The sequence below is a fragment of the Pseudomonas sp. UBA4617 genome (genome assembly GCF_002386445.1).
GTDB lineage: Bacteria > Pseudomonadota > Gammaproteobacteria > Pseudomonadales > Pseudomonadaceae > Aquipseudomonas.
In genome coordinates, this window is the sequence record NZ_DGIR01000025.1 from 1 (window position 1) to 56,423 (window position 56,423).

A 56,423-nucleotide genomic window follows, 5' to 3' on the forward strand; every position below is an offset into this window, starting at 1 on the left:
GGTGCTGAAGTTGGAGAGGGTCGGCCTGACCGACAACTTCTTCGAGCTGGGTGGTGATTCGATCGTATCCTTGCAACTGGTCAGCCGAGCGCGCAAGGCCGGGCTGGAGTTTACCCCCAGGGAGCTGTTCGAGCATCAGACCGTACAGCGCCTGGCCTTGGTCGCGCGGCAACACCGTAGCGCGCAGGATGGCGAGCCGCCTGCAGCGTCGGCAGCGGATGCGTTGGCGGCGCTGACCCAGGCACAACGGCAGCTACTGCCAGTCCCGGTGGAGCAGATCGCTGACCTCTATCCGCTTTCGCCAATGCAGCAGGGCATGCTGTTCCATACCCTGCAAGGGCCAGAAGCCGGCCTTTACATCAACCAGACCGCGGTCTCGGTGGCAGGGCTGGACATTGACCGCTTCGCCGATGCCTGGCGGCAGGTGATTGCCCGGCATGACATTCTGCGCACGGCATTCTGGTCCGACCCGCAACTGCACGAGCCGATGCAACTGGTACTGCGCGAAGTCGCCCTGCCGTTGCAGGTGCTCGATTGGCGGCAGCGAGACTGCGCGCCGGAGGCGCTCAAGGCATTGGCGGCAGAAGAAGCTGCCCGAGGCTTCCAGTTGACGAGTGCGCCGCTCATGCGCCTGACACTGGTGCGCCTGGAAGATGGGGACGTGCAGCTGATCTGGACGCGGCATCACATCCTGATGGACGGCTGGAGCGATTCGCGCCTGCTGGGCGAGGTGCTGCAGACCTATCACGGGCAGACGCCGGACCGCCCGGTGGTGCATTTCGGCAACTACATCCGCTGGCTTGGCGCGCAACCCCAGGAAAAACTCGAACGGTTCTGGAAGGCAACCCTCGGCGGCCTGGAAACCCCGACCTTGCTGGCTGGCACCGTAATGCCTCGCCCGGCGCCTGAGCTGGACGGCCATGCCGCGCTGTACCTGCGCTGGGACAGGCCCAGAACCCGACGCCTGCGTGAGCAGGCGCAAAGGCTGCGGGTGACCCCGAACACCCTGATCCAGGCGGCCTGGTTGCTGGTGTTGCAACGCTACACCGGGCAATCCACGGTGTGCTTCGGCGCGACGGTGGCAGGGCGTCCACCGAGCCTTGCGGGCGCCGATGAAATGCTGGGGTTGTTCATCAATACCTTGCCGGTGGTGCAGAGGCCCGAGCCGTGGCAACGGGTCGAGACGTGGTTGCAGCAGCTGCAGGCGTACAACGTCGAGATGCGCGACCATGAGCATGCAGCCCTTGCCAATGTCCAGCGCTGGGCCGGGCGCCCGGGCCAGGCGTTGTTCGACAGTATCGTCGTGTTCGAGAATTTCCCGGTCGATGAGCGCCTGGCGGAAAACAGTAGCGATTCCCTGCAGTTCGGTGATGTCAGTGCACGGGGCGTTACCAACTACGCCATGGACTTGTGCGTGGAGCTGGGCAACACCCTGGTGGTGGAGTTCATGTACCTGCGCAGCTGCTTCAGCGAGGCTGCCACCGAGGCATTGCGTGGCAGCTTCGAGCGTTTGTTGAATGCGCTGCTGGATGACCCGCAGGCTACGCTCGGTAGCCTGGACATGTTGACCCCGGCGCAGTTGCAACAGGCAGCCACGCGTAACCGCCTGGCCGGTAGCCCGCAGCGGCAGCCGCTGCTGGCCGAGCAGATTGCCCAGCATGCCATGGATTGCCCCGATGCCGTCGCGGTGGTCTGCGCAGGGCAGCAATTGACTTATCGCGAGCTGGAACAACAGGCCAATCGCCTGGCGCATCGGCTCATCGCCATGGGCGCGCGGCCAGAGGCCACCGTCGGCATCGCCCTGGAGCGTTCGGTCGATGTCATCGTGGCGTTCCTTGCCGTGATGAAGACCGGTGCGGCCTATGTCCCGCTGGACATCGATTACCCCCAGGAGCGCCTGCAATGGATCGTCGATGACGCAGGCATGCACGTGTTGATCACAACCCGCGAGCTCAGGCCGCGTTTCGCCCAGGTGCAGTGCTGTGTCGAGCTGGACACACAGGTACCCGACGGGTTGCCGCTGACGCCGCCGCAAGTGAACCTGCAGCGGGACAACCTGGCCTACCTCATCTATACCTCTGGCTCTACGGGCCAGCCCAAAGGGGTAGCGGTCAGCCACGAGCAGATTCGCATGCACTGCCAGGCAATTGCCTCGCTCTATGACATGGATCGAACCACCCGCGAACTGTTGTTCATGTCATTCGCCTTCGATGGTGCCCAGGAACGCTGGCTGTCGACCTTGTCATCCGGTGGTTGTCTGGTGGTGCGTGAAAACCGTCTGTGGACGGCAGAAGAAACCTGGCAGGTGTTGCACGAGCAGCGCATCGACATTGCCTGCTTCCCACCGGCCTACCTTCAGCAGCTGGCAGAATTCGCCGAAGGCCAGGACCGGGCCTCGCCCCCGGTGCGGGTGTACTGCTTTGGCGGGGACGCGGTACCCAATGCCCTGTTCGAGCAGGTCAAGCGCAGCTTGCGGCCGCAGTGGCTGACCAACGGCTATGGCCCGACCGAGACAGTGGTCACGCCGCTATTGTGGAAGGTCTCCCGCGAGCAGACATGCGAGGCGGTGTTCGCACCGATCGGCACGCGTGTCGGTGAGCGCACGCTGTACGTACTCGACCAGCATCTCAATCCGTTGCCTGACGGTGTCGCGGGCGAACTGTACATCGGCGGCGAAGGGGTGGCGCGCGGGTATCACCGGCGGCCATCCCTGACTGCCGAGCGTTTCGTCGCCGACCCCTCTGGCCACGGCTTGCGCCTGTATCGCACCGGTGACCGGGTGCGGCGCCGTAGCGATGGCGTGATCGACTTCATCGGGCGCATGGACAACCAGTTGAAGGTGCGCGGTTTCCGCATCGAGCCGGGCGAAATCGAAGCGCGCCTGCGTGACCTGAGCGAGGTGCGGGATGCCGTGGTGGTCGCACGCGAAACAGCCACAGGCAAACAGCTGATCGGCTACGTGGTTACCCGCGACAAGCACGGCTGCGCCCAGGCATTGCGTGAGGCCCTGGCTGCCGAATTGCCGGATTACATGGTGCCTGCGCAACTGGTGCTGATGCCGGCATTGCCGCTCACGCCAAACGGCAAGGTCGACCGCAAGGCGCTGCCTGCGCCTGAATTCGTTGGCCAGCGGGTGCAGGTTGCACCGCGCAATGCGATCGAGCGGGCGTTGGCGGACATCTGGCAGCAAGTGCTGGACGTGCCCAGCGTGGGGGTCGAAGACAACTTCTTCGAGCTGGGCGGCGATTCGCTGCGGGTGCTCAAGATGCTGTCCCAGGTCCGCGCCTGCGCGGCGTTGCCCATCGAACTGAAACTGCGCGATGTCATGGCCAGGCCGACCATCGCCGAGTTGTCTGGTTACGCCGACAACGAGGCCAGCCTGGATCCGCTGCTGCTGCTCAATAACCGTGTGGATGGGGCGACGCCGTTGTTCTGCCTGCACGCCGGCTTCGGTACGGTGTTCGACTACGAACCCTTGGCGCGCCGCCTGGACGGCCGCCGTGCGGTCTACGGCATTCAGTGTCGCATGCTGCTGGATCATGCCTGGGAGGATGATTCCCTTCAGGCAATGGCGATCGACTATGCCCAGTACATCCGCCAGAAACAGCCGCAGGGGCCTTACCAATTGCTCGGGTGGTCGCTTGGTGGCGCGCTTGCGGTGCTGGTGGCCCATGAACTGGAAAGCCAAGGGCAGCAGGTTTCGATGCTGAGCCTGGTGGACAGCTTTATCCCTCAGCCGGGCCAGGTGGCACCTGACGCTGATTGGCGTGACGATCTGCACGGCTTCCTGGGGGTGATGCTTGGCGCCGACAGACAGCGGCTGGTTGTGCCTGCGATAGCCGCCGATTGCGACAGCGACGGGTTGGCGCAGATCATCGACGCGGTGCGCACGACCCAGGCCGGGCAGTCAGCTTATGCCGAGATCGGCAGCGCGGAGCTGGCACACACTTTTGTCGTCGCGATGAAGCTCAAGGCACTGTCGCAGCAGATGGCCGCGTTGCCGGTTACTGTTGCAGAGGCTGTGTGCTGGTGGGCGGGTACCGGCAACTTCGCCGAGCGGCTTGCCGGGCCTGCCCGGCATGTCGCTGTAGATGCCGGGCATTACGACATTCTCAGGCATCCCGAAGTACTCGACGGTCTAACCGCTTTGCTGCAACGGCGGGACCTGGTCGGCGGCTGAAACTGGCCGCCCCGTTGCGGGGCGGCTGCCTGCATAAGGGCCCGTTGCCTACCCCTTGGGGTGGCAACGGGCTTTTTCATGACAGCGGCTCGTGCGGGAATGGGCAGGCAATGAAAAACGGCGCTCCCGTGTGGGAGGCGCCGTTGTGTCAGCCGGCTTGCGGCAAGTGTGGCGGGATTGTTGTCAGGTCAGAAGTCGTAGCGCAGGTTCAGCATGGTGTTGCGCGGGGCGCCGTAGTGGGCGTAGCTGCCAGCCATGCCTGCGTAGTATTTCTCATCGAACAGGTTGTTGACGTTGACGGTGGCCGACAGGTTGTCGTTGATCTGGTAGCGCGCCATCAGGCTGGCGACGGTATAGTCGTCCTGCGTGACCCGTGCACCCAGGCGGGCGTAGGTGAGCGACGAACTGGAGTTCCAGCTGGCACCGCCGCCAATGGTCAGCTTGTTCCAGTCACCCTGAAGACGGTAGGTGGTCCAGAGGCGGAAGGTGTCCATGGGCAATTGCGTGGTCAGGCGGTTGCCATCGGCGTCCTCGGTACGCGAGTGGCTATAGCCGGTCTGCAGGTTCCAGCCGGGCAATATCTCACCGGACAGTTCCAGGTCGATACCTTTGGTTTCCGCACCGTCGACAGCGCGGTAAGCCTGGGTCCGACCAGGTGTCAGATTATCGCCATCTTCTTCGGCAAGGTTGTCGCGCTGGATCAGATAGAGTGCCGCGTTGGCATTCAAGCGGCCATCATAGAATTCACCTTTCCAACCCAGCTCGTAGTTCTTGCCCACCACAGGTTCCAAGGTCTTGCCGGACACATCCTGGGCAGACTGCGGTTTGAAGATGTCGGTATAGCTGACGTAGACCGACTGCTCCGGGGTCAGGTCGTAGACGATCCCGGCATAGGGCGTGACCACGCCGTTCTCGCGCATCTTGGTGGTCGGGGCGCGGGCGGGCAGGATGCTGAGGTTATAGTCGTAGCTGTATTTCGACACCCGGGCGCCTAGGATGAAGTGCAGCTCGTCAGTGACGTTGAAGCGACCGGCCAGGTAGTAACCGCTCTGACGGATAGCGACGTTGTAATCCAGGAACGGGACGTAGCTGTCGTCCGCTGGCCGGGCCATCTGGTTGTCCCAGTTGTAATAATCGATGGTGGTAGACGGCGCATCGGCTTCGTCGTGCTGGTTCTCGTACTCCTGGAAGTTGTAGCCGACGATCAGCTCATGGCTTTGCCCGAGCAGTTCAAACGGGCCCTGGAGCGTCACATCGACGCCTTTCTGCGTCTGGGTCGCCTTGGCCTTGGCCGGGATGATCGGTATCGCACCGGTGGCCTGGTTGATATAGGCCACGTTGGTCGTGGTACGCAGGTAGGCGGAATCGGTATCGCGGTCGACGTCCATGTAGTTGGCGGCGATCTTGAACTGCCAGTCATTGGCCAGTGCCTGTTCCAGGCCGAAGGTGTAGTTGGTGGTTTCGATTTCGTCGTACATCCAGCGTGCGCCGGCGCTTTTCGAGCGGGAGAAATCGGTGGGTTGGCCATTGCTGAACAGCACCGGGACGCCCGGGGCACCATCGGCCCGGTACTTCTGATGGTCGATGCTGAAACGGCCGACGGTGGTGTCGGTCAGGTCTGCTTCGACCACCCCATAGACCAGGTCGCGTTTCTGGCTGTACCAGTCCATGAAGGTGTCGTTGTCTTGCTTGGCTGCAACGAAGCGGCCGCGAACGTTGCCGTTTTCCGTCAGCGGCCCGGAAACGTCCGCTTCGGCGCGGTAGTAGTCCCACGAGCCTAGCCCGGCCTGGATGTGCGACTTGAACTCGCGGGTTGGCCGCTTGCGGATCAGGTTCACCACGCCGCTCGGGTCACCCGCCCCGGTCATCAGGCCGGTGGCACCACGGATGATCTCGACATGATCGTAGAGCGCCATGTCCAGCAAGGTGCTGGGCATGTTGCGGGTCTGGTTTTCCTGGGTGGTGGTCACGCCATCGATCTGGTAGGTGTTGATCGCACTGCCACGCGAGTAGATGTTGAAACGCTCACCGCCGTCCTGGGACATGGTGATGCCTGGCGTCTGGTTGAGCACTTCGGTCATGGTCGCCAGGTGTTGGTCGTCCATGCGCTGGCGGGTGATCACGCTGATGGTCTGCGGCGTTTCGCGGATCGACAGGTTCATCTTGGTGGCGGTGTTGGTCACCCCGGTGGTGTACGACCCTGTACCTTCGGTAGTGGCCCCCAGGCCCGTACTATTGACGTTGGTCGCCGAAAGTTCGACCTGGCCGTCCTTTGCGCTTGAGCCTGCGGTGACGGTCACGGTGTTGCCGTCGATCTGGTAACGCAGCCCGCTGCCACCCAGCAGGATGCCCAGTGACGAAGCGAGGTCGTGTCGGCCATCGAGGGCCTTGGAACGCAAACCGCCGATGTCCTCCGGGCTGTACAGCAACTGGGTATCGGTCTGTCTGGCCAGCGTCTGCAATGCCGAGTTCATCGACTGCGCGGGAATGTCCAAGGTCCATTCCTGCGCCTGCACCTGGGCGGCCATGGCGGTGGACATGGCCAGGCCCAGGCCGACGCGTGTCAACGCACCCCGGGAACGAAACGAGTGACGGATCAGTAACGCTTTGGCAAGCGGGTCGAGCGGGCCGGGCAAGGTCTTGGACATCTATTGCGGTCTCGTTGGCAGAGGGGTTTTATCTATGTCAGCAATAGGACGCAGCACCTGGCAAAAACCGGAACGATTCTTATTGGCGATCTTTTCAGGCGCTGCTGCGCCAACCGCGTCACAACTTCACAAATCGCGTGCTACGCGAAAACCGAGGAAGTCGCCGCGGGTGGTCTTGAGGCGGTCATTGCGGTTGGCCGAGCGGGAGAAGATCGGCGGCTCGCCCCAGTCGTTGCCGCGCATGTGCGCGCGGATGCACTTGGGGTCCTGAACCCAGGCGCTGCCGTCGGCGGGGGCGCCTTCGTAGCTGTCGTGGTAACAGTCGGCGACCCATTCGTAGACATTGCCGTGCATGTCGTACAGGCCGAAGGCATTGGCCGGGTAGCTGCCCACCGGAGCGGTATAGGTGTAACCGTCCTTGGGGCCATAGGTATTGGCGTGCTTGCTGATCTCGTACTTGCCCGGTTCGTCGAAGGGGAACGGGAACGGGCCGGTAGAGCCGGCGCGGGCGGCGTATTCACGTTCGGCTTCGCTGACCATGCGGTACGCTTGGCCGGTGGTTTTCGCCAGCCAGCGGGCGTAGCCCTGCACTTCGTCGTAGTCCACGCATACCGCCGGTTGGCGTGGGCCTTGCGGGTAGCTGGGTTTGCTGGCTTCGCACCAGCGGCCGGGGCGGTCGTCGCCGCTCTTGATCGCGATGCCGGTGGCCTTGATGTAGGCGTCCAGTTCGCCGGCGGTAACCTGGTAGCGGCTCATGGCGAAGGGTTTGGCAAAGGTCACGGTATGCAGCGGCCCCTCGTCGGGCTGGCGACCGACTTCGTCGTCGGGGGCGCCCATCAGGTAGCTGCCGGCGGGCAGCACGACCATTTCCGGGCAGTCCTTGCAGTCTTTGAACACGTCGCCGGGTGTGGCGGCGTGGGCATGGGCGCTGACCAGCAGCAGGCAGGTGATCTGGGCTGGCCGGCAGAGCCAGGTGGAGACGTTCATCGGCGGTCCTCGGAACGGGTGAATGCGGGCTGCGTTTCGCATTCAGACGAGCCGGGGCGGTGAAAAATTAACCAGTGTCGCTCCTGCAACGGGATCGTGGGCGGCGGGGTAGTTGCCAGCCAGGAGACGCCGGGCTATAGTCCAGCCCATTGTCCTCTTCCCGAAGACCCGCTCATGCCAGCCAGCCCTGCCACCACCTGCTTTGCCATCGCGCCAGTCGCGGGCATGGTCGTGCGTGGCAGCCAGCAGCCGGTCATGAACAGTCTCTATCCACCACCACCTGTCAGTGGCGTCGTGGGCGGCGTAGCTCCGCCTCGCTGCGTGGTCGTGCTGGGCTGATCGGCTTCTGGCCGCAGCCCTTCGCACACGCAACCTACTGAACACGGTCGGCGACTTCCCACGCTGAAGCGTTCGTCGTCCGTCTGGCTTATTTGCCTTATATCAGGTGGCAATCCATGTCTGTCTTTAGCAAAACCTCGGTGGCCTCGGCGGCCACCACCTGCCTGTTCGTCCTGCTGTGGAGCAGCGGGGCGATCGTTTCCAAGCTGGGCCTGGCGCAGGCCAGCCCGTTCGCCTTCCTGCTGCTGCGCTCGGCGCTGGCCCTGGCCGGCGTGCTGCTGATCGGGCCGCTGCTGCGGCTGCGCTGGCCGCGCAGTCGCGGTGCCGTGCTGCGGGCCCTGGGCACCGGCTGCGTGCTGCTCGGCGCCTACCAGATCTTCTACCTGCTGGCGCTCGATACCCAGGTCACCCCGGGCATCATGGCCACGGTGATGGGGGTACAACCGATCCTGACCGTGGTGCTGATGGAGCGCCAGCGCTCGTGGAGCCGTCTGTTCGGCCTGGGGTTGGGGCTGGCGGGCCTGGTCATGGTGGTCTACCAGGGCATCAACCTGGGTGGGGTATCGCTGGCCGGTATGCTATTCGCCCTGCTGGCGCTGGCCTGCATGACCTTCGGCTCGATCCTGCAGAAGCGCATCACCGACAACCCGATGGGCACCCTGCCGCTGCAGTACCTGGCCGGCTTTGCCATGTGCGCACTGTTCGCGCCGCTACAGCCATTGCATGTGCAGTGGAGCGCCGGTTTCGTCGGTGCGCTGCTGTGGATGGGCCTGGTGGTCTCGCTGCTGGCGACCTTGTTGCTGTACCGGCTGATTGCCAAGGGCAACCTGGTCAATGTCACCAGCCTGTTCTACCTGGTGCCGGCCGTGACCGCGGTGATGGACCTGCTGATCTTCGGCAACCGCCTGGCACCGCTTGGCTTGCTGGGCATGGGGCTGATCGTGGTGGGCCTGCTGTTCGTGTTTCGCAAGCCTGCCGCGCGCCTGGCCGAGGCCTAGGCCCTAGCGGAATTCTTCGGCGATGGCGTGGCGCAGCACGCCCTCCTCGAAGTCCAGCAGGCCGGCGTCGCGCTGGGTGAGCAGGTAGTAGAGCAGGGTATCGAGCGAACGCTGTGGTGGGACCTCGAGCGCCAGCATCTTCACCGCCTGCTCGGTCTCGCAGTTGCAGCCGAAGTCTTGCAGTGCCGCGCGTACCTGGTCCAGGGTTTCCGGGGGCCTGACGATAACCCGGAACACCGAACTGCCGCCGCTGTGGCGCAGTTCGGCAAACCAGGTTTCGCCGGCTTCTTCACGGGTGGCGATCACGTCGCCCGGGGCAATGCCGTAGACGTGGAAGGGAATGTTGTCGACGGCATAGCCACCTTCCACGGCCTTGGCCCATAGCCCCTCGACCGAGGCCGGTGGGTAGCCGTTGGCGTCCTGTTCCAGGCGGAACAGGACCTTCTTGTATGCGCTGTTCACGGTCTGCTCCGCTTCACCTGCGCGTCGGGCGCAGTACCAGCCACAACGCTGCACCGATCAGCAGGCCGCCGTACAGGTGCGCCATCGACAGCGGTTCGTCCAGCAGCCACGCCCCCCACAAGACGCCGAACACGGGAATCAGGAAGGTCACGGTGCTGGCCTTGACCGGACCGATTTCTTCCAGCAGGCGGAAGTACAGGATGTAGGCGAATGCCGTACACAGCAAGCCCAGGCCCAGCAGCGACAGCCACACCTGCCAGCCGCCCCAGCTGGCCGGGGGCTGGCTGAGTGCGCTCCAGGCGAACAGCGGGCTGAGCATCAGGGTGGCGCCGAGCATGCTGCCCAGGGCCGACAGGCGGCTGTCCAGGCCGTTGACCCAGCGGCGAGCGAGAAAACCGGCAAAGCCGTAGCAGGTGGTGGCTGCCAGGCATGCCAGGGCGCCCTGCAGCAAGGCCAGGTCGAGGGCCACCGGGCCTGCGCCGCTGAGGATGCCGACGCCGAACAGGCCGAGGAAGATGCCGCACAGCTTGGCCAGGGTCATCGGCTCGCGGAAGAACAGCGTGCCGACCAGCACGCCCATCAGCGGCGTGGTGGCGTTGAAGATGGCCGAATAGCCGGCCGGTAACACCTGGGCGGCCACGGAATAGAAGGTGGCCGGAATGCCGGAGTTGATCATGCCCAGCACCAGGCAGGCGCCAAGCTTGCCCTGGAAATCCCAGCGCACCCGGGCGGCGGCGAGCAGCGCGACCAGACCCAGGCAGGCGATGGACACGCGAAAAAACGCGGTCGGCACCGTGCCAAGCTCCGGGGCGATGATGCGCATGAACAGGAAACTCGCCCCCCAGACGGCGGCAAGGGTCAGCAGGCGGGCTAGGGCGATGGGGCTCACGACGGTCTCCGGGGGCAGGGCAGGGCGCGAGTGTACGCCACGGGGCGGGGGGATTCTTGTGCTTTCTTGCGGTGTAAACCTTGGCTGGCCGACTAAGCTCTCTATCTCATCCCGCATCGAGGCCTCCGACATGCCCCAACCCTGGCCCGCCGTCGCAATCGCCCGGATGATCCTCGCCGGTTTCGACGACTACCGCGACCACTTCCGACGCATCACCCTTGGCGCCCGCAAGCGCTTCGAGCAGGCGCTGTGGCAGGAAATCCAGCGTGCCGCTGCTGCCCGCATCAACCTCTACGAAGAAAAGGTCGCCGAGGTCAATGGCTGGCTGCGAGAAGGGTTTGCTCAGGAGGTGCTGCTGGACGTGGCGCAATGGCCGCTGGTGAAGGACGCCTATATCCACCTGATCGACCCGCGCCTGGACGACGAGCTGGCCGAGACCTGGTACAACTCGCTGTTCTGCAGCCTGTTCAGCCACGACCTGATCAGCGACGGCTGCATGTTCATCCACACCACCCGGCCCTCGATGCGCGGTCGCGAACGTGCTGCGCAAACCCGCACCTATCGGCCTGACGATGGTTTGAAAGGCTTGCTGCGGGCGGTATTTGCCGCTTACCCGTTCGATGTGCCGTATGGCGACCTGGAGGGCGACCTGGCGCGCCTGGAGGAGCAGTTGCGCGACTGCCTGCCGGACTGGGTATGCAAGGACCCGGCCCTGGCCCTGGAGCTGTTCGTGCCAGTGCTGTACCGCAACAAGGGGGCATACCTGGTCGGCCGGTTATACAACAGCGACGAGCAGTGGCCGCTGGTGATTCCGCTGCTGCACCGCGAAGGGCACGGCATCGAGGCCGATGCGCTGATCACCGATGAGGCCGAGGTGTCGATCATCTTTTCCTTCACCCGCTCGTACTTCATGGTCGATGTGCCGGTGCCGGCGGAGTTCGTCAACTTCCTCAAGCGCATTCTGCCGGGCAAGCACACTGCCGAGCTGTACACCTCGATCGGGTTCTACAAGCACGGCAAGTCGGAGTTCTACCGGGCGCTGATCAACCACCTGGCCAGCAGCGACGACCGTTTCGTCATGGCCCCCGGGGTACGGGGCATGGTCATGAGCGTGTTCACCCTGCCGGGCTTCAACACCGTGTTCAAGATCATCAAGGACCGTTTTTCGCCATCGAAGACGGTCGATCGCGCCACGGTGATCGACAAGTACCGGTTGGTGAAAAGTGTCGACCGGGTGGGGCGTATGGCCGATACCCAGGAGTTCGCCGATTTTCGCTTCCCGCGCAGCAAGTTCGAGCCGGAGTGCCTGGCCGAGCTGCTGGAAGTGGCCCCCTCGACCGTGGCGCTGGAAGGCGACACGGTGCTGATTCGCCACTGCTGGACCGAGCGGCGCATGACGCCGCTGAATCTGTACCTGGAGCAGGCCAGCGAGGCCCAGGTGCTGGAGGCGCTGGAGGATTACGGCCTGGCCATCAAGCAACTGGCGGCGGCGAATATCTTCCCTGGCGACATGCTGCTGAAGAACTTCGGTGTTACCCGGCATGGCCGGGTGGTGTTCTACGACTATGACGAAATCAGCTTTCTGACCGAGGTGAATTTCCGCCAGATTCCGCCGCCGCGTTATCCGGAAGACGAGATGTCGGGCGAACCGTGGTATTCGATCGGGCCGCACGATGTATTCCCCGAAGAGTTTCCGCCGTTTCTGTTTGCCGATATCGGCCAGCGCCGGTTGTTCAGCCGCTTGCATGGGGAACTGTACGACGCGGATTACTGGAAGGGGCTGCAGGCGGCGATACGCGACGGCAAGGTGATCGATGTGTTTCCGTATCGGCGCAAGGGGCGGTGACTGTGCTTCATCAGGCCCGGCCTCTTCGCGGGTACGGCACAGGATTCGAAACCAGTGAGGTCCCTGTGGGAGCGGGTTTACCCGCGAAGAGGCCGGGCCTGCTTTTCACCGTCACCCCTTCAAGCACTTCAACTCAGTGAACTTCGTGCGCACCTGGCCCAGCCGCTCCAGCAGGAACCGCCGCTGCTGCGGGGTACTCTGTTGCACCAGGTCCACCAGCAGGCTACGGGCCTGCCGCTCGGTATTCTGAAATGCTGCGCGATACTCTGGCGTCCACAAGCTTTCCTTGCGTTGCAGCAAGGTTGCCAGGCGCGGTTCGAAGCTGGCGTCGTTACGCTGGTTCATTGCCAGCAGCAATTGCTGCTGCCAGTGCGCGCGGTTGGCGATCCATGCGCGGTTCTGGTCGCCCAGCGCCTCGGACCAGGCCTGCACGCGTTGCTTTTGCACCGGGGTCAGCTCGCCAAACCAGGGCGTGAGGCGTTTTTCCATGCGTTCGGCACGGCGCGCAATCTGTTTCGACAGCGGCGTATCGACATACTGTTTCTGCCGTTCGGCGATGTCGTCGCGGAAGGCTTCGCGCATTTCCGCCACCTGGGCATCACTCATGCCGCGCAGCAGTTCAGTGGCCGACGGGGTGATTTCCTCGGCCACCCGGCCAATCGCCTCGCGCGCTTCGCGGGTGCGTTGCTGCAGGGCCTGGTCAGTCACCTGGTCGTCGGCCACCATGTCGCGTATCCGGTCCAGCCAGTCGAGGTAGCCGGGCAACTGGGTCTGGCAATGCCAGGCCAGATGTTCACGCAGGCGTTCGTCGAGCATGGCCTTCTGCTCGCGGTTCATGTCCAGGTAGTCGTCCAGCGACCATGGCACCAGGCGGTCGAGGTTGCGGTAGGCCAGGTCGATGCGGCTGCAGGCGGCCACGGCCATGACGAAACCGATGGCGATGAGCAGGGCTCTGGACAGGCGTAGCGGCATGGGCTGTTCCTTGCTGAGGCTTGCCAGACGGTAGACGCAAGGGGCCGGCTGACGGTTCCACTGCATCAGCGGTCGGGCGGCACGCTGGCTTCAGGTGTAGAATAGCCGCCTTGTCTTGAGGATCATCGGAAATGGCTCTGCTTGGGCGTTACAACAGTTTGCAAATCGTGAAACACGTGGACTTCGGCCTGTACCTGGATGGCGGTGCCGACGGCGAGATCCTGCTGCCCGCGCGCTACATCCCGAAAAACGCCGAAACCGAAGTCGATGACTGGCTGAACGTGTTCATCTACCTGGACAGCGAAGACCAGCTGATCGCCACCACCGAAAAGCCCAAGGTGCAGGTCGGCGAATTCGCCAGCCTCAAGGTCAAGGACATCAACGGGGCCGGCATCTTCCTCGACTGGGGCCTGTCCAAGGACCTGCTGATGCCGTATTCGGAAGAGGCGCGGCCGTTGAAGGTCGGCGATTACTGCGTGGTTCACGTCTACCTCGACAAGCGCACCCGCCGCATCACCGCCACCTCGCGCCTGGACCGCTACCTCGACCGCACCCCGGCGGACTACCAGGTCGGCCAGCCGGTCGAGCTGCTGGTGGCCGGCGAAACGCCGATGGGCTTCAAGGCGATCATCAACAACCGCCACTGGGGCCTGATCCACAAGAACGAGGTGTTCAAGTTCCTGCGTGCGGGCATGCACGAAAAGGGTTTCATCAAGGAAGTGCGTCACGACGGCAAGATCGCCCTCAGCCTGCAACCGGTGGGCGCGGCCCTGGCCGACAACCTGCAGGAGCAGATCATGGCGCGCCTGGAGGCCGAAGGCGGGGTGCTGGGGGTATGTGACAAGAGCGACCCGGCGCTGATCAGCAAGCTGTTCAATGTCAGCAAGGGCAACTTCAAGAAGGCCATTGGCGGCCTGTTCAAGCAGGGCCGTATCGTCATCCATGACGATCGGATCGAGAAGGCCTGATCAGGCCTGCACGAAGGTACGGAAGTCCAGCTGCTCGCCACCCGGGCGGGTGTCGCGCAGCAGCGAATCGCGGTCGGCACTGAGCGCCAGGCTGATGGTCGAGCGGCGCTTGCCAGGGTTGCGCACTTCCATCTGCTCCTGGTGGGCGCGCAAGAAGCTGGTCGGCACCTTCAGGTGCTGCAGCTCGTCGCTTTCCGGGGTGTGCAGCAGCAGGTTGACCCAGTCGGGCTGGCCCTTGCGCAGCAGCGCCACCGGCACCTCGAACCACCACAGGTTGCGCTTGCGGTCGAGAATGGCGAACAGGGTATTGGCGCTGGTCAGCACCGGCCGGGCCAGTGCTTGGTTGCGCCTGGCGATGGCGGCGGGTTTATCGAGTTTCATGCAGGTTCCTGCGGGTTGACGCTATGAAGGCCTGCATTGTGAGGGGTGGCACCGGGCGCGGCAAGGTTTGCCGTCCGCCAGCCTGCCATGATGCCGCTTGGCTCATAGGTGGATGATCCGGTGAAACTCCTGGCGAAGGGCCAAGGTCCACCGACTGTCGACACGGTCCACGTGTCTCCAGTTACAGGAGTTTTTGCCATGAGCGGAACCAAAGACAAAGCAAAGGGGTTGGCCAACGAAGCGATCGGTAACGTCAAGCAGGGGGTTGGCAAAGCCACCAACAATGACAGGCTGCGGGCCGAGGGCGAGGCGCAGGAACTGAAAGGTGAGGGCCAACAGATCAAGGGCAATGTGAAGGATGCGGTGAAAAAGCCTTGATGTGAAATTCGAAGCGGCCTCTTCGCGCTCACCCGCGAAGAGGCTGTGACTGAGAGTAGGAAAATTCTTGCGGTATTGCCCGGAGCAGCACAGCGCCGACAGGGTCTATTAGACTTGTTCATTGAACCGATCAAGCGGCGAAAGGAGACGCTATGATTTTCCCCGACCTGCGCGGCCTGCCCCTGCACCGCGTGCTGGTACGTACCGTCAAGGAGTTCCTTGACGACGAGATGTCCACCTACGCCTCGGCACTGGCTTACCAGGCGCTGTTTTCGCTGTTCCCTTTCCTGCTGTTCCTCATAGCGCTGATCGGCTTCCTGCACCTGCCGGACTTCTTCTCCTGGCTGCGCCTGCAGTCGGAACTGGTGCTGCCACCTCAGGCACTCGAGCAGGTGAACCCGGTAATTGACCAGTTGCAACAGTCCAAGGGCGGGTTGTTGTCGGTCGGTATCGTGATTGCCCTGTGGACCGCCTCGGCCGGTGTGCGCCTGATGATGAGCGCGATGAACGCCGCCTACGATGTGCCGGAGGGGCGCCCTGCCTGGAAGCGTATACCGCTTTCCGTTTTCTACACGGTAGGCTTGGCCGGCATGCTGCTGGTGGCTGCGGCGCTGATGGTGCTGGGCCCGCAGGTCATGGAATGGATCGCCGCGCAGGTTGGCATGCAGGAGTTCATCGTCACCTTGTGGACCGTGTTGCGCTGGCCGGTGATCGTCATTCTGCTGATGGTCGCAGTGGCGGTGATCTACTACGTGATGCCGGATGTGAAACAAGAGTTTCGCTTCATCACGCCAGGCTCGGTACTGGCAGTGGTGGTATGGATCGTGGCGTCGCTGGGCTTTGCCTATTACGTGAAGACCTTTGCCGACTACAACGCCATGTACGGCAGCATTGGTGCAATCATCGTGCTGTTGCTGTATTTCTACATTTCCGCTGCCGTGTTGCTGCTGGGCGCGGAAATGAACGCCGTGATCGAGCATATGTCCAGCGAGGGCAAGAACCCGGGCGAAAAAGAAGCTGCCGAGCATAGACCCCACGCCACCATCAGCGTGCTCGGCCATGAACACCCGATACCGAGCGACCAGCAAACTTCCGAGCCGAACCCCCGATGATCCGCGACATCCTCAAGATGGGCGACGAGCGCCTGCTGCGCATCGCTCAGCCGGTACCGCAACAGCTGTTCGGCAGCGCCGAGCTGCAACAGCTGATCGACGACATGTTCGAAACCATGCATCACGTGGGCGGCGTGGGCCTGGCGGCACCGCAGGTCGGCATTGACCTGCAACTGGTGATCTTCGGCTTCGAGCGCAGCGAGCGTTATCCGGATGCCGAACCGGTGCCGCAGACCATTTTGCTCAACCCGGTGATCACGCCAACCTCCACCGAACTGGAGGACGGTTGGGAAGGTTGCCTTTCGGTACCTGGCTTGCGCGGCGTGGTGCCGCGCTTCAGGCACATCTGCTATTCCGGCCTCGATCCCCAGGGCAACCCGATCAACCGCTTTGCCGAAGGCTTCCATGCCCGGGTGGTGCAACACGAGTGTGATCACCTGATCGGCCGGCTATACCCGTCACGCATCCAGGACTTCTCCCGGTTCGGCTACACCGAGGTGCTGTTTCCGGGGCTGGACGCCAGCGACGACTGACCCCGCTGCAGCGCTACCAGGCGTTTGCTGCGCTGGTAGCGCTGCAGGCGGCCGGCCAGGGCTTCCGGCAAGTACCCGGCCGGGTCGAACCCCAGCCGCCGATAGAAGGCTGCAAGGTCCGGATGGCAGAACAGCCAGGTCGGCCCGGCGGCTCGCTCCAGCGCTGCCTCGACCAATCGTCCGGCTACCCCCTGGCTGCGCCGCTGTGGGTCGACGAACAACCCGGTCAGCCAGCAACCGTCGTCCACCGCGCTCAGGCTCAACCCGGCGATGATGCCCGGCGCCCGTGCCACCCACAGTTGCCCTTCACTCACCGCACGCATGCGCGAGCCGTGCTGGCGGTAGAAATGGTCCAACAGCCGGCGCTCGGCAGCCGCCAGTTGCGAAAACTGCAGATGTTGTGAAATGACGAGTCCTGCCCTGAAAGTTGGCCGAAAGCGCTGGCCTGACGCTTCGCGGCCCCTTTGTCGCAGATTGTTGCAAATCCGGCAAGGGTGAATATCCGACTGTGGGCTTCAACTATTCAAGGCCGGGAGTAGACTTTCACTCATCCCCCCTGGCAGTACGAAGCGGGATCGGTACTTCGTGCCATCTCCAACCTAGATGGCAACTTCTCCGCGCCGTTACGGCAATTGAAGTCGATCGATCAGCTTGAACGCTTGAAAGGCAGACTCACATGAAACCATTACTGATTCTTGCACTGGTCGGTATGTCCTCGTTCGCCTTCGCCGACGAGGCCAAACCCGTTGGCGGCGAGCCCGTGGCCAAGCAATACGACTACTCCATGAACCTGGATATCAAGCGGGTGATCAACCTGTCGACCATCCCCAACGTGTGCGAAGTGGTCCCGGCGACCATGACCTACGAGGACCATCAGGGGCAGGTGCATACCATCCAGTACCGCGCCATGGGTGAGGGTTGCCAGCAGGGCTGATCAGGCCTTGCCTGATGTCGGTGGCCCCTGCGGCGCTGTGCCCCGGGGCCAGCCGCGCATGGCTGTTCGAGCAATGCAAAATCCTGAATGAGTATCGAGGGTGGACCAGGTCTTCGAGCAAGCCGCTATGGCCTGAACCCGCGCTCTTCCCATCCGCTGCGCACTCATGGCACGCTCCACGCCGCTTTCTTTAGCCGCAGCCGAGCCTTGCATGCCTTTCTCCAATGGTTTTCTCCTCAGTCTTTCCCTGTGCCTGGATATTGGCATCGCCAATATCGCCATGATTACCCTGGCCATGCAGCGTGGTTTCCTCCAGGGCTTCTGGCTGGGCCTCGGCACTTGCGTCGGCGACCTGCTGTATGCCATTGCCGCACTGGCAGGAATGAGCGTGCTGTTGCAGTTTGAAACCGTGCGCTGGGCGCTGTGGCTGGGTGGCTCGGTGCTGCTGGTGTGGTTCGCGCTGAAAATGCTGCTCGCCGCATGGCGCGGCGGGCACATGGAAACGCGGGCCGAGGTAGTGCTGGAGTCGGGGTGGCGCGAATTCCTGCGCGGTATCTTTCTGGCCATGTCGTCGCCCAGCGCCATCCTGTGGTTCGCCGCGGTGGGAGGCGTGCTGATCTCCCGTTCCGGCGGCGGCGGCCCGCTGGAGGCCGGGCTGTTTCTCGGCGGATTCTTCGCGGCCGGGCTGGTGTGGTGCATCGGTTTGTGTGGCATTGCCAGCCATGGCGGGCGCTTGCTGGGTGACCGCCTGTTGACCTGGTCATACCTGCTGTCGGCGGCGATCTTCTGCTACTTCGCGGTGTATGTGATTGTGTCGGGGTATCGGGAGTTCGTTTAGGCAATTCGGGCCACTGCCGGTGCGAATGTCAGAAATACTGCGCGGCCTTGTCGATTCCTCCGCGCCCCGTTCGACCATGAGTGAAGGCACGCCGCTGGCGGCCACCATCCATGACCTGTCGGAGGAACCCCCGATGAGCACCGCAGCCGAAACCGAGATTCGCCAACTGATCGAGCGCTGGATGCAGGCCGTGCGCGACCGCGACATCCCCAACATCATTGCCCCTTATGCCGACGACATCGTTGCCTTCGATGCCATCCAGGCGCTGCAATTCAAAGGCAAGGCCAACTACCAGGCGCACTGGGAAATGTGCATGGGCTTGTGTACCGGCCCCATGGTCTTCGAACTCGCAGAACTTACCGTGCACGCTGCTGGTGACCTGGCCCTGGCCCACTGGCTGAACCGCTGTGGCCCGGCGGACAACGACAGCCAGTGCGGCTTCATGCGCGCCACCGTGGGCTATCGTCGTCATGGCGGGCAGTGGCAGGTCATCCACGAACACTGGTCGGCACCGTTCGACATGCAGACCCAGAAAGCGCTGTTCGATCTCAAACCCTGAACCGTTATCGCCAAACGTACGTTGCCAATGCGCTGGAGACGACCATGAAATACCTGTGCCTGGTGTATTGTGACGAGGGGCTGCTGCACAGCCTGCCCGACAGCCCGGAAGACACCGAATGCCTGGCGTACGCCGAGTCCATCCAGGGCTCCGGGCGAATGCTGGCGGCCGAAGCGCTGAAGTCGGTGCAGACTGCCACCACGGTACGCATGCGCAACGGCCAGATGAGCCTGACCGATGGCCCGTTTGCCGAGACCAAGGAGCAACTGGCTGGCTTCTATCTGGTGGAAGCCCGCGACTTGAACGAGGCGCTGAACATCGCCAAGGGCATCCCCGCCGCCCGGGTCGGCAGTGTCGAGGTGCGGCCAGTGCGTGAACTGCAACCCTGACAACAACGGAGAAGCCAGCATGAGCCTTGCACTGCCTGCGCAAGCGCAACACGAGTTGTCCATCAGCCGCCTGATCGACGCGCCACCGGCCAAGGTGTTCCGCGCCTGGACTGAACCCGAGTGGCTGACGCAGTGGTGGGGCCCGCACGGCATGACCACCCCGGAGTGCGAAATGCAGCTGTGGCCCGGCGGCCTGTTCCGCACGCTGATGCGTGCACCGGACGGCAGCGAGTACCCGAACCAGGGGGTGTTCCTGGAAATTGCCGCGCCGCGTCGGCTGGTGTTCACCGATGCCTTCGGCCCGGGCTGGGTGCCCTCGAACAAAGCCTTCATGACCGTGGTAGTCAGTTTTGACGAGGAGCAGGGCAAGACCCGCTACAGCGCCCGTGCCTGGCACTGGAGCGCCACCGACTGCCGTACCCATGAGGAGATGGGCTTCCACCAGGGCTGGGGAGAAAGCCTGGACCGGCTGGTGGAGGTGGTGACCCAGCGGATGCCTGACTGATGCTGGCCGTGGCGCAGGTGCGCGGCGAAGTCGAGGCGGTCTACCGGCATGAATCGCGCCGCATCCTGGCGACGCTGATCCGCCTGCTGGGGGATTTCGACCTGGCCGAGGAGGCCATGCACGATGCCTTTTTCATCGCGGTCGAGCGCTGGCAGCGCGACGGCATACCGGCCAACCCGCGGGCGTGGCTGGTCTCCACCGGGCGCTTCAAGGCCATCGATGCGCTGCGCCGGCGTGCCCGTTTCGACCGTTCCCAGGCAGACCTGAGCATGTTGCTCGAAGGCCAGGTCCAGGACCCCGGCGAAGAAGAACTGCTGGCGGACGATCGCCTGCGGCTGATCTTTACCTGCTGCCACCCGGCGTTGTCGGCCGATGCCCAGGTGCCACTGACCTTGCGCGAAGTCTGCGACCTGACCACCGAGCAGATCGCCCGTGCCTTTCTGCAAAGCCCGGCGACCATTGCCCAGCGCATCGTGCGTGCCAAGGCCAAGATCCGCGATGCCGGCATCCCCTATCAGGTGCCAGAGCTGAACGAGCTGCCCGAACGCCTGGGCAGCGTGCTGCGGGTGATCTATCTGGTGTTCAACGAAGGTTATTCGGCATCGTCAGGCGAGGCGCTGTTGCAGCAGGACCTGACTGACGAGGCCATTCGCCTGGCGCGGCTGCTGGTGCAGTTGTTGCCCGACCCGGAGGCGGTCGGCCTGTTGGCCCTGATGCTGCTGCAGGCGTCCCGGCAGCGGGCACGTACCGATGGCCAGGGCAACCTGGTGGTGCTGGAGCAGCAGGACCGCAGCCTGTGGGACCAACAGCGCATTGCCGAAGGCTGCGAACTGGTGCGCCAGGCCCTGCAAAGCCGGGGGTTCGGCGCCTATACCGTACAGGCGGCGATTGCGGCGGTGCATGCCGAAGCGGCCACGGCCGAGGCCACCGACTGGGCCGAGATCGTCGGGCTGTATGACGTGCTGCAGCGGCACTGGCCGTCGGCTGTGGTGGCCCTGAACCGGGCTGTGGCACTGGCGAAGCGCGACGGGCCGGAGGTCGGCCTGCGCGAAATCGAAGGGATTCTGGCGCGGGGGGAACTGCTGGATTACCACCTGGCACATGCGGCGCGGGCCGAGCTGCATTTTCAGCTGGGGCAAGTGGAGCAAGCGCGCGCGGCCTGGCGCCAGGCGCTGGCGCTGACCCGGCAGGAGCCGGAGCGCAGGCATATCGAGCGGCGGTTACAGGCGATCGAATGAGGTTTGCTGTACCGGCCTCTTCGCGGGTAAACCCGCTCCCACAAGGACCTCACAGCATTCAGCCTTGATGCGATCCTGTGGCAGCGGTTTTACCCGCGAAGAGGCCGGTACTGGCTACATCAGACTTCAGCTAGCGACAAAATTCGGCGGCGAAACCAGCTCGACGGTCTGCTGTTTGCGCGGCGCCAGGATCTCGGCTTCACCTTCGACCACCAGCTCATCGTTCTGGTTGTACACATTGGTGGCGATACGCACCTTGAACTTGGGCAGTTTCTCGAGAATTTCCAGGCGCACGGTCAGGCTGTCACCAATCTTCACCGGCTTCTGAAAGCTCATTTTCTGGCCCAGGTAGATGGTGCCAGGGCCAGGCAGGGTGCAGGCCACAGCGGCGCTGATCAGCGCGCCACTGAACATGCCGTGGGCAATGCGCTCGCGGAACATGCTCTTGGCGGCGAATTCGGCATCCAGGTGCACCGGGTTGTGGTCACCGGACATCGCGGCGAACAGCTGGATATCACGTTCTTCAACGGACTTCTGGTATTCGGCCTTCTGGCCGACTTCGAGGGCTTCGTAGGGCGTATTGGTGACCTGGGTCATCGGGGCTTCCTTAAAGGGCGGGCGAGGGCGCCTATCATTCGCTGCGGGCAGGCCGGCCAAGGGCCAGCGCCTGTTCGAGCCAGGCGAGAATATCGCCAGTGACCTCGTCTCGATTGAGCTCGTTGAGCACTTCATGCCGCGCCTCGGGGTAGAGGCGCAGCTGTACATGTCGATTGCCGGTCGCGCGCAGGGCGTCGGCCAGTCGGGTGAGACGCTTGCCGGCACTGACCGGATCACATTCACCCCCGATCACCAGCAGCGGCAGGTTCGGATCGATCTGCGCGAGGTTACCCGGCTGGCTGATCTGCGCCAAGCCTTGCAGCAAGTCGAGCCATAACTGGTTGCTGCAGCGGAAGCCGCACAACGGGTCGTTGACGTACAGGTCGACCTGCGTCGGGTCGCGGCTGAGCCAGTCGAATGCCGTGCGGTTGGGCTTGAAGGCCTTGTTGAACGAGCCGAACGACAACCATTCGATCAGCGCGCTCTTGCCCAGCGGCCCCTGGCGCCAGGCTTCCAGCCGGGCAATCAGCCGCGCCACACGGTACAGCATTGCCGGTTGGTAGTTGGAGCCACTGAGGATCGCCCCATGCAGGCTGCCGCTGTGGTGCAGCAGGTAGGCCTGGGCGATGTAGCTGCCCATGCTGTGGCCGAACAGGAATAACGGCGTGCCCGGGTACTGCTGGCCGATGTGCTGGGCCAGCAGCCCGAGATCATTGACCACGGCATCCCAGCCATGATGGCGGGCGAACAGGCCGAGACTGCCCAGTTCGGCGGTGCGCCCGTGGCCGCGCTGGTCGGCGGCGAACAGGGCGAAGCCAGCCTTGCTCAAAGCCTGGCCTAGAGGCTGGTAGCGCCCAGCATGCTCGGCCATGCCGTGGGCCAGCAGCACCACCGCCTTGACCGGCGAAGCCGGCAGCCATTGGTGCACGTACAGGCTGCAGTGCTCGCTGGCAGGCAGCCAGAAGGCGTCGTGAGGCATGGCGGGTCCTTGTGCGCACGGTTACCCGAACAGTGTATGCACAACCGGCCGGATTGCAGGAAGGGCACAAATAAGATTCACAATGTTAATGGCGGCACTTGGCGTATATGCCACCTTGGGCTTACCTGCTAACGTCGGTTCAACGCCTTTTCGCTTTCGGGCGGGCAGGTAAAAGGATGACAGGACACACAATGGGTCCCGGCAGAGGAACAATAATAAATGCAAGCCGAATTCTGGAACGACAAGCGCCCGGCGGGCGTGCCTTCCACCATTGACATCAATGCCTACGCCTCGGTCATCGAGGTGTTCGAGCGCTCCTGCAAGCGCTTTGCCGACCGCCCGGCCTTCAGCAACCTGGGCGTGACCCTGAGCTACGCGGACCTGGAGCGCCATTCGGCGGCCTTCGCCGCCTGGTTGCAGCAGCATACCGACCTCAAGCCGGGTGACCGCATCGCGGTGCAACTGCCCAACGTGCTGCAGTACCCGATCGCCGTGTTCGGCGCCCTGCGTGCGGGCCTGGTCGTGGTCAATACCAACCCGCTGTACACCGAACGCGAGATGCGCCACCAGTTCAAGGACAGCGGCGCGCGTGCGCTGGTGTACCTGAACATGTTCGGCAGGCGCGTGCAGGAAGTGCTGCCCGATACCGGCATCGAGTACCTGATCGAGGCGAAGATGGGTGACCTGTTGCCCGCTGCCAAGGGCTGGCTGGTCAACACCGTGGTCGACAAACTGAAGAAAATGGTTCCGGCCTACCGGCTGCCGCAGGCGGTGTCGTTCAAACAGGTGTTGCGCCAGGGCCGTGTGCTGTCAGCCAAGCCGGTGCCGCTGAGCCTGGGCGACATTGCCGTGCTGCAATACACCGGCGGCACCACAGGGCTGGCCAAGGGCGCCATGCTCACCCACGGCAACCTGGTGGCCAACATGCTGCAGGTGCTGGCCTGTTTCTCGCAGCACGGGCCGGACGGGCAGAAGCTGATCAGGGAAGGCCAGGAAGTGATGATCGCACCGCTGCCGCTGTACCACATCTATGCCTTTACCGCGAACTGCATGTGCATGATGGTAACCGGCAACCACAACGTGTTGATCACCAACCCGCGCGATATTTCCGGCTTCATCAAGGAACTGGGCAAGTGGCGGTTCACGGCCTTGCTGGGCCTGAACACCCTGTTCGTTGCACTGATGAACCACCCGGGCTTCCGCCAGCTCGACTTCTCGGCGCTGAAAGTCACCAACTCGGGCGGCACCGCGCTGGTCAAGGCCACTGCCGAGCGCTGGGAAAGCCTGACCGGCTGCCGCATCGTCGAAGGCTACGGCCTGACCGAAACCTCGCCGGTGGCCAGCACCAACCCCTACGGCCAGCTGGCGCGCCTGGGCACGGTGGGCATCCCGGTGGTGGGCACCGCCTTCAAGGTGATCGACGATGACGGCAACGAGCTGCCGCTGGGCGAGCGGGGCGAGCTTTGCATCAAGGGCCCACAGGTGATGAAGGGCTATTGGCAGCAGCCCGAGGCCACCGCGCAGGCCCTGGATGCAGACGGCTGGTTCAAGACCGGCGATATTGCGGTAATAGACCCCGACGGCTTCACCCGCATCGTCGACCGCAAGAAGGACATGATCATCGTCTCCGGGTTCAACGTGTACCCCAACGAGATCGAAGACGTGGTCATGGGCCACCCCAAGGTGGCCAACTGCGCAGCCATCGGCGTTCCGGACGAGCATTCCGGCGAGGCGGTGAAGTTGTTCGTGGTGCCGCGCGAGGGCGGGTTGAGCTTGGATGAACTGAAGGCGTACTGCAAGGCCAACTTCACTGGCTACAAGGTGCCCAAGCACATCGTGTTGCGCGACTCGTTGCCGATGACGCCGGTGGGCAAGATTCTGCGGCGGGAGTTGCGCGACATGGCCTGACCCGCGCTGGCTTGGTCGCGGGGGAACCCGCTGCCACAGGTACTGAACAGGCTCGAAGGGCTGTGAGGTCCTGTGGCAGCGGGCTACTCCGCGATTGCTGGAAAACCGCTCTAACAGGCTGCTTGCAGCCCGATCTGCGACATTTTGGATAAATACTCTAAAAATGACTTGTATTGTTCATTGAGTCATTTTTGTGACCGTAAGGCCTACTTTGGCCCCTAGGCGACCCCAGGTAAAGCTGTTACTCTCGGCCCGCTTTCAGATGATCCGGTTTGCAACGAGCCGTCATCCCATATCAATAATAAGCGCATCGACGCGTGAATCGAACTTCGCTGTTGCTGAAGGAGTGGGCTTCCATGATCGAACATTTTTGGAAGGATAAGTACCCAGCCGGGATTACGGCGGAAATCAATCCTGACGAATTCCCCAATATCCAGGCGGTACTCAAGCAATCCTGCCAACGCTTTGCCGACAAACCGGCCTTTAGCAACCTGGGCAAGACTATCACCTATGGCGAGCTCTATGCGCTGTCCGGGGCGTTTGCCGCCTGGCTGCAACAGCATACCGACCTCAAGCCGGGTGACCGCATTGCCGTGCAGTTGCCCAACGTCCTGCAATACCCGGTAGCGGTGTTCGGCGCCATGCGTGCCGGGCTGGTCGTGGTCAACACCAACCCGCTGTATACCGCGCGGGAGATGGAACACCAGTTCAACGACTCCGGGGCCAAGGCCCTGGTGTGTCTGGCCAACATGGCCCACCTGGCCGAGAAGGTGGTGCCCAAGACCCAGGTCAGGCATGTCATCGTCACCGAAGTGGCCGACCTGCTGCCGCCACTCAAGCGCCTGCTGATCAACAGCGTGATCAAGTACGTGAAGAAGATGGTGCCGGCCTACCACCTGCCGCATGCCGTACGCTTCAACGACGCACTGGCGCTGGGCAAGGGCCAGCCGGTGACCGAGGCCAACCCGCAAGCCAACGACGTGGCGGTGCTGCAGTACACCGGTGGTACCACCGGCGTGGCCAAGGGCGCGATGCTGACCCACCGCAACCTGGTGGCCAACATGCTGCAGTGCCGGGCGCTGATGGGCTCGAACCTGCACGAAGGCTGCGAAATCCTCATCACTCCGTTGCCGCTGTACCATATCTACGCCTTTACCTTCCACTGCATGGCAATGATGCTGATCGGTAACCACAACGTGCTGATCAGCAACCCGCGTGACCTGCCGGCGATGGTCAAGGAGCTGGGCAAGTGGAAGTTCAGCGGCTTCGTCGGCCTCAACACGCTGTTCGTTGCCCTGTGCAACAACGAGGCCTTCCGTGCCTTGGACTTCTCCGCGCTGAAGATCACCCTGTCCGGCGGCATGGCCCTGCAATTGAGCGTGGCCGAACGCTGGAAAGCCGTGACCGGCTGCGCCATCTGCGAAGGTTACGGCATGACCGAGACCAGCCCGGTGGCCGCAGTGAACCCCTCGGAAGCCAACCAGGTCGGCACCATCGGTATCCCGGTACCCTCGACCCTGTGCAAGGTGATCGATGACGCAGGCCACGAACTGCCGTTGGGCGAGGTGGGTGAGCTGTGCGTCAAGGGCCCGCAGGTGATGAAGGGGTACTGGCAGCGCGAGGACGCCACGGCCGAGATCCTCGACAGTGAGGGCTGGCTGAAGACCGGCGATATCGCGGTGATCCAGCCGGACGGCTACATGCGCATCGTCGACCGCAAGAAGGACATGATCCTGGTCTCGGGTTTCAACGTGTACCCCAACGAACTGGAAGATGTGCTGGCGGCCCTGCCGGGCGTATTGCAGTGCGCGGCCATCGGTGTGCCGGACGAGAAGTCGGGCGAGGTGATCAAGGTGTTCGTCGTGGTCAAGCCGGGCATGACCGTGACCAAGGAGCAGGTAATGGAGCACATGCGCGCCAACGTTACCGGCTACAAGGTACCGCGCCAGATCGAGTTCCGCGACGCGCTGCCGACGACCAACGTGGGCAAGATCCTGCGCCGTGAACTGCGTGACGAAGAGCTGACGAAGCAGGGCCTGAAGAAGATCGCCTGATCCTCTGAATCTTCGCTGGCTTTACCGGCCTTTTCGCGGGTAAACCCGCTCCCACAGGTTTGCGCAACTATCAAGGGTTGTGCAATACCTGTGGGAGCGGGTTTACCCGCGAATGCTTCAGCGCAGTTTTTCCAGCATCTGGTAGTACCACATCCCTGCCGCCAACAGCGGATTCCCCAGCAGGTCGCCCATCGGCACCCGCACATGCCGGCACTGGGCAAAGGTGTCGAACTTCTCCAGCGTCCCGGTCAACGCCTCGGCCATGATCTCGCCCATGATGTGGCTGGTGGCAATGCCGTGCCCCGAATAGCCCTGGCAATACCACACGTTGTCCGACAGCTTGCCCAGCTGCGGTATCCGGTTGACCACGATGCCCATCGCGCAACTCCACTGGAACTCGATCGGCACGCCCTTCAACGCCGGGAAGGTGCGTTCGATGCACGGGCGCAGTTCGCCCTCGATGTCGCGTGAGTCACGGCCGGAATAGTTCGCGCCACCGCCAAACAGCAGGCGCTTGTCGGCGGTCAGGCGGTAGTAGTCGAGGACGAAGCGGCAGTCGTAGACCGCCAGGTCCTGCGGGTTGATCTGCTCGGCCAGTTGCCCCAGCGGTGCGGTGGTGACGATGCCGCCCATGGCCGGGAAGATCTTGCCCTTGAGCTGGCGCTTCTCCAGCTTGTGATACACGTCGCCGGCCAGCATCACCTGACGCGCCTCGACCCGACCGTGGGCAGTGACCACGGCCGGGCGCGGGCCGTGGACGATGTCCAGCACCTCGGAGTTCTCGAAAATCAGCGCCCCCAGGCCATGGGCGGCGCGGGCTTCGCCCAGGCACAGGTTGAGCGGGTGCAGGTGCAGGTTGCGCAGGTTCTTCAGCGCGCCCAGGTACAGCGGGCTCTGCAGGTGTTCGGCCACGCCGTTGCGGTCCAGCAACTGCACCTGCTCGCCCATGCCGCGGCGCTGGGCCTCGGCCTCGAATGCGCAAAGCTCATTCATGTGCGAGGGCTTCATCGCGGCATGCAGGTGGCCGCGCTTGAGGTCGCAGTCGATGCCATAACGTGCCACGCGCTGTTCGATCAGCTGGTGCCCGCGCCAGCGCAGGTGCCAGATGAAATCGTCGACTTCGGCCCCCAGGCGGTTGCGCATTTGCGTGCGCATGGCTTCGTCGCCCGACAGGCTGCCGGTGACCTGGCCGCCATTGCGCCCGCTGGCACCCCAGCCAATGCGGTTGGTTTCGACGATGGCCACCTTCAGGCCGCGCTCGGCCAGTTCCACTGCCGTGGCCACGCCGGTGAAGCCACCGCCGATGATCGCCACGTCCACCTGCACCACGCCTTTGAGCTGCGGGTATTCGGTGTGGTCGTTGAGGGTGGCGCTGTAGTAGGACGGCGCGCGCTGCGCCGGGCCTTGGTTCAATGCTGCATTCATGGGTGTTCCTTGTTATACGGGGCTCAGGCCTGGTGCAGGTACCAGCGCCAGTCCTGTTCGCTGACTTCGGCCATGAACTGGCGGTACTCGGCGCGCTTGACCTTCAGGTACACGCCCAGAAACGGCTCGCCAAAGGCTTCGCGGGCCCAGTTGGAATGCTGCAGGGCGTCGAGCGCGGTCAGCCAGTCGGTAGGCAGGTGTTCGCTGGCCTGGGCATAGCCGTTGCCTTCTACCGGCGCCCCAGGGTCAAGCTGTTCGCGGATGCCGCGGTGGCTGGCGGCGAGGATCGCCGCCGCTGCCAGGTATGGGTTGGCGTCGGCGCCGCAGATCCGGTGCTCCACATGCCGGCTGTTGGCCGGGCCGCCCGGGACGCGCAGGCTCACGGTGCGGTTGTCCACGCCCCAGGTGGGCGCCAGCGGCGCGTAGCTGTTGGCCTGGAAGCGGCGGAACGAATTGGCATTGGGGCAGAACAGCAGCAGCGAGTCGCGCAAATGACGCAACATGCCGGCCACGGCCTGGCGCAGCAGCGGGGTGCCGGCCTTGTCGTCGCTGGCGAACAGGTTGTGGCCGGCGTCGTCGGCCAGGCTCAGGTGCATGTGCATGCCGGTGCCGGCCAGGTGCGCGAACGGCTTGGCCATGAAGCAGGCCTGCATGCCGTGAGCGTGAGCCACACCTTTTACCAGGCGTTTGTAGCGTACGGCCTGGTCCATCGCCTGCAGCGCGTCGCCGTGCTCGAGGGTGATCTCCACCTGGCCGGGGGCATATTCCGAGATCGCCGTGCGGGCCGGGATGCCCTGGGCCTTGCAGGCGGCGTAGAGGTCGGCGAGGAACGGCTCGATCTGCTCCAGTTCGCGCAGGCCATAGACCTGGGTGCTGCGTGGGCGGCCGCCATCGTTGTCCAGCGCCGGTTGCGGGCGGCCCAGGGCGTCACGCTGTTGGTCGAGCAGGTAGAACTCCAGTTCGCAGGCCATCACCGGGTGGTAGCCGTCGGCCTTCAGCGCATCGATGGTGCGCAGCAGCACATGCCGTGGGTCGGCGATACTGGCGGGCAGGCCTTCGCTGGGGTGCATGCTCACCTGTACTGCGGCAGTCGGCACCCGCCGCCAGGGCAGGCGCACCAGGCTGCCCGCCAAGGGGTAGGCGCGGCAGTCGATATCGCCCACGTCCCATACCAGGCCGGAGTTTTCCACATCGTCGCCGTTCAGGGTCAGGCCAAGTATGGTGCTGGGCAGCGGGCGGCCGCTCTGGTACACGGCCAGCAGCTCGTCGCGGTGCAGCAGCTTGCCGCGCGGTACGCCGTTGGCGTCGAGGATGAACAGTTCGAACAGCTCGATGTCGGGGTTGTCGGCCAGGAAACGCCTGGCCTGCTCTACGGGTGCAAAGTGCATGATGGATTCGCTCATGGGCGCACCGGGCCTGCGCTTGGGCAAGCGGCCCGGTTGAGTCAAACGGCCGGACGGGGTCCGGGTTCGGTCATCAAAGCGTGCGCGAGCAATCCGGTGGGCGGGCGTGACGGCAGTGCCACAGGGCCCAGAAGGCGAGGATGATGTGGACCAGCGGATTCTCACCGGCACGGCGCCGGGCCTTCGGCAGCGAAGGGCGGGGCGAGGGTGGGGCGATGGGCTGGACGGGAGTCATGCCTTGGATACTCACATGCGCGGTAAGGTTGATTAAAGCAGTGAATGGCAACCTTTACATCGCATCCGGCTAAACATTTGTGCCATTGCACCTGGCCTCTTCGCGGGTAAACCTGCGCCCACAGGATTGCATCAAGGCTGGGTGTTGTGCGGTCCCTGTGGGCGCGGGTTCACCCGCGAAGAGGCCGGCAGGCAGCAGACAACCGGCAAATCTGCGACAATCGCGCAACCTTCGAATGCCGATCATGCAAAAGCAGGCTCACCTGCATCACTAAAAAGCCCCATGACTGACCACGCCATCGACAAACTGCTGCAAAACCTCGACCACGCCATGATTGCCGACCGCCATCGCCTGCGCCGGCAATTGCACGAACTGCGCAAACGCCCCGATGAGGCGAAGCTGGCGCAGTGGGTGGAAAAGGTTCAGGCCTCCTGCGCCCAGGTCACCGCGCGCCAGCAGAGCGTGCCCACCGTGCGCTACGACGACAGCCTGCCGATCGCCGCCAAGCGTGACGAAATCAAGAAGGCCCTGGCCGAACACCAGGTGCTGGTGATTGCCGGCGAAACCGGCTCCGGCAAGACCACCCAGTTGCCGAAGATCTGCCTGGAGCTGGGCCGTGGCAGCCATGGCATGATCGCCCACACCCAGCCACGCCGGATCGCCGCGCGCAGTGTGGCCGCCCGGGTCGCCGAGGAACTGGGCACACCGCTGGGCGGGCTGGTCGGCTACCAGGTGCGCTTCGAGGACCAGAGCGATGCCAACACCCTGGTCAAGCTGATGACCGACGGCATCCTGCTGGCCGAAACCCAGCACGACCGCTTTCTCGAACGCTACGACACGATCATCGTCGACGAAGCCCACGAACGCAGCCTGAACATCGACTTCCTGCTCGGCTACCTGAAGACCCTGCTGCACCGCCGCCCTGACCTTAAGCTGATCATCACCTCGGCGACCATCGACCTCGAGCGCTTCTCCAGGCACTTCGACGGTGCGCCGATCATCGAGGTGTCCGGGCGCACTTTCCCGGTGGAAACCTGGTACCGCCCGCTGACCAGCGAGCAGGACGAAGAAGGCAACCAGATCGAGGACGACCTTACCGTCGACCAGGCCATCCTCGCCACCCTGGACGAGCTGGCGCAGCACGAGCGCAGCGTCGGCAAGGGGCCGGGCGACGTGCTGGTCTTCCTGCCGGGCGAGCGGGAGATCCGCGATGCTGCCGAGATCCTGCGCAAGGCGCAGTTGCGCCACACCGAAATCCTGCCGTTGTACGCGCGCCTGTCGCCGGCCGAGCAGCAGCGCATCTTCCAGCCGCACAGCGGGCGCCGCGTGGTGCTGGCCACCAACGTCGCGGAAACCTCGCTGACCGTGCCGGGTATCCGTTACGTGATCGACACCGGCACCGCCCGCATCAGCCGCTACAGCTACCGCGCCAAGGTCCAGCGCCTGCCGATCGAGGCCGTGTCGCAGGCCAGTGCCAACCAGCGCAAAGGCCGCTGTGGCCGGGTCGAGCCGGGCATCTGCGTACGCCTGTACAGCGAAGAGGACTTCAACAGCCGTCCGGCTTTCACCGACCCGGAAATCCTGCGCACCAACCTGGCGGCGGTGATCCTGCAGATGCTGCACCTGCGCCTGGGCGCGATCGATGCCTTCCCGTTCATCGAACCGCCGGATGGCAAGGCCATCAGCGATGGTTTCAACCTGCTGCAGGAGCTGTCGGCGGTCAACCGCGAGAACCAGCTGACCCCGATCGGCCGCCAGTTGGCGCGTCTGCCGATCGACCCGCGGCTGGGCCGCATGCTGCTCGAAGGCGCCCGCCTGGGCAGCCTGCAGGAAGTGCTGATCGTGACCAGTGCGCTGTCGGTGCAGGACCCACGTGAACGCCCACCGGAGCGCCAGCAGGCCGCCGACCAGGCGCACGCGCAATGGAAGGACGTGGATTCCGATTTCGCTGCGCTGGTCAACCTCTGGCGTGGCTTCGAAGAGCAGCGCCAGGCGCTGACCGCCAACCCGCTGCGCAACTGGTGCCGCAAGAACTTCCTCAATTACCTGCGCCTGCGCGAATGGCGCGATGCCCATCGCCAGCTGGCGCTGATCTGCCGCGACCTGCAGTTGACGGTGAACAAGGAACCGTCCGACTACCCGAAAATGCACAAGGCCATTCTCAGCGGGCTGCTCAGCCAGATCGGCCAGAAGACCGAAGAGGGCGACTACCAGGGGGCCCGCCAGCGACGCTTCTGGGTGCACCCGTCCTCGGGCCTGGGGCGCAAGCGCCCGCAGTGGGTGATGGCTGCCGAACTGGTCGAGACCACCAAGCTGTATGCGCGCATGGTGGCCAAGATCGAGCCGGACTGGATCGAGCCGCTGGCCGGTCACCTGGTCAAGAAGAACCACTTCGAACCGCACTGGGAGAAGAAGCGCGGGCAGGTGGTGGCCTATGAGCAGATCACCCTGTACGGCCTGATCCTGGTCGGCCGCCGCCCGGTGCATTTCGGCCCGATCGACCCGGTCACCTCGCGCGAGCTGTTCATCCGTGAAGGTCTGGTCGGCGGCCAGATCCAGTCGCGGGCCAAGTGCCTGGCGGCCAACAAGCGCCTGCTCGAGCAGCTCGACGAACTGGAGGCCAAGGCGCGCCGCCGCGACATCCTCGCCGACGAAGAAACCTTGTACGCCTTCTACGAAGCGCGCCTGCCGGCGGAAATCCACCAGACCGCGACGTTCGACAGCTGGTACCGCATGGGGAGTCAAAAGGACGCCAACCTGCTGATCATGCGCGAGGAAGACGTGCTGGCCCGCGAAGCCAGCGAAGTTACCGCCGCGCAGTACCCCGACAGCCTGCAGCTGGGTGACCTGCGCCTGCCGCTGAGCTACCACTTCGAGCCCGGCCATCCTCGTGATGGTGTGACCGTGCGGGTGCCTGCACCACTGCTGCCGAGCCTGCCGGGCGAGCGCCTGGAATGGCTGGTGCCGGGCCTGCTGGAAGCCAAGTGCGTGGCGTTGGTACGCAACCTGCCCAAGGCCTTGCGCAAGAACTTCGTGCCGGTGCCGGACTTCGTCAAGGCCTCGTTGGCGCGCATGACCTTCGGCCAGGGAGCGCTGCCGCAGGCCCTCGGCCAGGAGCTGCTGCGCATGACCGGTGTGCGGGTGCCCGACGAGGCCTGGGACGAGTCGGTCAACCTGGTCGAAGGCCACCTGCGCATGAGCATCGAAGTGGTCGATGGGCAGGGCAAGTTCCTCGGTGAAGGCCGCGACCTGGCCGAGCTGACCGCGCGCTTTGCCGCTGCCAGCCAGGCTGCGCTGGCCGTGCCGCGCGACGCCGGCAGCGAACAGCCGGTGCAGGCCAAGGCCTTCAGCGAAGTGAAACAGACTGCCCAGCAGAACATCGCTGGCCTGTCGATGACCGTGTACCCGGCGTTGGTGGAAGATAACGGCAGCGTGCGCGAAGGGCGTTTCTCGACCCAGGCCGAAGCCGAGTTTCAGCACCGCCGCGCCTTGCAACGCCTGTTGCTGCAGCAGTTGGCCGAACCGGCCAAGTTCCTGCGTGGCAAGCTGCCGGGGCTGACCGAACTGGGCCTGCTGTACCGCGAGCTGGGCCGCGTCGAGGCATTGGTCGAGGATATTCTTCTGGCCAGCCTGGACAGCTGCATTCTCGACGGCGAACAGCCGCTGCCGCGCGACGGTGCTGCATTGGCCGGGCTGGCGGAACGCAAGCGCGGCAGCTGGGCCGAACATGCCGAGCGCCTGGCCCGCCAGACCCTGGAAGTGCTGAAGCTGTGGCATGGCTTGCAGAAGCGCTTCAAGGGCAAGATCGACCTGAGCCAGGCGGTGGCGTTGAACGACATCAAGCAACAGCTGGGCAACCTGGTGTACCCGGGCTTCGTGCGCGAAACCCCCGCGGCCTGGTTCAGGGAACTGCCGCGCTACCTGAAGGCGGTGGAGCTGCGCCTGGAGAAGCTGGGCGGGCAGGTGCAGAAGGACCGGGTGTGGAGCGCCGAGCTGGGCAACCTGTGGGCGCAGTACAAGGCCCGTGCCGACAAGCATGCCCAGGAGGGCAAGCGCGACGAGCAACTGACCGTCTACCGCTGGTGGCTGGAAGAATATCGGGTCTCGCTGTTCGCCCAGCATTTGGGCACCAAAGTGCCGATTTCCGACAAACGCTTGAGTAAGCAATGGAGCCAGGTGGAGGGCTAAACTTCCCTGGTTGTGGCACTATTAGGGCAATTTGGGGTCGCCTTGCGACCCTTTGCGGGCAAGCCCGCTCCCACCGGCGCTGCGCACGAGGGAGCAGCTTTGTCTTTGAGTTGGCACTAAAGTGCCATTAACTTGCCATATTCCCAGCCAGCGCCGCGTGGCGCTGGCCTTTTACCAGAGGAACGACCGTGCATAACGTCGTGATCAGCGGCACCGGCCTGTACACCCCGGCCCAGAGCATCTCCAACGAAGAACTGGTAGCCTCCTTCAACACCTGGGCGCAGCAGTTCAACCAGGACAACGCCGCAGCCATCGAGCGCGGTGAGATCGAAGCGGCACCGTTGTCCGACGCAGCCTTCATCGAAAAGGCTTCGGGCATCAAGAGCCGCTTCGTCATGGACAAGGCCGGCATCCTCGACCCGCAGCGCATGAAGCCACGCCTGCCGGAGCGCTCCAACGACGAGCCGTCGGTACTCTGCGAAATGGCCGTGGCCGCGGCGCGCCAGGCCCTGCAGCGCGCCGGCCGCAGTGCCGCCGATGTCGACGGGGTGATCGTCGCCTGTTCCAACCTGCAGCGTCCGTACCCGGCCATCGCCATCGAAGTGCAACAGACATTGGGCATCCAGGGTTTTGCCTTCGACATGAACGTGGCCTGCTCGTCGGCCACCTTCGGCATCCAGACCGCTGCCAACAGCGTGGCCTTGGGCCAGGCCCGTGCGGTGCTGATGGTCAACCCGGAGGTGTGCACCGGGCACCTGAACTTCCGTGACCGCGACAGCCACTTCATTTTTGGCGATGCCGCCACCGCGGTGCTGCTCGAGCGTGCCGACAAGGCGACCTCGGCGCACCAGTTCGAGATTGTCAGCAGCAAGCTGTGGACCGAATTCTCCAACAACATCCGCAACAACTTCGGCTTCCTCAACCGCGCGGCGGAAGAGGGCGAAGGTGCAGCGGACAAGCTGTTCATCCAGGAAGGGCGCAAGGTGTTCCGCGAAGTGTGCCCGAAGGTGGCCGAACTGATCGGTGAGCACCTGCAGGAGAACGGGCTGCAGCCGAGCGATGTGAAACGCTTCTGGCTGCACCAGGCCAACCTCAGCATGAACCAGCTGATTGTCAAGAAACTGCTGGGGCGTGAAGTGGCAGAGGAAGATGCGCCGGTGATTCTCGACCGTTATGCCAACACCAGCTCGGCGGGCTCGGTAATTGCCTTCCACCTGTACCAGGACGACCTGGCCAAGGGGGCGCTGGGGGTGTTGAGCTCGTTTGGTGCGGGGTATTCGATCGGTAGCGTGATCCTGCGCAAGCGCTGATTGATCGTACCGCTGGTACCGGCCCTGTCGCTGGCTTGCCGGCGATGGGGCCGGGTGCATTGCTGCCAGGTGAAAAAAAGCGGGAAACGCCGGATGGGGTCGGCATTTCCCGCTTCAGAAGAAACCGCTTCAGGTGAAGCGCAACCGGTATCGCTTAGAACTTGGCTTCCAGGTCGACCTGCAGGGTATCGACATCGGCATCGCTGTTGGGCAATTGCGACAGGTCGGTCTTGGCCATCAGGTAGGCAGCGCCCAGCGAGAAGTTCTTGTCGATTTCATACCCGACCTTGAACTTGTGCCCGCGCGAACCAGTAAAACCGTTGCCAAAGTCCGAGTCGGTGAACAGGCTGACCACCGCGTTACGCTGCACGTCGCGGTAGTTGTAGTCCAGGCTCCAGGCGCCGACCTTGGTTTTCAGGCCCGCCAACCAGGCCTGGTCTTCGCCATCGGTGCTTTCGGTGTTCTTCACATATTGGCCGTAAGCGGACAGCGGGATGGCAAAGCCGGTGAAGTCCAGCTGGCCGAAGCCTTCCACCAGGTTGAACTCGTTGGTGGTGTTGCCGAACGACTGCAGGATGGTCGCTTCCTTGTCGTTGTCGTAGCCGTAGATGCTGGCACCAACGGTCAGCTTGAGCGCGTCTGCCGGGGCGAATTTGGCGCCCAACTGGCCGTGATAGACCTGTGCGTCATGCTTGTACTGCACACCGTCGCCATCGACGTTGTCCTTGAGCGTGTACTGGCCGGCGCTGGCGAACACTTCGGCCCCGCCCAGGTCGGTCTTGTAGGTAGCTGCCACGCCTTCCGGGTTGATGTCGCTATCCCAGATGATGTCACCCATGCTCACCCATGGCTGTGCCATCTTGCCGCCAATCAGGTGCAGGTTGGGTACGGCGGTCGGGTGCCAGTCGAGGTAGGCCTGGTCGACCCACAGCGACTTCTTGTCGAAGTAGTTGTCGAAGCTCTGGTTGGTCGAGCGGCGGTCGGCGCTGCTGCCGGTGGCGATACGGATGCCCGCGTCCACCTGTGGGTTGATTTCGCTGTAGAAGCCGACACGGGCACGCACGCGCTGGCGGTCCTGGTTGCCGCTGCTGCTGTTGGGGTTGTCGACGTTGACGTCTTCGTAACGCAGGCGAATGTCACCCTTGACCTGGGTCTTGGCAGCCCATGCCACTTTCTGTTCAAAGGAGCTCATCCGGTCGGACTGAGCTTTCTGAGCGGCCTTTTCCTTGGTTTCCTGAGCCAGGTCTGCCTGCAGTTCGTTGTACTGCGCCTGGTTGATCGAGCCGTTGGCGCGGAGCATTTCGAGCAGCTTGGCGTCGACAGCTGCACTGGCCGGAGTACTCAGAGCCAGCATCATGCCGGTGAGGCTCACTCCGGTAAGTGTAGAAACAAGACGCATAAGGTTCTCCCTGTTGAATAAGATGGGGGAGGCTCAGGCGCCCACCCCTGTATTGGCATGTCTTCGGAAAGGGCCTGAATAGACAGGTTCTGGGGTTCCGGAAAACAGGCGCAAGTATTGCGGGGGCGAATGACAGATTAATGTCGAATTAGTGGCACTGCGGTTAAGTAATTGAGAATAAAAGGTTCGCCGCCGCGTTGGTGAATTGAGTGGCGGGCCTTCCTTGGGGATACTGGGTACCTTGAAACAGCGAGTCGAAACCGTGACCAGCCTGTACAGCCTTGCTCATCTGCGTGACCTGCCGGCGGCTACCTGGGATGCCTTGGTGCCACCCGGCCAACCGTTCCTGCGCCATGCGTTTCTCAGTGCCATGGAGGACAGCGGCAGCGTCGCGCGCAACACCGGCTGGGCCGCCGAGCACCTGGTGCTGGAGCGTGGCGGGCAGGTGCGGGCGCTGTTGCCGGCGTACCGCAAGTGGCATTCGTTTGGCGAGTATGTGTTCGACCATGGTTGGGCCGATGCCTGTGAGCGGGCCGGCATCGCTTATTACCCCAAGCTGCTCGGTGCCGTGCCGTTCAGCCCGGTCAGCGGCCCGCGCCTGCTGGCCGCCGACCCTGCCGACGCCTTGCTGGTGCTGCAGGCGTTGCCGGAGTACCTGGGCAAGGGCGGGTTGTCCGGGGCACACATCAACTTCACCGACCCGCAGCTGGATGCGCAGATGGCCAGTGTGCCGGGCTGGATGGAGCGGCTGGGTTGCCAGTTCCACTGGCGCAATCATGGCTACCGCGACTTCCAGGACTTCCTCGACAGCCTCAGCTCACGCAAGCGCAAGCAGATGCGCAAGGAGCGTGAGCAGGTAGCCGGGCAGGGCATCGATTTTCGCTGGTACCACGGCGCGGAGCTGGACCAGGCGCAGTGGGACTTCGTCTACCGCTGCTACGCGAATACCTACGCGGTGCGCCGTCGGGCGCCTTACCTGACGCGTGAGTTCTTCAGCTTGCTGGCCGAGCGCATGCCCGAGGCACTGCGCGTGGTGATGGCACGGCAAGCCGGGAGGGACGTGGCGATGGCCTTGAGCCTGGTAGGCGGCGACAGCCTGTTCGGGCGTTACTGGGGCTGCCTGGAGGAGTTCGACCGGCTGCATTTCGAGACCTGTTTCTACCAGGGCATGGACTTTGCCATTGCCGAGGGCCTGCAGCGTTTCGACGCCGGGGCCCAGGGCGAGCACAAGCTGATACGCGGGTTCGAGCCGGTGGTGACGCGGTCGTGGCACTACCTGCTGCACCCGGGATTGCGCCGTGCGGTGGAAGATTTTCTGCAGCAGGAGCGGGAAGGTGTCCGGGCATATGCCGAGGAGGCGCGCGGCATGTTGCCCTACCGCCAGCGATAGGGCCATCACAGGCGTCAGTCGACCCCGACAAAGCCCCCGGTCTGGTGATGCCACAAGCGGGCATACAGCCCTTGCTGCTCAAGCAGTTCACTGTGGCTGCCACTCTCGACAATCCGCCCCTTGTCCAGCACCACCAGCCGGTCCATGCGCGCGATGGTCGACAGCCGGTGGGCAATGGCGATCACCGTCTTGCCCTGCATCAGGGTCTCCAGGCTTTCCTGGATGGCGGCCTCGACTTCCGAGTCCAGCGCCGAGGTCGCTTCGTCCATGATCAGGATCGGTGCATTCTTCAACAGCACCCGGGCAATGGCGATGCGCTGGCGCTGCCCGCCAGACAGCTTGACCCCGCGCTCGCCCACGTGGGCATCGAAGCCGGTGCGGCCCAGTGCATCCGACAGCTGCGGGATGAACTCGTCAGCCCGCGCCCGGCGCACCGCTTCGAGCAGCTCGGCCTCGCTGGCACCCGGGCGGCCGTACAGCAGGTTGTCGCGAATCGAACGGTGCAGCAGCGAGGTGTCCTGGGTGATCATGCCAATCTGCGCGCGCAGGCTGGCCTGGCTGACCTGGGCTATGTCCTGGCCGTCGATGAGGATGCGCCCGCCCTGCACGTCGTACAGCCGCAGCAGCAGGTTGACCAGGGTCGACTTGCCGGCCCCGGACGGGCCGATCAGGCCGATCTTCTCGCCCGGGCGAATGTCCAGGTTCAGCCCTTCGATCACGTTGGCCGCCTGGCCATAGTGGAAATCCACGTCATCGAAGCGTACCGCGCCGCGGCTGACCTTCAGCGCCGGTGCGTTGGGTGGGTCGGTGACGGTGACCGGCTGGGCAATGGTCTGCAGGCCGTCCTGGACCATGCCGATGTTCTCGAAGATGCCGTTGACCACCCACATGATCCAGCCCGACATGTTGACGATGCGGATCACCAGGCCGGTGGCCAGGGCGATGGCACCGACCGTGATCAGCGACTGGCTCCACAACCAAAGGGCCAGGCCTGTGGTGGTGACCACCAGCAGGCCGTTGAGGGTGGTGATGACCACGTCCATGCTGGTGACCACGCGCGCCGCCAGTTGGGTTTTCTCGGTCTGTTCGCTGATCGCCTCGCGGGCGTATTGCTGTTCGTAGTCGGTGTGGGCGAACAGCTTGAGGGTAGCGATGTTGGTGTAGCCATCGACGATACGGCCCATCAGCTTGGAGCGCGCGTCGGAGGAAATTACCGAGCGTTCCTTCACCCTGGGCACGAAGTAGAACAGCGCGGCGATATAGCCGACGATCCACAGCAGCAGTGGCAGCATCAGGCGCCAGTCGGCTTCGGCGAACAGCACCAGCGAGGTGATGGCGTAGATCAGCACATGCCACAGCGCATCCACTGCCTGCACGGCGGAGTCACGCAGCGAGTTGCCGGTCTGCATGATGCGCTGGGCGATACGCCCGGCGAAGTCACTCTGGAAGAAGTTCAGGCTCTGCTTGAGCACGTAGGTGTGGTTCTGCCAGCGGATCAGGCTGGTCATGCCCGGGGTTATGGTCTGGTGCACCAGCAGGTCGTGCAGGCCGAAGAACAACGGCCGCAGCAGCAGGATGACCACCAGCATCCAGATCAGCTCGCCACTGTGCTCACTGAAGAAGTTGGCATTGGGCGTGCCCTGGGCCAGGTCGATGATGCGGCTGAGGTAGCTGAACATCGCCACCTCGATCAGCGAGGCGAACAGGCCGACCACCAGCAGGGCCAGGAAGCTCGGCCAGACCTGGCGCAGGTAATACAGGTAGAACGGCCACACCCGCCTGGGTGGCGCTTCGCTGGGTGCTTCGCGAAAGATATCGATCAGTTGTTCGAAACGGCGGTACAGCATGGGTGACGACACTCCTGTTCCATCCGACCCCTGGCGGTTTCACGTCCCTGTGAAGCCTGCGGTCAGTCGATGCGTTTGGCCGACTTGATGAACACCGGGTCGGCCGGCACATCGCGCATGCCTTTCTTGATGGTGGTCGGCGAATTGACGATCTGGTCGACCACTTCCATGCCCTTGGTCACCTTGCCGAACACGGCATAGCCGGCGTCACGGCCCGGGTTGAGGAAGTCGTTGTCGGCAACGTTGATGAAGAACTGGCTGGTGGCCGAGTTCGGGTCCGAGGTACGCGCCATCGACAAGGTACCGCGGGTGTTCTGCAGGCCGTTGCTGGCTTCGTTCCTGATCGGGTCCTTGGTGGGTTTCTGCACCATCTGCTCGGTGAAGCCGCCGCCCTGGACCATGAAGCCCGGGATCACCCGGTGGAAGATGGTGTTGTTGTAGAAGCCGCTGTCGACATAGCTGAGGAAGTTCTTGGTACTGAGCGGCGCCTTCTCGGCATTCAGCTCGATTTCGACCTGGCCGAAGCTGGTGTCCAGCACTACGTGCGGGGTCTTGTCGGAGGCCATGACGCTGGTGGCAAAGGCGACCGAGCAGGCGGTGAGCAGAAGTTTTTTCAGCATGGGCTCAAAGATCCTTGAGAGGTGGAAGCGGCTGCAAGGAATTGCAGCAGGGTCTGGTTGAAGACCTCGGGTTGGTCGAGGGGCGTAGCGTGCCGGGAATCGTCGATGACCACCAGCCTGGCGTGGGGCATCAGGGCGACATAGCGTTGTTTCAGTTGTATCGGCGTGTAATCGTGGTCGGCGGCGATCACCAGGGTAGGACAGTGAATCTGCCCGATGCGTTCCTGCACGCCCCAGTCGACGATGGCGTCGAAACTCTTGAGGTAGGCGCGTTTGTCGTTGCGTGCCCAGCGTTTGGCCATTTCCTGGCGCAGTTCGGCCTGCTCGGGCTTGGGGAACAGCCGTTCGGCCAGGCCCTTGCCGACGGTTTCGACACTGAGCAGGTGCGCCAGGCCCCAGCGTTTCAACCACCAGATCCAGTCACTGCGGGTGCGGCGCTTGACCTCGGGGGCGCTGTTGACGATGCACAGGCTGCGCAGCCATTGTGGATGGTCGACGGCGAACTGGAAGCCGACCATGCCGCCCATGGACAGGCCGACGAAGTGCACCGGGCCGGTAGCCAGGTGTTCGAGCAGGGCCAGCAGGTCGGCACTGAAGGTGGCGATCTGGTAGCCGTCGCGGGGCTTGTCGGAGCGGCCATGGCCGCGGATGTCCATCAGGATGACCCGGTAGTGGCGGCTGAGCGCCGGCACCTGCATCTCCCAGTCCTGGCAACTGGAACCCAGGCCATGCAACAACACCAGCGGTTCGCCCTGGCCATACACCTCGTAATGCAGTGTGCATCCTTCGTGTTCGAAATAGGCCATGGGCGCGGTCCTCTCAGGCTTGTGCGGGGGCTGCGAAGGGCACGTCCAGTGGCGCGGTGTCGAAATTGCGCAGCAGGTCGATGAGGATCTGCGTCGCCGGGCCCAGGGTCTTCTCTTTGCTGGAGTAAAGGTAGAACAGTGGGTGACGGCTGCCACCCTGGTCCAGCGGCAACGGCTTGAGCACGCCTTCGCGCAGCTCGCGCTCGATCATGTGCCGGGGCAGCCAGGCGAAGCCCAGGCCACTGCTGACGAAGGTGGCGGCGGTGCCCAGGCTGCCGACCGTCCAGCGCTGCTCGGCACCCAGCCAGCCAACGTCGCGCGGCTGGGCGCGCCCGGAGTCGCGGATCACCACCTGCAACTGGCTTTCCAGGTCCTGGAAGGTGAGCTCGCGGCCCAGGCGGTGCAGGCTGTGTTCCGGGTGGGCGACGGCGACGAACTCCACCGCGCTCAGTTCGGCACCCAGATAGCCGCCGATGCTGTAGCTACTGATGGCCAGGTCGGCGATGCCTTCATGCATCACTTCCTCGACCCCGGACAGCACTTCTTCCCGCAGGCGCACCCGGCAGCCACGGCTCTGCGGCATGAACGCTGCCAGGGCGCGCACCAGGCGGGCGCTGGGGTAGGCGGCGTCGACCACCAGGCGCACCTCGGCCTCCCAGCCCTGTTCCATGTGGTGGGCGAGGTCTTCGAGCTGGCTGGCCTGCTTGACCAGGTGGCGCGAACGGCGCAGCAGCACACTGCCGGCCTCGGTGAGCACGGCCTTGCGGCCATCGATACGCAGCAGCGGCACGCCCAGCTGCTCCTGCATGCGCGCCACGGTGTAGCTGACCGACGACTGCGAACGGTGCAGCGCCTCGGCGGCCTGGGCAAACCCGCCGTGATCGACCACTGCCTGCAGGGTTCGCCACTGGTCAAGGGTTACGCGCGGCGCTTTCATCTTTCGCTCCTGTTGTCCTAAGCTGCGCTCTTTCAAGGAGAGCGGCCCATGAAGAAATGTTGTGCGGCAATACTGATGTGCCTGCCCCTCGGGGCCATGGCTTATCCCATCGATGTGGAAAAGGAACTGACCGGGGTCAAGCTCGACTACACCGCCTACGACACGGCTTACGACATTGGCGCCATCACCCTGAACAACTATGGGCAGGTGCCGGCAGCCTGCAAGGTCACCTTCCGCAATGGCCCGGAGGCACCGCGGGTGCGGCGGGTGAACGTACCGGCCGGTAAAAGCGTCGATGTCACCGCCAAGTTCAACCGGCAGATCATCAAGCTGCGGATCGCCTTGGACTGCAGCGCGGAATAAACTGATAAATCGATTGATTGAACCCACTTTTTACGCTTTTTTATCGATAGGTCAAGCCTTAATCTCACCTCCATCGAATCGCAACCCTTTTTGCCGATGGAGGCACCTCATGTCCCGCGTACTGATCATCGAAAGCAGCGCCCGCCAGCAGGATTCCGTTTCCCGCCAGCTGACCCGTGATTTCATCCAGCAGTGGCAGGCCGCCCACCCGGCCGACCAGATCAGCGTGCGCGACCTGGCGGTGAACCCGGTGCCGCACCTGGACGCCAACCTGCTGGGTGGCTGGATGAAGCCCGAAGAGCAGCGCAGCGCCGCCGAGCTGGAGGCCCTGGCCCGCTCCAACGAGCTCACCGATGAACTGCTCGCTGCCGACGTGCTGGTGATGGCTGCGCCGATGTACAACTTCGCCATCCCCAGTACGCTCAAGGCCTGGCTGGACCACGTGCTGCGTGCCGGCATCACCTTCAAGTACACCCCCACCGGCCCTCAGGGCTTGCTGACCGGCAAGCGTGCCATTGTCCTGACGGCACGTGGCGGTATCCACGCCGGCGCCAGCAGCGACCACCAGGAACCGTACCTGCGTCAGGTCATGGCCTTCATCGGCATTCACGATGTCGAGTTCATTCACGCCGAAGGCCTGAACATGAGTGGCGAGTTCCACGACAAAGGCGTGAACCAGGCCAAGGCCAGGCTGGCAGCGGTCGCCTGAGGCGCAACGAATTCCCAACCCTGACACCTGGTTTTGCTCCTTTGGGTGTACCTGCCCGGCCTGCATGGCCGGGTTTTTTTATGCCAGGAATTTTGTTGATGCCGGTGCCGGCCTATTCGCGGGTGGACCCGCTCCCACAGGAATATCACGACACTTGAGGCCTGTGGTTACACTGTGGGAGCGGGTTTACCCGCGAAGAGGCCGGCACAGCCCTTACATTCCTCATGGTTGAACTCATTTGCCGCAACCCGCTAAGGTCGCGCCCTTGATCCCCCGAGAGGCACCCATGGGCTACCTGATAATCGTCGCGCTGATCCAGGCGTTTTCCTTCAGCCTGATTGGCGAGTACCTGGCCGGGCACGTCGACAGCTACTTCGCCGTGCTCGCGCGCGTGGTGCTGGCTGGCCTGGTGTTCCTGCCACTGACCCGCTGGCGCCAGGTCGAACCGCGCTTCATGCGCTCGATGCTGCTGATCGGCGCGCTGCAGTACGGCATCACCTACGTCTGCCTGTACCTCAGCTTCCGCGTGCTTACCGTTCCGGAGGTGCTGCTGTTCACCATCCTCACGCCATTGCACGTGACCCTGATCGAAGATGCCATGAACCGCCGCTTCAACCCCTGGGCCCTGGTGGCGGCGCTGGTGGCGGTGGCCGGCGCTGCGGTGATCCGCTTCGATACCATCAGCGGCGAGTTCTTCATCGGTTTCCTGCTGCTGCAACTGGCCAACTTCACCTACGCTGCCGGCCAGGTACTCTATCGCCACCTGGTCGCACGCCACCCCAGCGACCTGCCGCACTACAAGCGCTTTGGCTACTTCTACCTGGGCGCGCTGATCGTGGTGTTGCCAGCGTTCCTGCTGTTCGGCAATACCCGGCACCTGCCGAGTACCGATGTGCAGTGGCTGGTGTTGCTGTTCCTGGGGCTGTGCCCGACGGCACTGGGCCTGTACTGGTGGAACAAGGGCGCCTGCCTGGTTTCCGGCGCGACGCTGGCGGTAATGAACAACCTGCATGTGCCGGTAGGCTTGCTGCTGAACCTGCTGATCTGGAACCAGCACGAGCCATTGGGCCGGCTGTTCCTCGGCGGGGCAGTGATTCTGGCGTCGGTGTGGATGAGCCGCCTGGGTAGCCTGCCGCTCTCAGGCAAGGCATGGCGCAGCTAGCTATTATTGCCAGAATGCCCGCGAACAGGCCTCAGAACTGATGGGCTATGCCCGCGACTTGTCCATCGACGGACTGATGGAAGACAAACCCCAGCTACTCTGGGCCTCGCACTACCTCTGCGCCTTGGCCAAGGCCCTGCTCGATGATGCCGAACTGGGCATGATGAAAAGCGCTGAAAACCGCAGTCCCGCCGTTCCACTCTGAGCGGCTGTGAAAACGGAAGGGGCTGCAAAGCAGCCCCGGCACTCTCAAACCTCGTTCATTTCCTCAAGCCGGTGCGGCGTCGGTTCAGGCACCGCACGCCCTGCCAGCCCCACCCGCATGTCATTGCCACTTGGCTGCTGATACAAGCTCAGCCCAAACTCCGGCAACACCGCCAACAGGTAATCGAAGATATCCCCCTGAATCCGCTCGTAATCCGCCCATACCGTGGTGGTGGTAAAGCAGTAGATCTCCAGCGGCACGCCCTCGGCGGTGGTCTGCATCTGCCGCACCATGCAGGTCATGTTCGGGTGCACGTTGGGGTGGTTCTTCAGGTAGGCCAGGGCAAAGGCGCGGAAGGTGCCGAGGTTGGTGAGCCTGCGGCGGTTGGCCGACAGCTCGGCCACTGGCCCCATGGCTTCGTTCCAGCGCTGCAGCTCCTGGCGCTTGGCGGCCAGGTAGTCGGCCAGCAGGTGCACCTGGCTCAGGCGCTGTTCCTCTTCGCGGGTGAGGAAGCGCACCCCGGCGGCATCGATGAACAGGCTGCGCTTGATGCGCCGGCCACCGGACTGCTGCATGCCACGGTAGTTGCGGAACGACTCGCTCATCAGGCGCCAGGTGGGGATGGAGACGATGGTCTTGTCGAAGTTCTGCACCTTCACCGTGTGCAGGGTAATGTCGACCACATCGCCATCGGCACCGACCTGCGGCATTTCGATCCAGTCACCCACGTGCAGCATGTCGTTGCTGGTCAGCTGCACGCTGGCGACGAACGACAGCAGGGTGTCCTTGTACACCAACAGCAGCACCGCCGACATCGCACCCAGGCCCGACAGCAGCAACAGCGGCGAGCGGTCGATCAGGGTGGCGACGATGACGATGGCGGCGAAGATCCACAGCATCATCTTGGCCAGTTGCACGTAGCCCTTGATCGAGCGGGTGCGGGCGTGTTCGGTGCGGGCGTAGATGTCGAGCAGGGCATCCAGCAGGCACGACAGCGCCAGGGTCAGGAACAGCAGGGTGAAGGCCAGGGCGACATTGCCGAGGAAGTGCTGGGCGGTATCGGACAGCTCCGGCACCAGTTTCAGGCCGAATTGCAGCACCAGCGACGGCGTGGTCTGCGCCAGGCGGTGGAAGACCTTGTTGTTGCGCAAGTCGTCCAGCCACCTCAGCGCCGGCTGGCGGGCCAGCAGGCGGGCGCCATGCAGCACCAGGAAGCGCGCCAGACGGCCGATGACCAGGGAGATCAGCAGCAGCACCGCCAGGCCAATGGCCGCGTGCAGCACCGGGTGTCGGTCAAGGGTGCCCCACAGGTCGAGGGAGTCACGCCAGATTCGTTGGATATCCATGGGCTTGCGTACAGTCTTGTTGCCAAACGAAGCGCCATTAGAGCGCGGATGGCGGTGAAGTTGCCAAAAGAAATTCGGCTAAGGCGGCAGAAAACGTTACCCTATGCAACTGAATTTCCGCACTTGCCTGAGGTTATCTCCGTGTTCTCCCAATTCGCCCTGCACGAACGCCTGCTTAAAGCCGTGGCCGAGCTTAACTTTGTCGAGCCAACCCCGGTGCAGGCCGCGGCCATCCCCCTGGCCCTGCAAGGGCGTGACCTGCGCGTGACCGCACAGACCGGCAGCGGCAAGACCGCAGCCTTCGTGCTGCCACTGCTCAACCGCCTGGTCGACTTGCGCGAGCGCCGTGTGGAGATCCGCGCGCTGATCCTGCTGCCGACCCGTGAACTGGCCCAGCAAACCCTCAAGCAGGTGCAACTGTTCGCGCAGTTCACCTACATCAAGGCCGGCCTGGTCACCGGTGGTGAAGACTTCAAGGAACAGGCCGCCATGCTGCGCAAGGTGCCGGACGTGCTGATCGGCACCCCGGGCCGCCTGCTTGAGCAGCTGAATGCCGGCAACCTCGACCTGTCCCATGTGCAGGTGCTGATCCTCGACGAAGCCGACCGCATGCTCGACATGGGCTTCGCCGAAGACATGGAGCGCCTGTGCAAGGAGTGCGAGAACCGCCAGCAAACCCTGCTGTTCTCGGCCACCACCGGCGGCGCGGCGCTGCGCGACATGATCGGCAAGGTGCTGAAAGACCCGGAACACCTGATGCTCAACAGCGTCTCGCAGCTGGCCGAAGGCACCCGCCAGCAGATCATCACCGCCGACCACGACCAGCACAAAGAGCAGATCGTGCAATGGCTGCTGGCCAACGAGACGTTCGACAAGGCGATCATCTTCACCAACACCCGCGCCCTGGCCGACCGCATCTACGGTCACCTGGTGGCCAAGGACGTCAAGGCCTTCGTGCTGCACGGCGAAAAGGACCAGAAGGACCGCAAGCTGGCCCTGGAGCGCTTCAAGCAGGGCAGCTCCAAGGTGCTGGTGGCCACCGACGTGGCCGCGCGTGGCCTGGATATCGACGGGCTGGACCTGGTCATCAACTTCGACATGCCGCGCAGCGGTGACGAGTACGTGCACCGCGTGGGCCGTACCGGCCGTGCCGGTGGCGAAGGCCTGGCAATCTCGCTGATCACCCACAACGACTGGAACCTGATGTCGAGCATCGAGCGCTACCTCAAGCAGCAGTTCGAGCGCCGGGTGATCAAGGAAGTGAAGGGCACCTACAGCGGGCCGAAGAAGGTCAAGGCCTCGGGCAAGGCGGCCGGCAGCAAGAAGAAAAAGGTCGAGAAGAAATCGGGTGACAAGAAAGCCGCAGCCAAGCGCAAGCCAACCGCCAAGCCGAAGGCCAATGCACCACTGACCAGCGCCGATGGCCTGGCGCCGTTGAAGAAGCGCAAGGCGGCGGCGGAGTAATCGGCGCCCCTCACAGGCTGATGCGTTCTTTGTAGGAGCGGCCTTGCGCCGCGAAAGGGCTGCGAAGCAGCCCCGAGATTTTCCACACTGACGCATCCATCCGGGGCCGCTTTGCGGCCCTTTCGCGGCGCAAGGCCGCTCCTACAGGGCGCACGCCGGCTGCAAGCGGTCAGTCAGCCTTCTTCTCTGCCGCTTTCAGCTCCTTGATCCGCTTGTCGATCAGCTGACACTTGTCGGGCAAGTCCTTGCTCGCCGTTCCCAGCTCCATTCCTTGCAGCTCGTCATTGATCTCCTTGGCCTTCTGCGGGTTCTGCTCGGTCAACTGGGTAACCAACCCGGCCAGCTCTTCTCGTTTCTGCGTCGCTTCCTCCGGTGTGCAGGCCCAGACGGGCAGGGCGCAGAACAGGGCCGTGGCGCAGGCAATGGGCAGCAGCGGTTTCATCCTTTATACCTCCGGCGGTGGTGATGCCCGGTGGAGGTGTGTGCCTGGCCGTTAGTTCAGCGGCTTCGACCGATGGCCATACCAGGGTTGATTGAGCCTTGGTCTGGTCGGTCACGTTGGTTCCGCTTCAAGCCGTAGTCCTTTTCCCAAAGAGTTCTGAAGCTATTGAAGAGCGATCGATTGCCCCCTAGCCTCGGCTTGAGTCAGGAGGCATCGTATGTCCATTCGCCTGGATTCCGATGTCCTCGCCTGATTCAAGGGGCAGGGTAGCGGCTACCAGACCCGGATCAATCAGTTGTTGCGCCAGTACATGCAGGCGCAGCAGCGCCAACGCTGAGATCTTTCGGAACGCTCGGCAGTCGCGACGGGTCCCACCCTGTGTACCCCTTCCGTCCACAGCAGGAGCCCGTAGCCATGAGCATCGCCTACGACTGGGACCTGATCGAACGCTTGCTGCACGAGGTGCAGAACGGCGCCGGTCACAGCTTCACGCCACGCCCTTATGCCGAGCAGCACGCTGCGGCCCTGGCCGCCAAGGGTGAGCCGGTGGGCGACCTGGACCACCTTAAGACCCGTGCCTGCGAATACGAAAAGCTGCTGTTCGAACGTGGCTACATCGGAAGCCGTCCTGAAGAGGATGGCGGCAACGGCGAGAACTTCGTGCTGACCGAACGCGGTTCGCGCCTGATGAGCCTGATCGACAGCAGCATCCCCGGCTTCGAGCACCCGCGCCAGGTGCTGGACGAGCAGGAGGATGCGCTGGACGAAAACACCTTCGAGCAGGTGTCGGCGAAGGCGCAGATTGCCTGAGGTCGTTTTGAGGCTGGCAAGGGCAGCCCAGTAAACCCGATAATCGGTAGCTTCCGAACGCTGCCGAGCCCTTGCCCATGCCCATGATTACCCCGAAGGCCTGCCTATGAGCGCGGTCCGCAAGCACCCTGACGCCTTTGCCTTCCAGGTAATGCTGGGGTTGTGCCTGATCTGGGGTTGCCAGCAGGTGCTGATCAAGACCGCCGCGGTCGACATCGCGCCGGTGATGCAGGCAGCCCTGCGCAACGGCATTGCCGCCGTGCTGGTGGGGCTGATGCTGTGCTGGCGCGGTGGCTGGAGCCAGCTGGGCAGCACCTGGCGTGCCGGGGTGCTGGCGGGTGGCTTGTTCGGCCTTGAGTTTCTGTTCATCGCCGAGGGCTTGAAGCTGACCTCGGCGGCGCACATGTCGGTGTTTCTCTATACCGCGCCGGTGTTTACCGCGCTGGGCCTGCACTTCAGGTTGCCCAGCGAGCGCCTGCGGCTGTTGCAATGGCTGGGGATTCTGCTGGCCTTCGGTGGCATCGGCATGGCATTCGCCGGTGGCATGTCGTTCGAGCAGATGGATGGTCGTACCCTGCTGGGGGATGCCTTCGGCGTGATTGCCGGCCTGGCCTGGGGGGCGACCACCGTGGTGGTGCGCTGCTCGCGGTTGTCGGAAGCGCCGGCAACCCTGACCCTGTTCTACCAGTTGGCCGTGGGCTTTGCCGGGCTGCTGCTGATTGCCCTGCTCAGCGGGCAGATCGGTGCGGTGGTGTTGACGCCGCTGGCTGTGGGCAGTGTGCTGTTCCAGGGTGTCGTGGTGTCGTTCATCAGTTACCTGACGTGGTTCTGGTTGCTGCGCAAATACCTGGCGTCGAACCTGGCGGTGTTCTCGTTCATCACCCCGCTGTTCGGGGTGACCTTTGGCGTGGTGCTGCTGGATGAGCCGTTGAGCATGAACTTCGTGATCGGGGCGTTGATGGTGCTGCTGGGGGTGATCCTGGTGAGTGCCGAGCCTTGGGTGAAGCAGCAATTGCGGCGGCTTGTGGGCTGATGTGCGGCCTGAGCCGCCTTGATTCAGGATGTAAGCTTGCCCTGACAGGGACTGCCTTGCTGTGCATTGCCAGCCAACCACACCAGCCCACCGGCCACCGCCAACCCACCCGCCGACAGCATCAGCGCGGGTTGCAGCCCGCCGCTGTAATGGCTGCTCAGCGCCGCCAGCAGCGGCCCGCTCAACTGCCCCAGGGCAAAGCACGCTGTCAGCAACCCGGCATTGCGCTGCGTGGCGTGTGGCGCCAGCTCTCGCGAACGTTGCATCACCAGCTGCATGCAAGCCAGGAATGGCGCGCCACATAGCACCACGCCCAAGGCCAGCCCGACACCCCCACCGATCAGGCAGGCCAGCACACCCAACCCTTGCAACCACAGAGTGGCGCTCAGCCAGGTAGAAGTACGCCCGCCGCGGCGCAGGCTCACCAGCAGTACACCCAGTGCCGCCGCCAGGCCGAACGCCGGCCAGAACAGGTCGGCCAGCCACTGCCCGAGAAACTGCTGACTGGCCATCTGCGACAGGAAGGTGGCCGGCAGGATGTAACCCACGCCGTACAGGGCATACACCAGCCCCAGGCGGCCGATACCGACATGCCGTTGCAGGCCCTGCTGCACAGACGGTGCTGGCGCTGCCTGCAGGGCCTGGGGTAGCCAGGGCCTGATCGCCAGCAGCATCAGCAGCGCCGCCACGGCATAGATCAGCCACAGCGCTGCCGAGCCCAGCCCCAGCCGATGTGCCAGCAGTGCCAGCAAGCCGGTCAGCGCGATACCCAGGCCGGGCCCGGCGAATACCAGCGCACCCAGGCGCCGGCGGTTATGGGCATTGGCCAGTTGCTGGCTGAGGCTGGTGATCATCACCAGCACCCAGGCACTGGCCACGCCCGTACCGAAGCGCAGCAGCAGGTGCCCCCAGAAGCCGTCGGTAGCCCACGACGCCAGGGTCAGTACCACGCACAGCCACAGCCCGCCCTGCAGGCGCAGGCGCACCTGGCCAGGCGAGCGGGCGAACATCGCATCGAGCGCGCCAAGGAAGTAGCCAAGGTAATTGGCCGCCGCCACCAGCCCGGCCGCCGTCAGGTCGAGCTGACCCTCGGCGATCAGTTGCGGCAGCTGCGGAGTCAGGGCGAAACGGCCAATGCCCATGGCCATCATCAGCGCGACGGCGCTGGCCAGCAGTTGAATGAGTGGTGACATCACAGGTCTCCTGCACGGTGTAAACGATGACCGGCAGGTTAGGGCGGTTTTCTTTTCAATAAAATTGAATAATGATGATCAAGTTGTTCTGTTTTGGAGAATGTCGTGGAGTTCAGTCAGCTGCGTATCTTCCAGGCCGTGGCCGTGGAGGGCTCGCTCACCCGTGCCGCAGAGCGGCTGCACCGTGTTCCGTCCAATCTGTCGACACGCTTGCGCCAGCTTGAAGAACACCTGGGCGTCGAACTGTTCCTGCGGGAACGCCAGCGCCTGCAGCTGTCGCCTGCGGGCAAGGTGCTGCTGGACTACGCCCAGCGCCTGTCAGCCTTGCGCGACGAGGCCCAGGCCGCCGTGCGCGGCGGCCAGCCAGCCGGGGATTTTGTGCTGGGAACCATGTACAGCACGGCGGCAACGCATTTGCCGGGGTTACTGGCGCGTTATCATCAGGCCTATCCAGCGGTGAACCTGCAGGTGCGGGCGGCGCCCAGTGGCGAGCTGCTGGAGGGCCTGCTCAGCCACAGCCTGGACGCCGCACTGGTGGATGGTCCTCCAAGCCTGGCCGGGCTGGATGGGGTGCCGTTGTGCGACGAGCAACTGGTGCTGATCACCAGCCCCGAGCACCCGCCAGTGCACACGGCCCGGGACGTGGCGGGCAAGGCGGTGTTCACCTTCCGCCAGGGCTGCTCGTACCGCATGCGCCTGGAGGCCTGGTATGCCCATGCCCATACGCCGATGGGCCGGGTGATGGAGATCGAGTCGTACCAAAGCATGCTGGCCTGCGTGATCGCGGGTGCGGGGGTGGCAATGATGGCCCAGTCGATGCTCGATAGCCTGCCCGGGCGTGACCGGGTACGAGTACACCGGTTGCAGGCGCCGTTCGATCAGGCGGTCACCTGGTTGATGTGGCGCCAGGGCATGCGCGGGGCAAATTTGCAGGCATGGATTGACCTGCAACAAAGCGAAACGATTAACCAGTCGTCGGAACGCGCCGTTACGGCTTGATCCGCGTCAAAATGGCCCGTATCTGTAGGTACAGAGGCATGCGTTATACAGAACATGGGACTATGATCTGTATGAAACATCTTAAGACTGAATTGCCGTGAGGCGGACCCGTCAAGGGGGCATTATGAATAAACCACTGTACAACTGGCTCCATGACCTGGCTGTCGCCTTGGGGCTGATCCCACCACCCTTGCAGCCGGTACCGATTCCGACTGATGAAGAGCAGCGCAAGCGCCAACCGCGTCGTCGCTGATACAGACAAAGGCCGCTGCACCTGTGCGGGTGCAGCGGCCTCCTTGTATCTGGTCCATTGTTGCCGCCTGTACCGACGATGGGCCGGTGCAGGCGGTCGATCAATCAGGCCAGCTTCACCGCCGCCACCGGTTTGCGCGACATCAGGCTTACCAGCACGAAGCTCACCAGGCCAACCACCAGGCTGTAGTAGATCGGTGTATTGGCCTCCAGGCCGTCCAGGAACATGAACAGCAACGCGGTGGCAAAGCCCAGCGACATGCTGGCGATAGCGCCGGCGGTGGTGGCGCGCTTCCAGTAGATCGCCCCGATCAGCGGGATCAGCATGCCGCCGACCAGCAGGTTGTAGGCCAGGGTCAGCGCGCTGATCACATCGTTCACCACCAGGGCGATGCCCAGCACCACCAGGCCGGTGAGCAGGGTGAACAGGCGGCTGACGGCCAGGCTCGATTGCTTGCCGCCACGCAGCTTGGGCAGCAGGTCTTCGGTCAGGGTGGTCGACGCGGCCAGCAGGCCGGCGCTGGCGGTGGACATCATGGCAGCCAGCGCTGCCGCCATCAGCAAGCCACGGATGCCATCGGGCAGGGTGGTCTTGATCATTTCGGCAAAGGCGTTGTTCGGGTTGGCCAGGTCGGGCATCAGCACATGCGCGGCCATGCCGATGGTGGCGCAGGCCAGGCCGTACAGCACGCAGTACACACCCGCAGTGGTGCCGGCACGCTGGCAGACCTTCTCGTCACGGGCAGTGAATACCCGCTGCCAGATGTCCTGGCCGATGAGGATGCCGAAGAAGTAGATCAGGAAGTAGGTGATGATAGTGTCCCAGCCAATGGTGGTCAGCTGGAAGCTGGCCGCCGGCAGCTTGGCCACCAGGGTGTCCCAGCCCCCGGCCTTGTACAGGCACACGGGCAGCAGGATGAACATCAGGCCGACAGTCTTGATCACGAACTGCACGATGTCGGTGAGGGTCAGCGACCACATGCCGCCGATGGTGGAGTACAGCACCACCACCCCGCCGCCGAGCAGCAGCGAAGCCCAGAACGGCAGGTCAAGCAACACTTGCAATACGGTGGCCATGGCCAGGGTGGAGGTCACCCCGATCATCAACGCGTAGGCCAGCATGATCACCGCACTGGCCTGGCGTGCGGTGGGGTTGTAGCGCTGTTCCAGTACCTGGGTCACGGTGAAGATACGCAGGCGCAGCAGGGGTTTGGCCAGGAACAGGTTGAGCGCGATGATGCCCAGGCCCAGGGCGGCACACAGCCAGAAGCCTGAGATGCCGTGCACATAGCCCAGGCGTACGGTGCCAACGGTGGAAGCGCCACCGAGCACGGTGGTGGCCATGGTGCCCATGTACAGTACCGGGCCGAGGTTGCGCCCGGCGACCAGGTAGTCTTCGTGGGTTTTCGCGCGGCGCATGCCATACCAGCCAAGGCCGAGCATGCCGGCGGTATAGATCATTACAACAATGATGTCCAAGGCCATTGGGGGTCTCCCGATTATCTTTATTATGGCGAGATCGACCACCCGGGCGGGTTCACGGCGCCCGGCGGTCCTGTCGTGTGTTGGCGGGCCTCAGTGGCCCTCCCTCATGGCTCCTGCCGGGGTGTAGCAAGTACTGCGGCCGCTCCAGCAAAGGCGCCGTGTATCCGGTCAGCGGCGCACTACGCCTGGCAGCACGCAGAGCATCTCGAACAGCAGGTTGGCACCGAGCAGCGAGGTGTTGCCGGTGGTGTCGTAAGGCGGGGAGACTTCGACCAGGTCACAGCCGATCAGGTCCAGGCCGTGGCAGCCGCGAATGATCTCCATCGCCTGGATGGTGGTCAAGCCGCCGATTTCCGGGGTGCCGGTGCCCGGCGCCCAGGCCGGGTCGATGCCATCGATGTCGAAGGACAGGTACACCGGGCCGCCGCCGACCTTTTCCCGCACTTCGGCCATCAGCGGTACCAGCGACTGGTGCCAGCATTCTTCGGCCTGGACCACGCGGAAGCCCTGGCGGCGGCTCCAGTTGAAGTCATCGGCGGTGTAACCCTGGGCGCGCAGGCCGATCTGCACCACACGCTCGCAGTCGAGCAGGCCTTCTTCCACGGCGCGGCGGAAGGTGGTGCCGTGGGCGATCTTCTCGCCGAACATGTGGTCGTTGACGTCGGCGTGGGCATCGATGTGCACCAGGCCGATCTTGCCGTGTTTCTTGTGCAGCGCGCGCAGGATCGGCAGGGTGATGGTGTGGTCGCCGCCCAGGGTCAGCGGGATGATGTTGTGTTCGAGAATCTCGTCATAGGCTTCTTCGATGATGCGCACGGCGTCCAGCAGGTTGAAGGTGTTGATCGCCACGTCACCGATGTCGGCCACCGACAGCGAGTCGAACGGGGCAGCCCCGGTGGCCATGTTGTACGGGCGGATCATGACCGATTCGGCGCGGATCTGCCGTGGTCCGAAGCGGGTGCCGGAGCGCAGCGAGGTGCCGATGTCCAGGGGCACGCCGATGAACGCAGCGTCCAGGCCTTGGGCACTTTGCAGGTGGGGAAGGCGAAGCATGGTGGCGATGCCGCCGAAACGCGGCATTTCGTTGCCGCCCAGTGGTTGGTGGAGAATCTTGTCCACGGTGGGCCTCATCAGTCGGTCGATTGTTCTGTTTGTTCGAACCTGTGCCGCCGCACGCCTGTTGGTTGACGGCGGGCAGGGACATTTCGGCCAAGTCTGCTGAAGGCGCTGCCGGGGAAAAATCGCTGCCGGCAAATACTTAGTTCAGGAATTTCTGAACTGAACGCGTGCGCAGCGGTTAGACTGCGCGCAAATACCGTTGTGGAACCGTTGCACCATGGCCTCGACCTTGCCCGACCTGAAACTGCTGCGCATCTTCGTCAGCGTGGTGCGCCACCAGGGTTTTGCCAACGCCCAGCGCGAGCTGAACCTGTCGACCTCGGCCATCAGTACCTACATGAGCCAGCTCGAAGGTGCCCTGGGCATCGTGCTGTGCCACCGTGGCCGTGGCGGCTTCAGCCTGACCAGCAAGGGCGAGCTGTTCCATCAGGAAACCCTGCGCCTGTTGGCCGAGCTGGACGGTTTCGAACAGTACGCCGCTGCCCTCAAGGGCGAGTTGCGCGGCACCCTCAACCTCGGCGTGATCGACTCCACGGTCGGTGACCGCGCCTTGCCGCTGGCCGAGGCCATCGGCGCCTATAGCCAGGAACATCCGGCGGTGCACCTGCACCTGTCGGTGTCCAGCCCTTACGAACTGCAACTGGGCGTGCAGGACAATCGCCTGGACCTGGCCATCGGGGCGTTTTCTTCGCGCATGAGCGGGCTGCTGTATCAGCCCCTGTACCGGGAACAGCACTGGTTGTATTGCAGTAGCCGCCACCCGCTGTATGGCGAGCGGCGTATCCCCGAGCAGGTGGTGACCCAGCAACGCATGGTCGGGCGCGGCTACTGGAGCCAGGCCGAGCTGGCCCGGCACGGCTTCAAGCACAGTGCGGCGACAGTGGAAAGCATGGAAGCGCAGCTGATCCTGATTCTTTCCGGGGCCTACATCGGCTACCTGCCCGAGCACTATGCCCAGGCCTGGGTCGACAAGGGCGACCTGCGCGTGCTGTCGCCTGCCACCTTCGGCTATCAGGCGCCGTTTTCCTTGATCATCCGCCGCGGGCGCAGCCGTGAACCGCTGATCCAGACCTTCCGCGACCTGTTGAAAAGCCAGCTCAACGTCGGCTGATGAACAAGGCGTGCACAACATTCCGTCGGGACGCCTTAAATTCCGGCAAATGCGGGCCGCCAAACTGATAGCGCTCTGCTACATATCAACTTGCGCTGATGATTTTTCCCCTAAATTATCCTGCAAGGATCGCCCAAGATGCGCATGAACTTGCCCGTCACCGAGCACGAAAGAACCTTCTCCAGCGATCAACGCCTGATATCCACCACCGACCTCAACAGCCGCATCACCTACTGTAACGATGCCTTCGTGGCAATCAGCGGTTTCACCTACGACGAGCTGGTCGGCCAACCGCATAACCTGGTGCGGCACCCGGACATGCCGCCGGCCGTGTTCGGCCATATGTGGGACACCATCAAGCAGGGCAAGCCGTGGATGGGCGTGGTCAAGAACCGGGCCAAGAACGGCGATTTCTACTGGGTCAGCGCCTATGTCACGGCCATTTACGAACAGGGCCGCATCAGTGGCTACGAGTC

The 56,423-nt window shown here is 63.7% G+C and carries 50 protein-coding genes and 2 pseudogenes (1 of these 52 running past the window's edge); 31 read left to right on the top strand and 21 right to left on the bottom strand.

From position 1 onward, the window contains the following. Positions 1–4,180, top strand: a 4,180-nt coding sequence (locus tag B4L76_RS10600) for an amino acid adenylation domain-containing protein (protein WP_296232327.1), incomplete at its 5' end; no start/stop codon positions are given. 188 nt (positions 4,181–4,368) lie between these two features. Here B4L76_RS10600 and B4L76_RS10605 read toward each other — a convergent pair. Both B4L76_RS10605 and B4L76_RS10610 read right to left on the bottom strand, forming a co-directional pair. Further along, positions 4,369–6,828: a TonB-dependent siderophore receptor gene (locus B4L76_RS10605; protein WP_296232329.1), complete on the bottom strand. Its 2,460-nt coding sequence runs from the start codon at positions 6,826–6,828 to the stop codon at positions 4,369–4,371. Between the two features lie 126 nt (positions 6,829–6,954). Then, complete coding sequence (locus B4L76_RS10610) at positions 6,955–7,815, bottom strand: formylglycine-generating enzyme family protein (protein WP_296232330.1); 861 nt, start codon at positions 7,813–7,815, stop codon at positions 6,955–6,957. A gap of 174 nt (positions 7,816–7,989) precedes the next feature. Between B4L76_RS10610 and B4L76_RS10615 the strand changes: the two genes are divergently transcribed. After that, positions 7,990–8,154, top strand: coding sequence for a hypothetical protein (locus B4L76_RS10615; protein WP_296232331.1), 165 nt, complete (start codon positions 7,990–7,992; stop codon positions 8,152–8,154). A gap of 116 nt (positions 8,155–8,270) precedes the next feature. Next, the gene (locus B4L76_RS10620) at positions 8,271–9,152 is read left to right on the top strand and encodes a DMT family transporter (RefSeq protein ID WP_296232332.1); all 882 of its coding nucleotides are present in this window, start codon (positions 8,271–8,273) and stop codon (positions 9,150–9,152) included. A 3-nt stretch (positions 9,153–9,155) separates the two neighbouring features. On the opposite strand, the gene B4L76_RS10625 is transcribed toward B4L76_RS10620, so the two are convergent. After that, entirely contained in the window at positions 9,156–9,614 is a 459-nt protein-coding gene (locus B4L76_RS10625) for a DUF4265 domain-containing protein (RefSeq protein ID WP_296232335.1), read from the bottom strand. Positions 9,615–9,627: 13 nt separating this feature from the next. Beyond that, the gene (locus B4L76_RS10630) at positions 9,628–10,503 is read right to left on the bottom strand and encodes a DMT family transporter (protein ID WP_296232337.1); all 876 of its coding nucleotides are present in this window, start codon (positions 10,501–10,503) and stop codon (positions 9,628–9,630) included. Between the two features lie 130 nt (positions 10,504–10,633). Here B4L76_RS10630 and aceK point away from each other — a divergent pair, with 130 nt between their 5' ends. Further along, complete coding sequence (gene aceK / locus B4L76_RS10635) at positions 10,634–12,349, top strand: bifunctional isocitrate dehydrogenase kinase/phosphatase (RefSeq protein WP_296232340.1); 1,716 nt, start codon at positions 10,634–10,636, stop codon at positions 12,347–12,349. Between the two features lie 111 nt (positions 12,350–12,460). On the opposite strand, the gene B4L76_RS10640 is transcribed toward aceK, so the two are convergent. After that, positions 12,461–13,321, bottom strand: a complete 861-nt coding sequence (locus tag B4L76_RS10640) for a DUF6279 family lipoprotein (protein WP_296232342.1) — start codon at positions 13,319–13,321, stop codon at positions 12,461–12,463. 131 nt (positions 13,322–13,452) lie between these two features. Here B4L76_RS10640 and B4L76_RS10645 point away from each other — a divergent pair, with 131 nt between their 5' ends. Then, entirely contained in the window at positions 13,453–14,289 is an 837-nt protein-coding gene (locus tag B4L76_RS10645) for a CvfB family protein (protein ID WP_296232344.1), read from the top strand. On the opposite strand, the gene B4L76_RS10650 is transcribed toward B4L76_RS10645, so the two are convergent. Next, positions 14,290–14,670 carry a hypothetical protein gene (locus B4L76_RS10650; protein WP_296232346.1) on the bottom strand — a complete coding sequence of 127 codons (381 nt, stop codon included), beginning with the start codon at positions 14,668–14,670 and terminating at the stop codon, positions 14,290–14,292. 198 nt (positions 14,671–14,868) lie between these two features. Here B4L76_RS10650 and B4L76_RS10655 point away from each other — a divergent pair, with 198 nt between their 5' ends. From B4L76_RS10655 to def, 3 genes are all read left to right on the top strand, one after another. Further along, on the top strand, positions 14,869–15,048 hold the full coding sequence (locus B4L76_RS10655; RefSeq protein ID WP_296232348.1) for a CsbD family protein: 180 nt from the start codon (positions 14,869–14,871) through the stop codon (positions 15,046–15,048). Between the two features lie 152 nt (positions 15,049–15,200). Beyond that, a complete protein-coding gene (locus tag B4L76_RS10660; protein WP_296232350.1) occupies positions 15,201–16,160 on the top strand; it encodes a YihY/virulence factor BrkB family protein in 960 nt (319 codons plus the stop codon). Next, positions 16,157–16,693, top strand: a complete 537-nt coding sequence (gene def / locus B4L76_RS10665; RefSeq protein ID WP_296232352.1) for a peptide deformylase — start codon at positions 16,157–16,159, stop codon at positions 16,691–16,693. The genes B4L76_RS10660 and def overlap by 4 nt, the downstream gene beginning before the upstream one ends. On the opposite strand, the gene B4L76_RS10670 is transcribed toward def, so the two are convergent. Further along, entirely contained in the window at positions 16,648–17,016 is a 369-nt protein-coding gene (locus tag B4L76_RS10670) for a GNAT family N-acetyltransferase (protein ID WP_296232470.1), read from the bottom strand. The genes def and B4L76_RS10670 overlap by 46 nt on opposite strands. A gap of 353 nt (positions 17,017–17,369) precedes the next feature. Between B4L76_RS10670 and B4L76_RS10675 the strand changes: the two genes are divergently transcribed. From B4L76_RS10675 to B4L76_RS10700, 6 genes are all read left to right on the top strand, one after another. After that, complete coding sequence (locus B4L76_RS10675; protein WP_296232354.1) at positions 17,370–17,627, top strand: DUF2790 domain-containing protein; 258 nt, start codon at positions 17,370–17,372, stop codon at positions 17,625–17,627. A 211-nt stretch (positions 17,628–17,838) separates the two neighbouring features. Beyond that, a complete protein-coding gene (locus B4L76_RS10680) occupies positions 17,839–18,465 on the top strand; it encodes a LysE family translocator (protein WP_296232355.1) in 627 nt (208 codons plus the stop codon). A gap of 133 nt (positions 18,466–18,598) precedes the next feature. Then, positions 18,599–19,024: a YybH family protein gene (locus B4L76_RS10685; RefSeq protein WP_296232357.1), complete on the top strand. Its 426-nt coding sequence runs from the start codon at positions 18,599–18,601 to the stop codon at positions 19,022–19,024. 44 nt (positions 19,025–19,068) lie between these two features. After that, positions 19,069–19,413, top strand: coding sequence for a YciI family protein (locus B4L76_RS10690; protein WP_296232359.1), 345 nt, complete (start codon positions 19,069–19,071; stop codon positions 19,411–19,413). A 19-nt stretch (positions 19,414–19,432) separates the two neighbouring features. Further along, positions 19,433–19,918 (top strand): SRPBCC family protein, encoded by a 486-nt coding sequence (locus tag B4L76_RS10695; protein WP_296232361.1) that lies wholly within the window; start codon positions 19,433–19,435, stop codon positions 19,916–19,918. Continuing rightward, positions 19,918–21,156, top strand: coding sequence for an RNA polymerase sigma factor (locus B4L76_RS10700; protein ID WP_296232363.1), 1,239 nt, complete (start codon positions 19,918–19,920; stop codon positions 21,154–21,156). Before B4L76_RS10695 ends, B4L76_RS10700 begins: the two co-directional genes overlap by 1 nt. 126 nt (positions 21,157–21,282) lie before the next feature. Here the strand turns inward: B4L76_RS10700 and B4L76_RS10705 are convergent, their stop codons facing one another. Both B4L76_RS10705 and B4L76_RS10710 read right to left on the bottom strand, forming a co-directional pair. Next, a complete protein-coding gene (locus tag B4L76_RS10705; protein WP_296232364.1) occupies positions 21,283–21,753 on the bottom strand; it encodes a MaoC family dehydratase in 471 nt (156 codons plus the stop codon). Positions 21,754–21,787: 34 nt separating this feature from the next. Next, positions 21,788–22,732 (bottom strand): alpha/beta hydrolase, encoded by a 945-nt coding sequence (locus tag B4L76_RS10710; protein ID WP_296232366.1) that lies wholly within the window; start codon positions 22,730–22,732, stop codon positions 21,788–21,790. A 219-nt stretch (positions 22,733–22,951) separates the two neighbouring features. Here B4L76_RS10710 and fadD2 point away from each other — a divergent pair, with 219 nt between their 5' ends. Continuing rightward, on the top strand, positions 22,952–24,640 hold the full coding sequence (gene fadD2, locus B4L76_RS10715) for a long-chain-fatty-acid--CoA ligase FadD2 (RefSeq protein WP_296232369.1): 1,689 nt from the start codon (positions 22,952–22,954) through the stop codon (positions 24,638–24,640). Between the two features lie 356 nt (positions 24,641–24,996). Continuing rightward, positions 24,997–26,694 (top strand): long-chain-fatty-acid--CoA ligase FadD1, encoded by a 1,698-nt coding sequence (gene fadD1 / locus B4L76_RS10720; protein WP_296232371.1) that lies wholly within the window; start codon positions 24,997–24,999, stop codon positions 26,692–26,694. 117 nt (positions 26,695–26,811) lie between these two features. Here the strand turns inward: fadD1 and B4L76_RS10725 are convergent, their stop codons facing one another. Continuing rightward, complete coding sequence (locus B4L76_RS10725; RefSeq protein ID WP_296232373.1) at positions 26,812–28,119, bottom strand: NAD(P)/FAD-dependent oxidoreductase; 1,308 nt, start codon at positions 28,117–28,119, stop codon at positions 26,812–26,814. A gap of 23 nt (positions 28,120–28,142) precedes the next feature. Further along, positions 28,143–29,507 carry a glutamine synthetase family protein gene (locus tag B4L76_RS10730; RefSeq protein ID WP_296232471.1) on the bottom strand — a complete coding sequence of 455 codons (1,365 nt, stop codon included), beginning with the start codon at positions 29,505–29,507 and terminating at the stop codon, positions 28,143–28,145. A gap of 532 nt (positions 29,508–30,039) precedes the next feature. On the opposite strand from B4L76_RS10730, the gene hrpA reads away from it, so the two are divergent. Continuing rightward, a complete protein-coding gene (hrpA, locus tag B4L76_RS10735) occupies positions 30,040–33,945 on the top strand; it encodes an ATP-dependent RNA helicase HrpA (protein ID WP_296232375.1) in 3,906 nt (1,301 codons plus the stop codon). Positions 33,946–34,133: 188 nt separating this feature from the next. After that, the gene (locus tag B4L76_RS10740) at positions 34,134–35,255 is read left to right on the top strand and encodes a beta-ketoacyl-ACP synthase III (RefSeq protein ID WP_296232377.1); all 1,122 of its coding nucleotides are present in this window, start codon (positions 34,134–34,136) and stop codon (positions 35,253–35,255) included. Positions 35,256–35,409: 154 nt separating this feature from the next. On the opposite strand, the gene B4L76_RS10745 is transcribed toward B4L76_RS10740, so the two are convergent. After that, complete coding sequence (locus B4L76_RS10745) at positions 35,410–36,654, bottom strand: putative porin (protein WP_296232378.1); 1,245 nt, start codon at positions 36,652–36,654, stop codon at positions 35,410–35,412. Between the two features lie 262 nt (positions 36,655–36,916). Here B4L76_RS10745 and B4L76_RS10750 point away from each other — a divergent pair, with 262 nt between their 5' ends. Continuing rightward, entirely contained in the window at positions 36,917–38,044 is a 1,128-nt protein-coding gene (locus tag B4L76_RS10750; protein WP_296232472.1) for a GNAT family N-acetyltransferase, read from the top strand. Between the two features lie 14 nt (positions 38,045–38,058). Here the strand turns inward: B4L76_RS10750 and B4L76_RS10755 are convergent, their stop codons facing one another. From B4L76_RS10755 to B4L76_RS10770, 4 genes are all read right to left on the bottom strand, one after another. Beyond that, positions 38,059–39,891 (bottom strand): ABC transporter ATP-binding protein, encoded by a 1,833-nt coding sequence (locus B4L76_RS10755; protein WP_296232381.1) that lies wholly within the window; start codon positions 39,889–39,891, stop codon positions 38,059–38,061. A 62-nt stretch (positions 39,892–39,953) separates the two neighbouring features. After that, positions 39,954–40,511, bottom strand: coding sequence for a peptidylprolyl isomerase (locus B4L76_RS10760; protein ID WP_296232382.1), 558 nt, complete (start codon positions 40,509–40,511; stop codon positions 39,954–39,956). Further along, on the bottom strand, positions 40,505–41,317 hold the full coding sequence (locus B4L76_RS10765) for an alpha/beta fold hydrolase (protein WP_296232384.1): 813 nt from the start codon (positions 41,315–41,317) through the stop codon (positions 40,505–40,507). The genes B4L76_RS10760 and B4L76_RS10765 overlap by 7 nt, the downstream gene beginning before the upstream one ends. Before the next feature lie 13 nt (positions 41,318–41,330). Next, on the bottom strand, positions 41,331–42,254 hold the full coding sequence (locus tag B4L76_RS10770; protein WP_296232386.1) for a LysR family transcriptional regulator: 924 nt from the start codon (positions 42,252–42,254) through the stop codon (positions 41,331–41,333). Between the two features lie 48 nt (positions 42,255–42,302). Between B4L76_RS10770 and B4L76_RS10775 the strand changes: the two genes are divergently transcribed. The 4 genes and pseudogenes from B4L76_RS10775 to B4L76_RS10790 all read left to right on the top strand — a co-directional run. After that, complete coding sequence (locus tag B4L76_RS10775; protein ID WP_296232387.1) at positions 42,303–42,617, top strand: 3-phosphoglycerate kinase; 315 nt, start codon at positions 42,303–42,305, stop codon at positions 42,615–42,617. A gap of 109 nt (positions 42,618–42,726) precedes the next feature. Next, the gene (locus B4L76_RS10780) at positions 42,727–43,326 is read left to right on the top strand and encodes an FMN-dependent NADH-azoreductase (RefSeq protein ID WP_296232389.1); all 600 of its coding nucleotides are present in this window, start codon (positions 42,727–42,729) and stop codon (positions 43,324–43,326) included. A 286-nt stretch (positions 43,327–43,612) separates the two neighbouring features. Next, complete coding sequence (locus B4L76_RS10785) at positions 43,613–44,488, top strand: carboxylate/amino acid/amine transporter (RefSeq protein WP_296232390.1); 876 nt, start codon at positions 43,613–43,615, stop codon at positions 44,486–44,488. A gap of 7 nt (positions 44,489–44,495) precedes the next feature. Then, positions 44,496–44,693 (top strand): annotated as a pseudogene (locus tag B4L76_RS10790) (DUF3077 domain-containing protein); the annotation flags it as partial. 44 nt (positions 44,694–44,737) lie between these two features. On the opposite strand, the gene B4L76_RS10795 reads toward B4L76_RS10790, so the two are convergent. Next, positions 44,738–46,039: a mechanosensitive ion channel family protein gene (locus B4L76_RS10795; protein ID WP_296232391.1), complete on the bottom strand. Its 1,302-nt coding sequence runs from the start codon at positions 46,037–46,039 to the stop codon at positions 44,738–44,740. Between the two features lie 141 nt (positions 46,040–46,180). Between B4L76_RS10795 and B4L76_RS10800 the strand changes: the two genes are divergently transcribed. Then, positions 46,181–47,503, top strand: coding sequence for a DEAD/DEAH box helicase (locus tag B4L76_RS10800; RefSeq protein ID WP_296232392.1), 1,323 nt, complete (start codon positions 46,181–46,183; stop codon positions 47,501–47,503). Positions 47,504–47,672: 169 nt separating this feature from the next. On the opposite strand, the gene B4L76_RS10805 is transcribed toward B4L76_RS10800, so the two are convergent. Continuing rightward, on the bottom strand, positions 47,673–47,945 hold the full coding sequence (locus B4L76_RS10805) for a hypothetical protein (protein ID WP_296232393.1): 273 nt from the start codon (positions 47,943–47,945) through the stop codon (positions 47,673–47,675). Positions 47,946–48,165: 220 nt separating this feature from the next. Between B4L76_RS10805 and B4L76_RS10810 the strand changes: the two are divergent. The 3 genes and pseudogenes from B4L76_RS10810 to B4L76_RS10820 all read left to right on the top strand — a co-directional run. Then, positions 48,166–48,282 (top strand): annotated as a pseudogene (locus B4L76_RS10810) (BrnA antitoxin family protein); the annotation flags it as partial. Positions 48,283–48,359: 77 nt separating this feature from the next. After that, positions 48,360–48,755, top strand: coding sequence for a transcriptional regulator (locus tag B4L76_RS10815; protein ID WP_296232395.1), 396 nt, complete (start codon positions 48,360–48,362; stop codon positions 48,753–48,755). A 106-nt stretch (positions 48,756–48,861) separates the two neighbouring features. Continuing rightward, positions 48,862–49,788 carry a DMT family transporter gene (locus B4L76_RS10820; RefSeq protein ID WP_296232397.1) on the top strand — a complete coding sequence of 309 codons (927 nt, stop codon included), beginning with the start codon at positions 48,862–48,864 and terminating at the stop codon, positions 49,786–49,788. A 23-nt stretch (positions 49,789–49,811) separates the two neighbouring features. Here the strand turns inward: B4L76_RS10820 and B4L76_RS10825 are convergent, their stop codons facing one another. Further along, complete coding sequence (locus B4L76_RS10825) at positions 49,812–50,981, bottom strand: MFS transporter (RefSeq protein WP_296232399.1); 1,170 nt, start codon at positions 50,979–50,981, stop codon at positions 49,812–49,814. 105 nt (positions 50,982–51,086) lie between these two features. On the opposite strand from B4L76_RS10825, the gene ptrR reads away from it, so the two are divergent. Then, entirely contained in the window at positions 51,087–51,980 is an 894-nt protein-coding gene (gene ptrR, locus B4L76_RS10830; RefSeq protein ID WP_296232401.1) for a putrescine utilization regulator PtrR, read from the top strand. 124 nt (positions 51,981–52,104) lie between these two features. Then, on the top strand, positions 52,105–52,233 hold the full coding sequence (locus B4L76_RS10835; protein WP_296232402.1) for a PA1414 family protein: 129 nt from the start codon (positions 52,105–52,107) through the stop codon (positions 52,231–52,233). Between the two features lie 104 nt (positions 52,234–52,337). Here B4L76_RS10835 and B4L76_RS10840 read toward each other — a convergent pair whose 3' ends face one another. Then, positions 52,338–53,717, bottom strand: coding sequence for a sodium:solute symporter (locus tag B4L76_RS10840; protein WP_296232403.1), 1,380 nt, complete (start codon positions 53,715–53,717; stop codon positions 52,338–52,340). Between the two features lie 168 nt (positions 53,718–53,885). Beyond that, positions 53,886–54,836, bottom strand: a complete 951-nt coding sequence (speB, locus tag B4L76_RS10845) for an agmatinase (RefSeq protein WP_289131004.1) — start codon at positions 54,834–54,836, stop codon at positions 53,886–53,888. A 217-nt stretch (positions 54,837–55,053) separates the two neighbouring features. On the opposite strand from speB, the gene B4L76_RS10850 reads away from it, so the two are divergent. Both B4L76_RS10850 and B4L76_RS10855 read left to right on the top strand, forming a co-directional pair. Then, positions 55,054–55,947, top strand: coding sequence for a LysR family transcriptional regulator (locus tag B4L76_RS10850; RefSeq protein ID WP_186676283.1), 894 nt, complete (start codon positions 55,054–55,056; stop codon positions 55,945–55,947). A gap of 138 nt (positions 55,948–56,085) precedes the next feature. Then, a protein-coding gene (locus B4L76_RS10855) for a methyl-accepting chemotaxis protein (protein WP_296232404.1) crosses the window boundary here: on the top strand, positions 56,086–56,423 show its 5' portion. Its footprint extends 1,228 nt past the window's final position; the window shows 338 of its 1,566 coding nt (coding positions 1–338); its start codon is at positions 56,086–56,088; its stop codon lies off the right edge, out of view.

What these genes read in the sequence shown, in the direction of transcription:
- B4L76_RS10605 (WP_296232329.1), bottom strand. Translation starts at nt 6,828, where the DNA reads ATGTCCAAGACCTTGCCCGGCCCGCTCGACCCGCTTGCCAAAGCGTTA.
- B4L76_RS10610 (WP_296232330.1), bottom strand. Translation starts at nt 7,815, where the DNA reads ATGAACGTCTCCACCTGGCTCTGCCGGCCAGCCCAGATCACCTGCCTG.
- B4L76_RS10615 (WP_296232331.1), top strand. Translation starts at nt 7,990, where the DNA reads ATGCCAGCCAGCCCTGCCACCACCTGCTTTGCCATCGCGCCAGTCGCG.
- B4L76_RS10620 (WP_296232332.1), top strand. Translation starts at nt 8,271, where the DNA reads ATGTCTGTCTTTAGCAAAACCTCGGTGGCCTCGGCGGCCACCACCTGC.
- aceK (WP_296232340.1), top strand. Translation starts at nt 10,634, where the DNA reads ATGCCCCAACCCTGGCCCGCCGTCGCAATCGCCCGGATGATCCTCGCC.
- B4L76_RS10640 (WP_296232342.1), bottom strand. Translation starts at nt 13,321, where the DNA reads ATGCCGCTACGCCTGTCCAGAGCCCTGCTCATCGCCATCGGTTTCGTC.
- B4L76_RS10645 (WP_296232344.1), top strand. Translation starts at nt 13,453, where the DNA reads ATGGCTCTGCTTGGGCGTTACAACAGTTTGCAAATCGTGAAACACGTG.
- B4L76_RS10650 (WP_296232346.1), bottom strand. Translation starts at nt 14,670, where the DNA reads ATGAAACTCGATAAACCCGCCGCCATCGCCAGGCGCAACCAAGCACTG.
- B4L76_RS10655 (WP_296232348.1), top strand. Translation starts at nt 14,869, where the DNA reads ATGAGCGGAACCAAAGACAAAGCAAAGGGGTTGGCCAACGAAGCGATC.
- B4L76_RS10660 (WP_296232350.1), top strand. Translation starts at nt 15,201, where the DNA reads ATGATTTTCCCCGACCTGCGCGGCCTGCCCCTGCACCGCGTGCTGGTA.
- def (WP_296232352.1), top strand. Translation starts at nt 16,157, where the DNA reads ATGATCCGCGACATCCTCAAGATGGGCGACGAGCGCCTGCTGCGCATC.
- B4L76_RS10670 (WP_296232470.1), bottom strand. Translation starts at nt 17,016, where the DNA reads ATGCGTGCGGTGAGTGAAGGGCAACTGTGGGTGGCACGGGCGCCGGGC.
- B4L76_RS10675 (WP_296232354.1), top strand. Translation starts at nt 17,370, where the DNA reads ATGAAACCATTACTGATTCTTGCACTGGTCGGTATGTCCTCGTTCGCC.
- B4L76_RS10680 (WP_296232355.1), top strand. Translation starts at nt 17,839, where the DNA reads ATGCCTTTCTCCAATGGTTTTCTCCTCAGTCTTTCCCTGTGCCTGGAT.
- B4L76_RS10685 (WP_296232357.1), top strand. Translation starts at nt 18,599, where the DNA reads ATGAGCACCGCAGCCGAAACCGAGATTCGCCAACTGATCGAGCGCTGG.
- B4L76_RS10690 (WP_296232359.1), top strand. Translation starts at nt 19,069, where the DNA reads ATGAAATACCTGTGCCTGGTGTATTGTGACGAGGGGCTGCTGCACAGC.
- B4L76_RS10695 (WP_296232361.1), top strand. Translation starts at nt 19,433, where the DNA reads ATGAGCCTTGCACTGCCTGCGCAAGCGCAACACGAGTTGTCCATCAGC.
- B4L76_RS10700 (WP_296232363.1), top strand. Translation starts at nt 19,918, where the DNA reads ATGCTGGCCGTGGCGCAGGTGCGCGGCGAAGTCGAGGCGGTCTACCGG.
- B4L76_RS10705 (WP_296232364.1), bottom strand. Translation starts at nt 21,753, where the DNA reads ATGACCCAGGTCACCAATACGCCCTACGAAGCCCTCGAAGTCGGCCAG.
- B4L76_RS10710 (WP_296232366.1), bottom strand. Translation starts at nt 22,732, where the DNA reads ATGCCTCACGACGCCTTCTGGCTGCCTGCCAGCGAGCACTGCAGCCTG.
- fadD2 (WP_296232369.1), top strand. Translation starts at nt 22,952, where the DNA reads ATGCAAGCCGAATTCTGGAACGACAAGCGCCCGGCGGGCGTGCCTTCC.
- fadD1 (WP_296232371.1), top strand. Translation starts at nt 24,997, where the DNA reads ATGATCGAACATTTTTGGAAGGATAAGTACCCAGCCGGGATTACGGCG.
- B4L76_RS10725 (WP_296232373.1), bottom strand. Translation starts at nt 28,119, where the DNA reads ATGAATGCAGCATTGAACCAAGGCCCGGCGCAGCGCGCGCCGTCCTAC.
- B4L76_RS10730 (WP_296232471.1), bottom strand. Translation starts at nt 29,507, where the DNA reads ATGCACTTTGCACCCGTAGAGCAGGCCAGGCGTTTCCTGGCCGACAAC.
- hrpA (WP_296232375.1), top strand. Translation starts at nt 30,040, where the DNA reads ATGACTGACCACGCCATCGACAAACTGCTGCAAAACCTCGACCACGCC.
- B4L76_RS10745 (WP_296232378.1), bottom strand. Translation starts at nt 36,654, where the DNA reads ATGCGTCTTGTTTCTACACTTACCGGAGTGAGCCTCACCGGCATGATG.
- B4L76_RS10755 (WP_296232381.1), bottom strand. Translation starts at nt 39,891, where the DNA reads ATGCTGTACCGCCGTTTCGAACAACTGATCGATATCTTTCGCGAAGCA.
- B4L76_RS10760 (WP_296232382.1), bottom strand. Translation starts at nt 40,511, where the DNA reads ATGCTGAAAAAACTTCTGCTCACCGCCTGCTCGGTCGCCTTTGCCACC.
- B4L76_RS10765 (WP_296232384.1), bottom strand. Translation starts at nt 41,317, where the DNA reads ATGGCCTATTTCGAACACGAAGGATGCACACTGCATTACGAGGTGTAT.
- B4L76_RS10770 (WP_296232386.1), bottom strand. Translation starts at nt 42,254, where the DNA reads ATGAAAGCGCCGCGCGTAACCCTTGACCAGTGGCGAACCCTGCAGGCA.
- B4L76_RS10775 (WP_296232387.1), top strand. Translation starts at nt 42,303, where the DNA reads ATGAAGAAATGTTGTGCGGCAATACTGATGTGCCTGCCCCTCGGGGCC.
- B4L76_RS10780 (WP_296232389.1), top strand. Translation starts at nt 42,727, where the DNA reads ATGTCCCGCGTACTGATCATCGAAAGCAGCGCCCGCCAGCAGGATTCC.
- B4L76_RS10785 (WP_296232390.1), top strand. Translation starts at nt 43,613, where the DNA reads ATGGGCTACCTGATAATCGTCGCGCTGATCCAGGCGTTTTCCTTCAGC.
- B4L76_RS10795 (WP_296232391.1), bottom strand. Translation starts at nt 46,039, where the DNA reads ATGGATATCCAACGAATCTGGCGTGACTCCCTCGACCTGTGGGGCACC.
- B4L76_RS10805 (WP_296232393.1), bottom strand. Translation starts at nt 47,945, where the DNA reads ATGAAACCGCTGCTGCCCATTGCCTGCGCCACGGCCCTGTTCTGCGCC.
- B4L76_RS10815 (WP_296232395.1), top strand. Translation starts at nt 48,360, where the DNA reads ATGAGCATCGCCTACGACTGGGACCTGATCGAACGCTTGCTGCACGAG.
- B4L76_RS10820 (WP_296232397.1), top strand. Translation starts at nt 48,862, where the DNA reads ATGAGCGCGGTCCGCAAGCACCCTGACGCCTTTGCCTTCCAGGTAATG.
- B4L76_RS10825 (WP_296232399.1), bottom strand. Translation starts at nt 50,981, where the DNA reads ATGTCACCACTCATTCAACTGCTGGCCAGCGCCGTCGCGCTGATGATG.
- B4L76_RS10835 (WP_296232402.1), top strand. Translation starts at nt 52,105, where the DNA reads ATGAATAAACCACTGTACAACTGGCTCCATGACCTGGCTGTCGCCTTG.
- B4L76_RS10840 (WP_296232403.1), bottom strand. Translation starts at nt 53,717, where the DNA reads ATGGCCTTGGACATCATTGTTGTAATGATCTATACCGCCGGCATGCTC.
- B4L76_RS10850 (WP_186676283.1), top strand. Translation starts at nt 55,054, where the DNA reads ATGGCCTCGACCTTGCCCGACCTGAAACTGCTGCGCATCTTCGTCAGC.